Source organism: Bacteroidia bacterium (assembly GCA_026932145.1).
Lineage (GTDB): Bacteria > Bacteroidota > Bacteroidia > J057 > JAIXKT01 > JAIXKT01.
Map to the genome: position 1 here is coordinate 155,436 of JAIXKT010000007.1, position 57,671 is coordinate 213,106.

37 protein-coding genes and 1 other RNA gene (1 of these 38 only partly in view) are annotated in these 57,671 nt (G+C 39.0%); 21 read left to right on the top strand and 17 right to left on the bottom strand.

Annotated elements, in window-relative coordinates; all coding sequences use genetic code 11:
• Positions 1-1,457, top strand: a 1,457-nt coding sequence (locus LC115_01905) for a pseudouridine synthase (GenBank protein ID MCZ2355435.1), incomplete at its 5' end; no start/stop codon positions are given.
• On the opposite strand, the gene LC115_01910 is transcribed toward LC115_01905, so the two are convergent.
• From LC115_01910 to lpxD, 3 genes are read right to left on the bottom strand one after another with little or no spacing between them, the layout of a single operon-like run.
• Positions 1,454-3,622, bottom strand: a complete 2,169-nt coding sequence (locus tag LC115_01910) for a helix-hairpin-helix domain-containing protein (GenBank protein MCZ2355436.1) — start codon at positions 3,620-3,622, stop codon at positions 1,454-1,456. The genes LC115_01905 and LC115_01910 overlap by 4 nt on opposite strands.
• Positions 3,594-4,451, bottom strand: a complete 858-nt coding sequence (locus LC115_01915) for a hypothetical protein (protein MCZ2355437.1) — start codon at positions 4,449-4,451, stop codon at positions 3,594-3,596. Before LC115_01915 ends, LC115_01910 begins: the two co-directional genes overlap by 29 nt.
• A gap of 13 nt (positions 4,452-4,464) precedes the next feature.
• Positions 4,465-5,445 carry a UDP-3-O-(3-hydroxymyristoyl)glucosamine N-acyltransferase gene (gene lpxD / locus LC115_01920; protein ID MCZ2355438.1) on the bottom strand — a complete coding sequence of 327 codons (981 nt, stop codon included), beginning with the start codon at positions 5,443-5,445 and terminating at the stop codon, positions 4,465-4,467.
• 133 nt (positions 5,446-5,578) lie between these two features.
• Here lpxD and LC115_01925 point away from each other — a divergent pair, with 133 nt between their 5' ends.
• The 3 genes from LC115_01925 (at position 5,579) to dprA (ending at position 12,885) form a co-directional block, all read left to right on the top strand.
• The gene (locus LC115_01925; protein ID MCZ2355439.1) at positions 5,579-8,722 is read left to right on the top strand and encodes a caspase family protein; all 3,144 of its coding nucleotides are present in this window, start codon (positions 5,579-5,581) and stop codon (positions 8,720-8,722) included.
• Positions 8,723-8,789: 67 nt separating this feature from the next.
• Positions 8,790-11,783, top strand: a complete 2,994-nt coding sequence (locus tag LC115_01930; GenBank protein MCZ2355440.1) for an amidohydrolase family protein — start codon at positions 8,790-8,792, stop codon at positions 11,781-11,783.
• Positions 11,773-12,885 carry a DNA-processing protein DprA gene (gene dprA, locus LC115_01935; GenBank protein ID MCZ2355441.1) on the top strand — a complete coding sequence of 371 codons (1,113 nt, stop codon included), beginning with the start codon at positions 11,773-11,775 and terminating at the stop codon, positions 12,883-12,885. The genes LC115_01930 and dprA overlap by 11 nt, the downstream gene beginning before the upstream one ends.
• Before the next feature lie 3 nt (positions 12,886-12,888).
• On the opposite strand, the gene LC115_01940 is transcribed toward dprA, so the two are convergent.
• Positions 12,889-13,572, bottom strand: a complete 684-nt coding sequence (locus tag LC115_01940; protein MCZ2355442.1) for a phosphatase PAP2 family protein — start codon at positions 13,570-13,572, stop codon at positions 12,889-12,891.
• A 155-nt stretch (positions 13,573-13,727) separates the two neighbouring features.
• Positions 13,728-14,903 carry a hypothetical protein gene (locus LC115_01945; protein ID MCZ2355443.1) on the bottom strand — a complete coding sequence of 392 codons (1,176 nt, stop codon included), beginning with the start codon at positions 14,901-14,903 and terminating at the stop codon, positions 13,728-13,730.
• Between the two features lie 456 nt (positions 14,904-15,359).
• Between LC115_01945 and LC115_01950 the strand changes: the two genes are divergently transcribed.
• From LC115_01950 to LC115_01960, 3 genes are all read left to right on the top strand, one after another.
• On the top strand, positions 15,360-16,715 hold the full coding sequence (locus LC115_01950) for a DUF6089 family protein (GenBank protein MCZ2355444.1): 1,356 nt from the start codon (positions 15,360-15,362) through the stop codon (positions 16,713-16,715).
• Positions 16,716-16,819: 104 nt separating this feature from the next.
• An RNA gene (gene rnpB, locus LC115_01955) (RNase P RNA component class A) lies at positions 16,820-17,177 on the top strand.
• Positions 17,178-17,248: 71 nt separating this feature from the next.
• Entirely contained in the window at positions 17,249-18,628 is a 1,380-nt protein-coding gene (locus LC115_01960) for a hypothetical protein (protein MCZ2355445.1), read from the top strand.
• A gap of 10 nt (positions 18,629-18,638) precedes the next feature.
• Here LC115_01960 and LC115_01965 read toward each other — a convergent pair whose 3' ends face one another.
• From LC115_01965 to nuoH, 3 genes are read right to left on the bottom strand one after another with little or no spacing between them, the layout of a single operon-like run.
• On the bottom strand, positions 18,639-19,466 hold the full coding sequence (locus LC115_01965) for a 2,3,4,5-tetrahydropyridine-2,6-dicarboxylate N-succinyltransferase (GenBank protein MCZ2355446.1): 828 nt from the start codon (positions 19,464-19,466) through the stop codon (positions 18,639-18,641).
• Positions 19,467-19,475: 9 nt separating this feature from the next.
• Positions 19,476-21,980, bottom strand: a complete 2,505-nt coding sequence (locus LC115_01970; protein MCZ2355447.1) for an ATP-dependent Clp protease ATP-binding subunit — start codon at positions 21,978-21,980, stop codon at positions 19,476-19,478.
• A 56-nt stretch (positions 21,981-22,036) separates the two neighbouring features.
• Positions 22,037-23,068: an NADH-quinone oxidoreductase subunit NuoH gene (gene nuoH, locus LC115_01975; protein MCZ2355448.1), complete on the bottom strand. Its 1,032-nt coding sequence runs from the start codon at positions 23,066-23,068 to the stop codon at positions 22,037-22,039.
• Positions 23,069-23,367: 299 nt separating this feature from the next.
• Between nuoH and LC115_01980 the strand changes: the two genes are divergently transcribed.
• Positions 23,368-24,801 carry a hypothetical protein gene (locus LC115_01980; GenBank protein MCZ2355449.1) on the top strand — a complete coding sequence of 478 codons (1,434 nt, stop codon included), beginning with the start codon at positions 23,368-23,370 and terminating at the stop codon, positions 24,799-24,801.
• Between the two features lie 4 nt (positions 24,802-24,805).
• Here LC115_01980 and LC115_01985 read toward each other — a convergent pair whose 3' ends face one another.
• The 4 genes from LC115_01985 to LC115_02000 form a co-directional block, all read right to left on the bottom strand.
• Positions 24,806-26,203: an MATE family efflux transporter gene (locus LC115_01985; protein MCZ2355450.1), complete on the bottom strand. Its 1,398-nt coding sequence runs from the start codon at positions 26,201-26,203 to the stop codon at positions 24,806-24,808.
• Positions 26,204-26,317: 114 nt separating this feature from the next.
• Positions 26,318-26,527: a sulfur carrier protein ThiS gene (thiS, locus tag LC115_01990; GenBank protein ID MCZ2355451.1), complete on the bottom strand. Its 210-nt coding sequence runs from the start codon at positions 26,525-26,527 to the stop codon at positions 26,318-26,320.
• On the bottom strand, positions 26,511-27,500 hold the full coding sequence (locus LC115_01995) for an NAD-dependent epimerase/dehydratase family protein (GenBank protein MCZ2355452.1): 990 nt from the start codon (positions 27,498-27,500) through the stop codon (positions 26,511-26,513). The genes thiS and LC115_01995 overlap by 17 nt, the downstream gene beginning before the upstream one ends.
• Positions 27,494-28,123: a LysE family transporter gene (locus LC115_02000; protein ID MCZ2355453.1), complete on the bottom strand. Its 630-nt coding sequence runs from the start codon at positions 28,121-28,123 to the stop codon at positions 27,494-27,496. The genes LC115_01995 and LC115_02000 overlap by 7 nt, the downstream gene beginning before the upstream one ends.
• Before the next feature lie 470 nt (positions 28,124-28,593).
• Here LC115_02000 and LC115_02005 point away from each other — a divergent pair, with 470 nt between their 5' ends.
• The 5 genes from LC115_02005 to LC115_02025 all read left to right on the top strand — a co-directional run bounded on the left by LC115_02005 (position 28,594) and on the right by LC115_02025 (position 40,074).
• Complete coding sequence (locus LC115_02005; GenBank protein ID MCZ2355454.1) at positions 28,594-29,895, top strand: citrate synthase; 1,302 nt, start codon at positions 28,594-28,596, stop codon at positions 29,893-29,895.
• A 392-nt stretch (positions 29,896-30,287) separates the two neighbouring features.
• Positions 30,288-36,908, top strand: coding sequence for a gliding motility-associated C-terminal domain-containing protein (locus LC115_02010; protein ID MCZ2355455.1), 6,621 nt, complete (start codon positions 30,288-30,290; stop codon positions 36,906-36,908).
• Complete coding sequence (locus tag LC115_02015) at positions 36,905-37,942, top strand: PorP/SprF family type IX secretion system membrane protein (protein MCZ2355456.1); 1,038 nt, start codon at positions 36,905-36,907, stop codon at positions 37,940-37,942. Before LC115_02010 ends, LC115_02015 begins: the two co-directional genes overlap by 4 nt.
• Before the next feature lie 6 nt (positions 37,943-37,948).
• Entirely contained in the window at positions 37,949-39,478 is a 1,530-nt protein-coding gene (locus LC115_02020) for a PAS domain S-box protein (protein MCZ2355457.1), read from the top strand.
• A gap of 110 nt (positions 39,479-39,588) precedes the next feature.
• On the top strand, positions 39,589-40,074 hold the full coding sequence (locus LC115_02025) for an SMI1/KNR4 family protein (protein ID MCZ2355458.1): 486 nt from the start codon (positions 39,589-39,591) through the stop codon (positions 40,072-40,074).
• A gap of 27 nt (positions 40,075-40,101) precedes the next feature.
• Here the strand turns inward: LC115_02025 and mutL are convergent, their stop codons facing one another.
• From mutL to LC115_02045, 4 genes are all read right to left on the bottom strand, one after another.
• The gene (gene mutL, locus LC115_02030; protein ID MCZ2355459.1) at positions 40,102-41,844 is read right to left on the bottom strand and encodes a DNA mismatch repair endonuclease MutL; all 1,743 of its coding nucleotides are present in this window, start codon (positions 41,842-41,844) and stop codon (positions 40,102-40,104) included.
• Positions 41,844-43,862 (bottom strand): excinuclease ABC subunit UvrB, encoded by a 2,019-nt coding sequence (uvrB, locus tag LC115_02035; protein ID MCZ2355460.1) that lies wholly within the window; start codon positions 43,860-43,862, stop codon positions 41,844-41,846. The genes mutL and uvrB overlap by 1 nt, the downstream gene beginning before the upstream one ends.
• 6 nt (positions 43,863-43,868) lie before the next feature.
• Positions 43,869-45,020, bottom strand: coding sequence for an HD domain-containing protein (locus LC115_02040; protein ID MCZ2355461.1), 1,152 nt, complete (start codon positions 45,018-45,020; stop codon positions 43,869-43,871).
• A gap of 79 nt (positions 45,021-45,099) precedes the next feature.
• Positions 45,100-47,076 (bottom strand): peptidylprolyl isomerase, encoded by a 1,977-nt coding sequence (locus tag LC115_02045; protein MCZ2355462.1) that lies wholly within the window; start codon positions 47,074-47,076, stop codon positions 45,100-45,102.
• A gap of 178 nt (positions 47,077-47,254) precedes the next feature.
• On the opposite strand from LC115_02045, the gene lipA reads away from it, so the two are divergent.
• From lipA to LC115_02080, 7 genes are all read left to right on the top strand, one after another.
• Entirely contained in the window at positions 47,255-48,124 is an 870-nt protein-coding gene (gene lipA / locus LC115_02050) for a lipoyl synthase (GenBank protein ID MCZ2355463.1), read from the top strand.
• Between the two features lie 136 nt (positions 48,125-48,260).
• Positions 48,261-49,220 (top strand): acetyl-CoA carboxylase carboxyltransferase subunit alpha, encoded by a 960-nt coding sequence (locus LC115_02055; GenBank protein ID MCZ2355464.1) that lies wholly within the window; start codon positions 48,261-48,263, stop codon positions 49,218-49,220.
• A 10-nt stretch (positions 49,221-49,230) separates the two neighbouring features.
• Positions 49,231-50,106, top strand: a complete 876-nt coding sequence (locus LC115_02060; GenBank protein MCZ2355465.1) for a DUF58 domain-containing protein — start codon at positions 49,231-49,233, stop codon at positions 50,104-50,106.
• A 214-nt stretch (positions 50,107-50,320) separates the two neighbouring features.
• A complete protein-coding gene (locus LC115_02065; protein ID MCZ2355466.1) occupies positions 50,321-51,193 on the top strand; it encodes a DUF3473 domain-containing protein in 873 nt (290 codons plus the stop codon).
• Positions 51,144-52,250, top strand: coding sequence for a GNAT family N-acetyltransferase (locus tag LC115_02070; protein ID MCZ2355467.1), 1,107 nt, complete (start codon positions 51,144-51,146; stop codon positions 52,248-52,250). The genes LC115_02065 and LC115_02070 overlap by 50 nt, the downstream gene beginning before the upstream one ends.
• A 143-nt stretch (positions 52,251-52,393) precedes the next feature.
• A complete protein-coding gene (locus LC115_02075; GenBank protein ID MCZ2355468.1) occupies positions 52,394-54,190 on the top strand; it encodes an acyl-CoA dehydrogenase family protein in 1,797 nt (598 codons plus the stop codon).
• A gap of 97 nt (positions 54,191-54,287) precedes the next feature.
• Positions 54,288-56,330 (top strand): hypothetical protein, encoded by a 2,043-nt coding sequence (locus tag LC115_02080; GenBank protein ID MCZ2355469.1) that lies wholly within the window; start codon positions 54,288-54,290, stop codon positions 56,328-56,330.
• Positions 56,331-56,401: 71 nt separating this feature from the next.
• On the opposite strand, the gene LC115_02085 is transcribed toward LC115_02080, so the two are convergent.
• On the bottom strand, positions 56,402-57,202 hold the full coding sequence (locus LC115_02085; protein ID MCZ2355470.1) for a WG repeat-containing protein: 801 nt from the start codon (positions 57,200-57,202) through the stop codon (positions 56,402-56,404).
• A gap of 320 nt (positions 57,203-57,522) precedes the next feature.
• Between LC115_02085 and LC115_02090 the strand changes: the two genes are divergently transcribed.
• Positions 57,523-57,671, top strand: the 5' end (the start) of a protein-coding gene (locus LC115_02090) for a LysM peptidoglycan-binding domain-containing protein (GenBank protein ID MCZ2355471.1). Its footprint extends 4,438 nt past the window's final position; the window shows 149 of its 4,587 coding nt (coding positions 1-149); the start codon lies at positions 57,523-57,525; its stop codon lies off the right edge, out of view.

The following is a 57,671-nucleotide window of genomic DNA, read 5'->3' on the forward strand; positions in this document are numbered from 1 at the left end:
AGCGTTATCCTAAGCGGGAATCTTCCTACTCACAAGACAGAGAGCGTTATCCTAAGCGGGAATCTTCCTACTCACAAGACAGAGAGCGTTATCCTAAACGGGAATCTTCCTACTCACAAGACAGAGAGCGTTACCCTAAGCGGGAATCTTCCTACTCACAAGATAGAGAGCGTTATCCTAAGCGGGAATCTTTTTATTCACAAGACAGAGAGCGTTATCCTAAGCGGGAATCTTCAGATTCACAAGACAGAGAGCGTTATCCCAAGCGGGAATCTTCAGATTCACAAGATAGAGAGCGTTATCCCAAGCGAGAATCATCCTACTCACAAGACAGAGATCGTTATCCCAAGCGAGAATCTTCCTACTCACAAGATAGAGAGCGTTATCCTAAGCGGGAATCATCAGATTCACAAGACAGAGAGCGTTATCCTAAGCGGGAATCATCCTACTCACAAGACAGAGAGCGTTATCCCAAGCGGGAATCATCCTACTCACAAGATAGAGAGCGTTATCCTAAGCGGGAGTCATCTTATTCACAAGATAGAGAGCGTTACTCGGAGACTGGATCGGATAGAGATCCAGAACTTTCAAAAAGGCTACAAGAGCATTTTAATAATAGACGAAGTGATTCTCCCAAAGGTGGGCGTGGAAAAACGTTTCGGAGAAATACATTTGCTGATTCATTACCAAGTAAGAGTGAGATTTTTACGCACGCAGAAACGGTTATGCGACTCAATCGTTACATGGCTATTTCCGGCTGCTGTGCCCGTAGAGATGCTGATGACTTAATTGTAAAGGGACAAGTTACTGTAAATGGAGATGTTGTAACTACGCTGGGTGCCCGTGTAAATACAGAAACAGATGTTATACAAGTGAACGGGAAAACGGTTAAGCCGCAACATTATGTTTATATTTTACTCAACAAGCCCAAGAATTATATTACTACTACCGAAGATGATAAAGAAAGAAAAACGGTTTTAGAGCTGTTAAATAATCTGCCAACTAAGAGGGTTTTTCCGGTGGGTAGATTGGATAGAAATACAACCGGAATCTTGTTGATTACAAATGACGGCTCTTTAACAGAAAAACTAACCCATCCTTCATTTGAAGTTTCTAAGGTTTATCATGTTCGTTTAGATAGACCTGTAAAACCAGAAGATATGGAGGCACTTCAAACCGGGATTATGTTAGAAGATGGCTTTTCTAAGGTAGATAAAATCAGTTATATTGAGATAAATGACCGAATTTCAACAGACCAAGTGGGAGTAGAAATCCACATGGGTAAGAATAGAATTATCCGCAGAATGTTTGAACATCTTGGGTATCAGGTAATGTCTTTAGACAGAACTAAATATGCTTCTTTAACCAAAAAAGGAGTACCGCGTGGGCATTGGCGTTTTTTAACATCCAAAGAAGTAGCCTACTTAAAAATGCTTCCCGATAAGTCAGAATCTTAAAAAGAGTAGCGTACTTGTAGTTTTAGCTCTGTACGTTTATTTCCTTGAATTAAATCTAATCCAGACCCGATTGTGTTTTCGTGATATAGTCGGGTTTGGGCTATTCGTACCCAAAAATCTACATTACGTTTAATGTTTCCGGCCAACATGAAGTACCAACGCTGGCCTAATCCGTAGTATGCCGGAATAGAGAAAGCTGTTAATACATCTTGTTCGTAAGCATAAATCCGTGCATTATAATCCGGAACACGAAAATGAGCCCAACGCACAGTAGCTTCTAACCAAGGTATAAACTTCCATACAACATCTTGGTAAAAAAGCAATCCTTGTTGGGTATAAAGATTCTCTTTACTATACCAAACCGTTTCCAGCCGTGAATGAAGTTGAAGATTTTTGGCAACTAAATAATTAAAATCTAAGCGGAGTGTTTTTTTGACTACTGGAACTTGGTAAACAAGCATTTGGTTCGTTTCTGAACTGGATACATCTTGCTGCTTGAAGTCTCGCCTAAAACGAATATAAACCGAAGAATTACGGTTGATTTTATAGCTTATCTGGTGTAGGGTTTCTACTCCGTAGCTTGGAGCAGATGTTTTATAAAGATACCAAGGAAAGTAAATTACGTCTAAAAAAGAGGAATATGACCATTTGGAGTTAATTTTTAATTTAAGTCCGGTGTAAATTGCCCGTTCATTTTGGAGGTCTAACGGTCGTTCTCCGAAAATGAAGCCATGCATTGAGTGGTAATCTTTGGGTAGATTTCTAATCTGGATAGCGAGTTCTGCGCGGGATGATACTGCGGCAGTAACGCCGGCAATACCGGCAACAGCACCGGAGGCCGAACGGGCTATTTCCCCAAAGAAATTCATGTTCCTAAAACCCCAATCCCAATCAAAACCAACCAAATTATTGGTTTTTCCATTAAAGTTGTATCTCTGATAAGAATCCTCTCCGCGATACCAAGGTGTGCTATATCTTTGGTATAGGCCGGTTATTCCGATGTTTAAATTTCTTTCTGAAAAGGCTACCCGTCCACCTAATAAATCTTCTGAAACACTGGCTTTCTGATTGATTTCACTTTCAGTGCGATGGTAGCCAAAGGTTTGAAAACTTGTAAATACCTCGTTATCAAATACTAAAGTGTCATATAGGGTTTTTACGGCAGCATCTAAATATTGGCGGGAGGCATAGACACTGAGCGAAAATTGTTTTAGTGCATAGGTTGCAGCTGCTCCACGTAAAAAATTAACTTCGTTGATAGAGGTGTAGGGTTGAATCCCTAAATCTACTCTCTTTACAGCGTTAATAGTTTCTGAGCCTTTTCCAAAGCCCAACCCCCTTGAAAGAATCAGCCCTTGTCCAACACTTACGACATAATCTCCGACTACGAGTCTTTTGAGGTTACCAAAATCCCGTAGATAAAAATGAGCACTTAGATAATCATAGCCATAAGATCTCTTGGAGGGGTTCCAGCGAAAAGGCTCTCCGGCATCATTTTCTCCAATCAGGGCTATACTTACATTTTGGCGGTATTGGTAGCGGATTCTGCTAAATGATTTCCACGGTGAACCTAAATATCTGGTTTTAGGCTGCCCTCTTGAAGTGGTATCCGGTGGTAAAAATCCCTCTTGCGGCTCTAATATCCTTGAAAATCTTTGTATGGTAGAGAACTTCCCACCTTCTAAAATTAGCTTAAAATCAGGGCCTTTGGGATGTTGGTGTTTTCCGCGTATATCTAAACTTTTTCCTTCTTCTACTTTAATAAAGGGTTTTATTTTGGCGAAAACGTCTGCTGTCATTCCGGGAACGGCTTGTAACTCATAAATACTGGTTAAGAACCCAAATTTATAAATGTAATTTTGAATAGCAGTAACCAGCATAGGGGAGAGGCCGGGTAGGTTAGCAAGTTGTTCGGCAGTTGCTTGATTTAGATCTAAGGGATTTCTTATCAGGTCGTTAAGATAATCCGTTAAAGTTGTCCAGTCTGTTTCTGAATCTTCTTGGGAACTTGTAACGGCATCTTCTATCAGTTGCTCTACATCGCGCTCTGCATTTATGGTATCTGCAATGAGTACTTGGCTGTAGCTCTTGGCAGTATAACCCAACAAACAGAGCATCATCCAAACTAACCCAAAGCTACGGTTTAGTAGTTTGCTGCTTTTCATTACTTGGGCGATTTACTAGATAAGAAAATGAAAATTGTGGAGTAAAGCCAAGGAGTAAATGACGCTCCATGCTAAAGTCCAGTTGATAGCTTTTCCATTTTAAACCAATTCCTGCGGTATAAACGAAGGGTTCTGTACGAGCACCTAATCGAATAGCCAGAATGGGGTGGGGTTTATATTCTAAGCCTACGCGCATATCTAATGGCCAAATAGAACTTTGGTAGGCTTCTGCTGCTACGGAAAATGTTTTTCCGACTTTCCATAATGCGCCTACGGATAGCACAGTAGGTAATGGTTCCTCACGATTAATTTTTAGCCGTGCTTGGTTTAAGTTAGTTACTCTTGCTCCAATATCTATTGATTTTGAAATACTTGTTTGGACTCCGGCATCTATAATCAAGGATGTTTGGGCGCCGTATTCCGGAATATGGGTGTTATAGCCGCCAATTTTAATGCCGCCACGGAATTTATTATCAAATAATGAGATGGCGTAAGCAGCACTTATTTGGGTTTGGCGAAATAAATTATTTCCTCTTGAATAAGCTGTAATGCCTGCATAATGGTTTTGTATGGGCAAAACAGCCGTTAATGCAGCGGTGTTAAAAGCATCCAAGAAGTAGGGCTGCCCGGCTGATAGCGAGGCCGAAAATGATGTTATGCCACAAATGCCGGCTGGGTTGGTTAGCAGTAGGTTAGGATCTCCATTGCCGGCACTGCCAAAGCCACTAAAAGCGGAAGTCTTAGCCCCAACCGTTTGCTCTATTTGGGAGAATACTCTTCCTGAGCAAAAAGTCATAATTATAGTTACTATGGAAATAAAGCGAAGCATCAGGTATAGTTTGTTAAGGGTCAATTTTTTTGATTAATTCCGGTAGCTTTTCGATGCAAGCTATTTCCCGCCAACTTTTTTTAAATTCTTTGGCGGGCACTCCTAAATAAGTTTTTCCGCCTTCTAATGATGCCAACACGCCTGATTTTGCCATCACAACGGCTCCATTTCCGATATAAATATTGCTGGGTATGCCAACCTGCCCCCATAAGGTTACGTCATCTCCAATATTGCTAACGCCGGCAATACCTACTTGGGCAGCTATAATACAGCGTTTTCCAACCACAGTATCATGGCCAATTTGAACTAAGTTGTCTATTTTAGTATATTCACCAATAATTGTGTCGGCACTTACGCCTCTGTCTATGGTTGTGTTTGCGCCAATTTCTACCCAATCTTCGAGAATAACACGTCCTTTTGTCAGCATTTTATCGCGACCATAGGGGCGTTTTTTATAGTAAAAAGCTTCCCCGCCAATAACTGCACCAGACTGAATACAGCAGTTTGAACCAATTTGGCAGTTATCATAAATAGTTACATTTCCATAAATAAGTGTTTCTGAGCCAATTACAACATTGTTTCCGATGATAGTATTGTGCCCGATTTCGACATTACTTCCGACAGAAACGTTATTTCCGAATACTACATTTTTTCCGATGTGGGTATTTTCTCCCAAAATAGGTTCATTGTAAATATCTAAAGAAGAGCGGGGCTGAAAATATTCGGTCAGTAGGTTGTAATCCCGAAAAGGGTCGTTGCTTAAAATCAGTGCTTTGCCTTCGGGGATTTCTACTTCTTGGTTTAGTAAGATAGTTGTGGCACGGGAGTTAAGGGACTTCTTAAAGTATTTTTCAACATCCACAAACGTCAGGTCTCCGGGTTCTACCCGATGAATTTCGTTGAATCCGCTTACAATATGATTGGGGTTTCCCAGAACCTTGCCCCCAATAATTCTGGCTATTTCGGTAACAGTAACAGGCTGTGTTAATTTCATGAGTCTGTTTTTCGATTGCCAAGTTACAAGTTTTTACAACATCAAGGTTATCCTCAACCGTTAATATTGCTTCAATAGTATGCCACTATTATTTTGTGGTTTATGGTATTCTCTAAAATATTACTTTCGTACTGTGAAAAAATTGAGTTTAATATTACTTTTGGGGTTAGTTTCTTACTTAGCTTATGGCCAGTTTGAGGTTCCCCAAATAGTAATTGATGCAGAGGGGCATAGCGGAACCATTAAAGCCTTGCGTTTTACACCGGATGGTTCTAAGTTAGTTTCTTTTTCGGACGATAAAACGATTAAGATTTGGGACGTAGAGACAGGAGAGCTTATTCAGACGCTGCGTGGACCGGCTATGGTAGGCCCTATGGGAATGGTAAACTCCGGTGCAATACACCCAAATGGAAATGTAATTGTATCAGGTGGATATTTTGGACCAGAAGTAAGTGAAAAATCCCAACTAATGGGGCGCATATTTTTATGGGATATTAACACCGGAAAAATCATCAAACAACTTAATGGACCTGAAAGTCCGGTTATTGCCTTGGATATTTCCCCAAATGGAAAATGGCTCACCTGTGGAACTACCGATAATGAAATTGGTCTCTGGAATTTAACAGAATCTTCTCCCGGTATGAACCTAAGCGGTCATACCGAGCCTGTTTATGTAACCCAGTTTTCTCCAGATTCAAAATACTTAGTTACCGGAGGCTATGACAAAAAATTAATTCGCTGGGATTTATCTTCTTTTGTGCCCAATAAGCAGCCCGTTTATACGCTTATGACCGGCGGCCATACCGAAGAAATTAGAACCGGAACTTTTACCCCTGATGGTCAATTTTTTATATCAGGAGGCTATGATAATCAGCTAATTGTTTGGAACCAAGCCGGAAAAATAGAGCGTTATTTAGACCAAATTAAAGACCCAAATTATCCTGATTATTCATCATTGGGAGATATTCATAGCTTAGCAATTACCCAAGATGGGAAATATGTAATTGTGGGCACTATTTTAACTACCGGAAAAAACGTGCAAATACTTGATTTTCAAACTGGTAAAATTGTCAAAACCTTTGATAAACATGATAACACCGTTACGGCAGTAACTACTTTTGGGGGTGAATGGGTTGCCTCAGCCGGCGGAGAAAACCGTGATATTTATATCTGGAACATAAAAACCGGTGCTATAAAGCAGCATTTCGCCAGTAAAGGAACCCGAATTTACTCTGTAGCAGCAGGAAAACAGGGGGTAATCGGAATCAGTACCATAAAACGAAATACATATCAGTTTAATTCTATTGGCCAAATAAATTATCAATTCTCCTATAATAGTTTAAAACTAACCCAATCATCAGGCCAAAGTGAGAGCTATCAAGGAGCAACCAAAGAATATGGGGGTATTACCGCTGTTAGGGAAAGTGACTATATTTTACGGCTATCTAACGGAAATACGATAAAGTTAGACCCGAATGCTGAGGGAGTTATCATGGCATATACCTTTACGCCGCAAGGAAATATTGCTGTTGCAGGCACTTTTCGCACCCAATTATTTGATATTAAGGGCAGAAAATTGTTAGAATTTTTAGGCCATACTGCAATGGTAACTTCATTGTGTGTTTCTCAGGATAAAAAGTTTTTAATTTCGGGAAGTAGCGACCAAACGGTACGCCTTTGGGATCTCTCCGAAAAACCCACTATCGCCATTACATTTGAGGAGTTTAAGCAAATGCTAATTAAGCAATTAGGAAGCGAAGAAAAATTAAATGAAGTTATCAAAGAAAAAAATATTAACTTATCTAATTTATACTTAGATGCTTACGAGCCGTTTATTACACCATTTTGCAATTTATTTCTCACTCAAAACGGGGAGTGGATTCTTTGGAAAAATGATAATTATTACGCAAGTTCTCCCAAAGGGAGTTCTTATGTAGGTTTTCATATAAACCAGAAAAGCGACCAAGAGGCTAAGTTTATGCCATTTGAGCAATATGATTTGCAGTATAACCGCCCTGATAAAGTGCTGCAAGCCTTAACAAACCCAGATCCCAAGCTGATAAATGCTTTTTATCGTGCTTGGCAAAAGCGCATCGAAAAATACCATGCCTTAGCTGATTCTGTGGTAAACCCAAGTGATGTTCCCAGCATAGAATTACAAACCAATTCTCAGGTTACAGATTCATCCAATATCCGTATCAAGTTTAATGCAAGTGATTTTAAATATCGCTTAGACCGCATGAATATTTACCTCAATGGAGTTCCGATTTATGGAATACAAGGCCAAGATTTATCTTTTGGAAACAAAGAAAAAAGCCCAACTACGCTTATTTATTCCATGAAAACACCAATTTTGCCGGGAAAAAATAAAATACAGGTTTCAGTTAAAAATAGAATAGGCATAGAATCTGAAAGGCGGACAATCACTGTTATTTCCAAAGAGAAACCGACCAAACCGAATCTTTATGTAATCACCATAGGAACTTCCATTTATAAGGATAAGCGATTTAATCTTTCTTTAGCTGCAAAAGATGCCCAAGATATTGCTAAACAATGGAATAATAGACAAGATTTATTTGAAAAAGTCTTTGTTCATTCCTATACCAATGAGCAGGTAACGAAAGAAAATCTATTAAAAATCAAGGAAACGCTATCAGAAGCTACTACCAAAGATGTTGTGATTCTTTTTGTAGCCGGGCACGGTATTTTAGATTCTAAATTAGATTATTACTTTGGCACACATGACATAGACTTTAATGACCCTGCCAAACGCGGATTTAGCTATCAAGAACTTGATAATCTGTTAGATGGAATCAAGCCAATCCGAAAATTATTATTGATAGACAGCTGCCATTCAGGAGAACTTGATAAAGAGGAAGTTACCAGAACACAAAATATACCGGCAGAAGTTGGTAATATCAAGTTTCGTTCGGCAGGGACAGTAGTAACGTCTAAGCCGGCTTTTGGGGAAGAAAATACGGGTATTTTATTAGGGCAATTATTTTCAGATATACGCAGAGGAACCGGCGCAACTGTTGTTGCCGCTGCCGGCGGTACGGAGTTCGCATTAGAATCCAATGAATGGAACAACGGCCTCTTTACCTATGCTTTCCTAAACGGATTAACGAAGAAAGCAGCCGACCTAAATAATGATAACATCATAATGCTCAGTGAGTTAAAAGAATATATCCAAAAAACTGTATTTGAACTCTCGCAAGGCAAGCAAAATCCTATATCACGGCAAGAAAACCCAATTGTAGATGTTCGGCTTTGGTAGCTATTTGCTTCCAAAAAAGATTTACCGATACTGCGTAAAGCTAACTTTTCCTGTATATTTGCGAATTATGAAGCGAGCTAAGCTATTTGGTTATCTTTTCTTGTTTATTTGGAAACTGATTCAGTCTGCGTTAATTGCTGATTGTCAGGGAGTAACAACATTTCCGCCAGTTGGAGTCCATGAGAAAAATCCTACCCAAATTGCCTTTTTGAATGCTACCATTGTCGTTTCTCCCAACCAACGCCTTACCAATGCTACACTATGGGTTGAAAATGGTATTATTAAAGCTGTAGGAAGTAAAATTCCTATTCCATCCTCTGTTTACACCGTAGATTTAAAAGGCCGTTGGATATTTCCGGCTTTTATAGAACCCTATTATCCCGTTGGTAATTCAGATGCTAAACCAGCAGATATTAAGCCCCCTAAATATTGGAATCCGGCAGTAAGCCCTGAAAATAAAGTTATTAACTATCTTTCTAAGGCGTTTCCGGCAATTTATGATTTACGAAAAAATGGTTTTGGGGCTGCCCATTGTGTACCTGATGATGGAATATTTCGAGGAAACGGCTGTTTTGTATTGCTGCAAGACGGCCTAACGAATAGCCAAGTATTAAAACCAGAATGTAGCCAAAATCTATCTTTCAATAAAGGAAAATCTCCCGAAGACTATCCCGGCTCCTTAATGGGAGCTATCGCGCTGATGAGGCAAACATTTTTAGATGCCTCTTGGTATCGAGATACTTGGAAAGTTTATCAAAACAACCCGAAACTTCCTAAGCCGGAGTTTAACCTTAGTTTGCAGCAATTACAGGAGTTTATGGCTGGAACAAACCCGTATGTTTTTCAAGCCCAAAACACCTTAGAAATGCTGCGTATGGCTAAGATATCCCAAGAATTTGACCTAAAAAAACTCATCTGCGTTGGTACTCCCTTTGACTATGAATGGGCAAAACCCATTTCAGCGACCAAAATGGCCTGCATCTTACCGATGAACACCCCTAAGCCAATCTATGCAGATAATCCCTTAGATTATCTAAATGTAAGCCTTGGCCAGCTGCGCAGGTGGGAGCAATCTCCCAAAAATCCCGTTTATCTATTAGCACAAGATATTTCTATATCATTTACAACCAATCAATTAGATAAAGAAACCACATTTTGGAAACAGTTATATAAGTTTTTGGAATACGGCCTTACAGAGGAGCAAGCATTAGCCGCTCTTACAACACAGCCAGCCCGTTGGTTCGGGGTAGAAAAACAATTAGGCACCATAGAAGCCGGAAAAATAGCTAACTTCATAATCACCTCCGGTAATATCTTTTACCAAAATGCTACTATCTTGGAAACTTGGGTGCAGGGAAACCAAACAATAATTCAATCTGTGCCTTCCATAGACCCAAGAGGTACTTATGTAGCGATACTTGGCAATAGTAACGTAAGTTTAACGATTAGCGGAACGTTATCAGAGCCAAAAGCAGAAATAGAGCAAGCAGGAAATAAATACAAAACTAAAATCACATGGCAAAACCCAACCTTAAAAATCGAATCTGATGACTTTCCTGACCGCTTGAACCTTGCGTTAAGCCCTGAAGTAAACGGATTAGTTGGCGTTCGTTATATCCAAACCAAGCCTTCACCAATATCTTTTACCAAACAAAAAAGTTTTCAAGATACTTTACTAAAGCCGGTAACGGTAATTCCTAACGCAGTTTCTTCACCCATCACATTTCCCAACAAAGCTTATGGACGCACGGTGTATCCGCTTTCGGAATCCCTTTTGTTCAAAAATGCAACAGTTTGGTCAAATACCGAAAAAGGTATTTTAACCGAAACAGATGTTTTTATTGCACAGGGAAAAATTCAAAAAGTGGGGAAAAACTTATCCATTCCGGGAGCCAAAGTCGTTGAGGCTTCGGGAAAACATTTAACTAACGGTATTATAGATGAACATTCACATATTGCAATTACCGGCGGGGTTAATGAAGGCACTCAATCCGTTACAGCAGAAGTACGTATCGGAGATGTGATAGACCCAACCGATATAAATATTTACCGGCAGCTTTCGGGAGGCGTAACTACCTCGCAATTATTACACGGGTCAGCAAACTGTATCGGCGGGCAGGCCGCTTTGGTAAAACTACGATGGGGCAAAACACCGGAAGAATACAAAATAGAGCAAGCACCATTATTCATCAAATTTGCCTTAGGCGAAAATGTAAAACAAAGTAACTGGGGAGATAAATATAGTGTTCGCTATCCGCAAACCCGGCTTGGAGTAGAGCAAATATTTCGAGATGCATTCCAAACAGCCAAAGAATACGAAAAAAACTTACTCTCTAATAATACCTTAAACAGCTATCCTGTACGTAGAGATTTAGAACTCGATGCCATCGTCGAAATTTTACAAAAAAAGAGATTTATAACCTGCCATTCTTATGTGCAATCTGAAATCCTAACCCTGATGCGAGTAGCTGAATCATTTGGTTTTCAGGTAAATACATTTACCCACATCTTAGAAGGCTATAAAATAGCAAATGAAATGAAAAAACATGGCGTAAATGCCTCTACTTTTTCAGATTGGTGGGCATATAAATATGAAGTTATTGATGCTATTCCACAAAATGCCGCTTTACTTTTGCGTAAAGGAATCGCAACGGCTATCAACTCTGATGACCCTGAAATGGGCAGAAGACTTAACCAAGAAGCCGCTAAGAGTATAAAATATGCAGGATTATCAAAAGAAGAAAGCTGGAAAATGGTAACGTATTATCCTGCTAAAATGTTGCATTTGGATAATAAATTGGGCACGATAGAACCCGGAAAAGATGCCGATTTGGTCATTTGGAGCCAAGAACCGCTCAGTATTTATGCCATAGCAGAACAAACCTATGTGGACGGTGCCTTGTTATATGATGCACAAGAGAGCCGTAAGCAAAGTGATGCTATTGAGCAAGAACGCATTCAATTGATAGAGAAGATGCGAAAATCTGCCCAAACAAATGGTAGCACATTGCCTACCGAAGAGATAAAAGAAGAATATTCCTGCGGCGGGCATGGCCATTAAAACAGAAAACGAAGATGAGTTAATACATTTAATTGCGTTAAAGGCAGTTAGTGGACTTGGGCCTATTCTTTGCCGAAACTTAGTGGCCTATTGCGGCAGTGCCAAAAATGTATTCTCAAAAAATAAATCCCAGCTTGAAAAAATTCCCGGAATAGGAAATAATACTGCCCACGCAATTAGAAATGCTACCCAAAATATAGCTCAAGCTGAAATAGAACTCTCTTATTATCAAAAAAATAATATCAGTGTTATCCCTTATTTTGATACTCGTTTTCCTACAAATCTTAAAGAAATACCGGATAGCCCCGTTGTTTTGTACATTCAGGGAGAGACAAAATTCAATGACCAAATCTTTGTGTCTATTGTGGGAACAAGAACCCCAACTGAATATGGGAGAAAGCAAGCCGCTCGTTTCACAGAATGTTTGTCGGCTGCTAACATAAATATAGTCAGTGGATTAGCTTTTGGCATTGATGCAGAAGCTCATAAAACTGCGTTAGCAAATAATGCTTTAACCACCGCTGTTATAGCACACGGCTTAGATAGAATTTATCCGCAACAGCATAAACAATTAGCCCAAAAAATTATAGATAGTGGCGGCAGCATTATTTCGGAATATCCTGTTTATACCAAACCGGAACCTGTATTTTTTCCCGCCAGAAACCGTATCATAGCTGGCCTGTCAATAGCCGTAATTGTCGTTGAAGCTGCCCACAAGGGAGGTGCTTTAATTACTGCCCGATTGGCTTTTGACTATGACAGAGATGTTTATGCCGTACCCGGCAATCTTGGAAACAAAACATCCGAAGGTTGTAACGCCTTGATACAAAAAAATATAGCTAAAATTATCATTAATCCGGAAGACTTACTCACGGAGATAATGCCGGTTATTAATTCGCCTAAGCCTAAAATTGCCACTTCGTTGCTACTTACCCAAGAGCAGCAAATAGTCTTGAATGTATTAGCAGACCAAACCTTAGCCTTAGATAAATTGCACGATCTCACTCAAATTTCTATTGGAAATTTGATCTCAATTATGTTAGAATTAGAATTTAGTGGACTTGTGAAGCAATTACCAGGTCGTCTTTTTGTGAAAATATAGTAGTTATTCAGGGATAACTTCGGGTATTATTTTCAATTTCTTACAGGTTTTAGATACACATTTTTGGGTGATTTTTCGCAATGGTAGTGTCAATAATGCAGATCCGGAACCTACTAAAATACCGGTAATAACATCCCCCGGATAGTGAACTCCTAAATAGTTTCTTGTATAAGATATTAACAAACAACCACTTATTGATATAGCACACCAATACCAAGGTTTTTTTTCAAGAATAATCATCGTAGCCAAAGAACTGGCAATAGCAGCGTGCCCTGAAGGAAATGAAAATCCAGTTTTATGGAAAGGTACAGAAAAAATGGCAGGATCGGGCCGTTCTCTGCGAAAAGTATTTTTGAGTAAAAAAATTGAACTAAAAGCTATTCCCGTAGCTAAGGTACGTGTTGCTCCTTGCGTGATTTTGTTTAAGTCTTTGTGAATAACCCCATCAACAACCGGCCAGATATTTAAGACGGCTGTTAAGGGGTAAATACTCTGTGAAGCCCCCCAAACGAATTTATCCTGCATCGTATTTGTACCGGCTTTATTTAATTGTTTAAGCAAATTTATTTCCCATTCTGCTGGTTTATGTTGCGCAAACAAATAGCTTGAAATCAATAATTTAGATAATAAAAAATAGATAAAAAAGAAAGTTCTTAGGTTCATTTTGGGAATAGAAAGTGTTTGCATAATAATTCCCAAAAATATGTTTTTAAAGGCTAATATTCTATTTAAGAGAACGTTATTTTTTAGGGTGTACCAAAACTGGCAGTTTGAGATTGGCTTATAAAAAGACAAAGCAACCAATTTGGTTGCTTTGTCTTTTTATAAGCCTTAAATTCCTATTAATGGTCTCCTGAGCCTTCCGGAGTGTAGTTATATTGAGAGTTTTCAGCTTGCCCAGTGTTAAAATAACGAGGGGCGTTGTTAAATGCATCTGTATCAAATCCTTTTCCAGTACAATCTATATCGGTTTTAAATTCTAATAAGAAGCTCCGCTTAAATCGGGTAGAAGGTGTAAATTTCATTCCTTGGACGACTCCGGGTAATACTGTCCGAACTTCATCTGTATTAGCACGGAAAATTCTATAATTAACGACTGCACCAGATGCATCAAGCGTAAGTTCTGTTAGCGTTTGTGCAAGGCCGCAGATTCCAGCTTTCCGTAGTGAGGATTTAACATAAATCATCATTGCTTGCTCACCTCCACTATATTGTGGGTTATCAAAACGTGGCCCAGAAGTATTTAAAGTTGTTTTGATATGAGATTCATCCGGTTTTTTATCACCAGTTGAAACATATTTTGGATTGGGTAAGGCTAAGCTATCTGTATTTGTATTCCCTTTTTTATTATTGGCTTGGGTATTCTTGGTAGTATTAGATGTAGTAGTGGTGGTAGTAGGTGTTGTTGTTGTGGGTGGGGGAGTTTTCTTTTCATTTTTCTTAGCTGCTTCTTCACGAGCACGTTGCTCTTCACGGGCGCGTTGTTCGGCAGCGATACGCATCTTTTCGGCTTCTATACGAGCGCGGTCTTCTGCTTCTTTAATGGCTTGGTTATTTGCGGTATTATCATTTTGAGCAGTAGGAACTGTTCCGCTTGGTAGCGGAATAGGTGTATAGGTGTTGTCATCAGGATTTCCTTTGCAAGCAATTAACGGCTTTAACTCAAAATAAACTGCTTTTGTGGTTTTTATTGAGGCAGGATTCCACTTGATTCCCCGAACAATATCCACTACAGAACTTTTGTAGCAATCATTTTTCCCTGTTAAAGATTTAGCCGTTAAAACTGTGCCACTCGGGTCTATTTTTACTTCTAAGTAGATAGCATCATTTCCGCAGCACTTAGATTTCGTTTCTAACTGTTCATAAATATATTGTTGAACAGTGTGTTTTCCATCATCAAAAATAAATGTGGTTGGGTCAGCCTGTACTTTGGTTACGTCAAACTGTTGAGCAAAAACAGAAGACGAAGCCACCCCTGATGCAAAAAATCCGAAGAATATTAATGAGTGTAATTTCATATACGCTTGAAGATAAGCTATTTCCTAAAAAAATAAATGCTTTTGTAAATTTTGCCAATATTAAACCTTTTTCTAATACGTTGTACTTTTTCTGATATTTTTAAAAAAATAATCCTATCTGCCACAACAAAGTACGTAGGCAGTAGCGTTTTTCACCGATAGGTTAAATCTATTTTTAACTTACCTTAATTTGTTTTTAGATAAAAATTAAGGACACCAGTTACACTATTTTAAGTCACTTTTCTATATTAAAAACCATAACTGAATATAAGTTTTTTAATAATCAAAAAATTATTAATTTTTAAAAAATTAATAATCAATTAGATATGAAAAATATAAATAATACATCTAAACTGCATCAAATGAATAGAATAATACTAAAAAAATCTTAATTTTGCAGTTCATAGTGTACAACTATTAGAAGAATATACAATTTAGAATTTCAATCTCTTATCTATGAAAAAATACATATTAACATTAATTGCATACTCTGTAACTGTTTACGGTGTGGTTGCGCAGCGTATGAACAGCGCACCATTCGTTCAATTTGGTGCAGGAGTAAGCACTTATTTTGGGGACTTACAAAAAGATAACCTAAGTATGAAGCCCGGCTTTGAATTTGGTATTGGAAAGATGTATCAAAATGGCTTGGGAGTAAAGGCTAATATCTTATTTAGTTCAGCAGATGGTCAAAAAGATAATAAATCTTCGGCAGGAGTACTTCGTTCCAAAGAAAGTTTTTATACATCTTTTAATGAGTTTTCTATTCAGGCAAGTAAGACTATATTCCCATTTAACCGCTCCACTCATATATCTGATCGTTTTTATGAGAACCTTTCTGTTTATGGGTTCGCCGGAGTAGGTTTAACCCTTTATAGTTCTCGGCACTTAATAGATATAACAGATGCTTCAAAGGTGATTGAAACAAGGACTAATGCTGTAACGCCGGTTATTCCAATAGGTTTAGGCGTTTCATACCGAGTTTATCGCGACTTTTATGTTGGTGTAGAAGGCGGAGGGCGCATTCTTTTTACGGATAAATTTGACTCTCGTGAGGGAAAAACCAAAAAGAATGATTTTTACACTTTTTTTAGTTTAAGTATTGCTAAAACAATACATCCGCAAAAAACCAAATATCATAATTCCGGTAGAGGAGAAAGTTATCTGTTTGGCCAGTTATCAGGCGGCCCGATACACTATTTCGGAGATCTAAGAGGCGGAAACTCTAAGTCAGGGTTTAGAACAGGAGTTAGTTTTGCAATCGGATATTTATTTGGAAAAGGATTCTCTATTAAAGCGAATGCCCTTATCGGCAATATGGGTGCAGAGAAAACAAATTTCAAAAAGGCTATTAATGAGGTTACTACCGAAACTTTTGATAGTAAAATCAATGAATTTAGCTTAATTGGTTCATGGAGCTTTCTGCGCTTACCACACGCCAGAGTTCCGGGAGCTATCAACAACACCAGTATAGCAATGTATGTATTCGCAGGTATCGGCGTTCTACAATACGAAACATCGGGATTAGAAATATTTAAAGCTACTAATATTGTTCGTACTACATACGTAAATCAACCTAAGCAAAAAACTACTCCTATTGTTCCTGTTGGGCTTGGAGTTCGTTATGGGTTTATTAAGAACCTATACTTGCACGCTGAATTTGGTTATCGTTTTACCCAATCTGATGATTTAGACGCCAGAGTTGGAAAGACCAAAAAGAATGATTACTATTCTTTCACAAATTTAGGTATCACCTATTTATTTGGTGGATTTCAAAGACGTGGTGGTATGATGAGCTGCCCACGCTTCTAAAAATTAATAAGAAACAGTTAGAAAGCGAGAGGAATTATTCTTCTCGCTTTTTTATTTTAAGAATTTTTATGGGAGTATGATTTTTGGTTACATTTGCAATTGGGAGGATTAGTTGAGGCTGTCGCTGGTGTTTTTTATACGAGAGGAAAGTCCGGGCAACATAGAGCGGCTTGCATCCTAACGGGATGGGTCGCCGGAGGTAAGGCCGGCGATACAGAAAGTGCAACAGAAAATATACCGCCTAATGAAAATTAGGTAAGGGTGAAATCGCGGGGTAAGAGCCCACGGCATCAAAAGTGCTGGTAAACCTCAAGCGTTGAAAGACCAAATATACCGGCAATAGAGGGCTGCTCGCCCGAGCCGGAGGGTAGGTCGTTAGAGCTGCTGCGTGAGCAGCAACATAGATAAATGACAGCCACTACAATAGTAGCACAGAACCCGGCTTACCAACTGATACTCCCAGTTTTTTTACAATCTTACTAAATTATAAAGAATACATAATAGTTAGTTTCTTACATAAAGTCTTCATTTCCATGAACCTAAATTGGTTTCCAAGTATATGTTTAATACTATTTTGGGCTTTTTCTGTATTTAATCCATTATTTTGGGATACTATTCAGTTTGCCTCATATCATCCAACTTATTATTTTGAGAATAACTTTAATCAATGGTTTCTGCCTCCTCATTTAGATAGTGGTCATCCGCCTTATTTTGGATTATACATAGCATTATGTTGGAAATTATTGGGACGTGAACTATGGGTAACCCATTTGGCTATGCTTCCTGCGGTTTTAGCTATTGCTTATTTTTTACAAAAACTATCCCAAAATATTTCAGGTGGGTGTTTGTTTAGCTGGATGTTTGTTTGCTTTGCAGGTATAATAGGGCAGATTATGCTGGTAAGCCCAGATGTATTGCTGGTACTGTTTTGGTTATTAGGTGTTTATGGAATTATTAACCGGCAAAAGACGATTATCATTTTTTCTGTAATATTATTGGGAATGATAAGTATGCGTGGTATGGTTGCTGCCGTTGGGCTATTTTTATGGCAAGGCTGGATATATCGCAGCGAAAAAAATAACGTATTAAAAACCATTTATTTATACATTCCCGGAGGCTTGCTTGCAATGGCTTACTTCGTAGTTCATTATTTCAGAACAAAGTGGATTGGTTATCACACAAATTCAACATGGGCAGATAGTTTCTTATATGTAGATTTTCACGGATTTCTAAAAAACATCATTGTTTTAGGCTGGAGATTAAATGATTTTGGTGTTTTTATTATTTGGTTATCAATAATTTATATTTTATTTAAACAAAAGATACCAATTAAAAGTTGGCTTTTTGAGTTAGGAAACTGGGGTGTTTTACTTATTATTAACCTAATTTTATTTGCAGCAATAATGCTTCCTTATACCGGTTTAATGGGACATCGCTATTTATTACCGGTTTATATTTCGCTATTTTGGGTATGGGCACATATAGCACAAAAATATCCCTACAGGAAATTTGTGATAATAGGAATTTTGGGGATAGTTTTGGGAAATATATGTTTTTATCCTCAACCGATAGCAACCGGTTGGGATAGCACGCCACTTCATATTTTCTATTTCCCGATTCGCCAGCAATGTATTAACTATCTAAAAAACAATAATATACCGCTTGAAACAGTTGGTTCGGCTTTCCCTAATTTAGATCCATTATTCATTACTGATCTATCTGCTCATGATTCAAGTGCTTTTGCTGAAAAGAATTTGAATAGCCAAAATCGGATTTTTTACAGTAATATCTTTAACAATTTTACTGATTCAGAACTTCAAGAACTTCATTCTGAATGGGTTATAGAAAAGGATTGGAGTAGCTGGCCTATCACAGGAATATTATACAAAAAGCCTAAGCCATCGGATTTATAGTTTCTGAAGTTTAGACAGAAACGTTAAACTCCCTTAACGCATTGTTCAAAGAGGTTTTTAGATCTGTAGAGGCTTTTCTTTTTCCGATGATGAGGGCCGCCGGAACCTGAAAGGTGCCAGCAGGAAAACTTTTAGGGATAGATCCGGGAATGACAACACTTCTGGGTGGAATAAATCCGGTGTATTCAACAGGTTGGTTTTCAGATACATCTATAATCTTAGTAGATGCAGTTAGTACGACATTAGCACCTAAAACGGCCTCCTGAGCTACATGAACTCCTTCTACTACAATACAACGTGAGCCAATAAAACAGCCATCTTCGATTATTACAGGCTTTGCTTGTAGTGGTTCTAACACTCCCCCGATACCAACTCCGCCACTCAAATGCACTCTTTTTCCAATCTGTGCACAAGTACCTACCGTTGCCCAAGTATCAACCATAGTTTCTTCATCAACATAAGCACCAATATTTACATAGGAAGGCATCAAAATAACTCCTTTGGCCAAATAAGATCCGAAACGTGCTACTGCAGGCGGCACTACACGTACCTCAGAACCCGTGTAATCCGTCTTTAGCGGAATTTTATCCCGATATTCAAAAGGTAAAACCTCAATTGACTTAGCTGGCTGCTGGCGAAAATACAATAAAATAGCTTTTTTAACCCATTCATTCGTAATCCATTGCCCGTCATTATCGGGAGTCGCTGCCCTAATTACTCCCTTATCCAACATAGAAATCACTTTATGAGGTGCATTTTCATGTAGCTTAGAAGTTGTAAGTAATTCCGGATAATCATAGGCTTCCTCTATTAAGCCAACTAAATTTGGTCTTGCCATACTTGGCTTTTATACTTGTGATTCGGCGGGAGACGCTGCTTCTATTGTAACTTTAATTTCTTGTGTAGCTGAGTCTAAATCCACTAAGATGGTATCATCAGAATGAACTTCATTGGTTAATAATGCTTCTGATATTGGGTCTTCAATATACTTTTGAATAGCACGAGCCATTGGGCGGGCACCATACTGCTGGTCATAGCCTTTTTCGGATAAAAACTGCTTTACTGTATCAGAAAGCCGAATGTTATATCCTAACTTTTTGACTCTTCCGAATACTTTTTCAAGCATTAAGTCAATAATTTTGAAAATATCTTCTTGGGTTAAAGAGTTGAAAATAATAACATCATCTATTCTATTCAAGAACTCCGGCCTAAAGACCTTGCGCAAAGCACCTTCAAGTGTTGATTTAATACGGTCATCAACTTGGTCTGTTTTGGCACTTGTAGAGAAGCCAACGCCTGATCCAAAGTCTTTGATTTCTCGGGCACCCACGTTTGAGGTCATGATGATGATGGTATTTCTGAAGTCAATTTTTCGGCCAAGCCCGTCTGTTAAAGTACCGTCATCTAATACTTGCAGCAGAATGTTGAAGATATCTGGATGTGCTTTTTCTATCTCATCAAGTAGGATAACGCAATAAGGTTTTCTCCGTACTTTTTCGGTAAGTTGTCCGCCTTCTTCATAACCTACGTATCCGGGGGGTGCACCAATTAAGCGTGATACAGAAAATTTCTCCATATATTCGCTCATGTCAATACGAATCAGGGCATCATCTCCGTCAAAGAGATAGCGGGCAAGTTCTTTTGCTAATTCTGTTTTTCCAATTCCGGTAGAACCTAAAAATATGAATGACCCGATGGGTTTGTTTGGGTCTTTTAGGCCGATTCGGGAGCGTCTGATGGCTTTGGCCAGCTTTTCGATAGCTTGGTCTTGGCCGATAACGCGATTTCTCAGCTCATCTTTTATGGTTAAAAGTCGTTTCGCATCTCCTTCTGCAATTTTAGTTACCGGTATTCCGGTCATCATTCCTACGACGGTTGCAATATCATGCTCGCTTACTACAAACCGTTGAGAGCGGGTTTCTTCCTCCCAATTTAGCTTTGCTTGTTCTAATTCTTCTATCAAGCGTTTTTCTTGGTCGCGTAGCTGGGCGGCTTCTTCATATTTTTGGCTTTTTACAACCTTATTTTTTCGTTCTTTAATTTCTTCTATTTTGGCTTCTAAGTCTAAGATGTATTTGGGAACGTGGATATTGGATAGATGAACTCTGCTACCGGCTTCGTCCATAACGTCAATGGCTTTATCTGGGTAGTTTTTGTCGGTAATATAGCGTCCGCTTAGGAATACACATTCTTTAATTGCTTCTGGTGTGTAGGTTACGTTATGGTGGTCTTCGTATTTTGACTTTATATTTTCGAGGATTTGGATGGTTTCTTCTGGTGAGGTTGGCTCAACCATGATTTTTTGGAATCTACGTTCGAGTGCGCCATCTTTTTCGATATATTGGCGGTATTCGTCGAGGGTAGTTGCGCCGATACATTGGATTTCGCCTCTGGCTAAGGCTGGTTTAAACATATTGGAGGCATCTAATGAGCCGGATGCGCCTCCTGCGCCTACTAAGGTGTGTAGTTCGTCTATGAAGAGAATTACGTCAGGAGATTTTTCTAACTCGGCCATAACAGCTTTCATACGCTCTTCAAATTGCCCTCTGTATTTGGTTCCGGCTACGAGTGAGGCTATATCTAAGGTAACGACCCGTTTGTTAAACAGCACTCTACTTACTTTTCGTTGTACAATGCGGAGAGCTAATCCTTCTGCAATTGCTGTTTTACCGACACCCGGTTCTCCAATAAGTACCGGATTGTTCTTTTTTCTTCGGGAAAGGACTTGGGCTACGCGCTCAATTTCTTTTTCGCGCCCAACAATTGGGTCTAATTTGCCATCTTCGGCAGCTTTGGTTAAGTCACGGCCAAAGTTATCTAATACCGGCGTTTTAGATTTTATATTTTTCTTGGTTTTATCCTGTGGTTGATTTTCTCCGGAGTCTAAATGATCTGAGGGCATAGCCATCTGAATATCCTTAGACCGTTCGTCTTCTAACTCTGCCAGTACAGCATCATAACTAACGTTGTATTTAGCTAATAATTGCGCAGCTAAGTTGTCGTCATCTCGTAAGATAGAAAGTAATAGATGCTCAGTACCAATTAAGTCGCTATTAAAATACTTTGCCTCAAGATAGGTAACTCTTAGGACTTTCTCGGTTTGTTTGGTTAGGGGAATATTAGAGAAGTTTGCTGTTGTGGAAACGGAACGGACACTATCTTCAACCTGTTTTCGGAGTTTATTTAAATCAACGCCTAAGTTAATTAGCACCTTAATAGCCATTCCTTCTCCTTCTCGGATTAGCCCTAAGAGTAAATGTTCTATACCAATATAGTCATGACCTAAGCGTAATGCCTCTTCGCGGGCATAATGAAGAACATCCTTGACACGATTAGAAAAGTTAGCTTCCATAGTAAAACAAAGATTTTGTCCGTAAGTTTACGAAACAGATGATAAAAAGTTACAGTTTATTGAAACAGTAGTAAGATAAATGCAAGAACCATTAAGTTAAGTAGTGATAGCGGTAGTAGTACTTTCCAGCCAATATCCATTAGTTGGTTGTATTTAAAGCGGGGTAAAGTCCAGCGTACCCAGATAAAGACATATACTAAGAAGAAGGTTTTTAGGCAAAACCAGCCTAAGCCCCAACCCAATTGCGGCCAAAATCCCCAACTTTGAACGCCTAAAGATTTCTCTCCGATACCTAAGTAACCACCTAAAAATAAAGTAGTCATCAGAGCAGAAGAGATTACTATGTTTAGATATTCTCCCAAAAAGAACGATCCAAACTTCATGGAGCTATATTCTGTATGATAGCCACCTACCAACTCTTGTTCTGCTTCTACTAAGTCAAAGGGAACACGGTTTGTTTCTGCTAAGGCGCAAACGAAAAAGATTAAGAATGTAAGTGGATTCACAAAAACGAACCATACGGAGCTTTGTGCTTCTACTATGGATGTCATACGTAAATATTCTCCGTTATTTGTTGGCAAAAAGTGGTTGGATAGTAATACAATGCTCACCACACAAATCCCCATAGGTATTTCATAAGAAAGCATTTGTGCAGAAGACCGCAAACCGCCTAACAAGGAGTATTTACTATTTGAACTCCAACCGGCTAATGTGATTGAATATACTGCAACTGAGGCAATTCCCAAAGAGTATAACACTCCGATATTTACGTCAGCGATATGCAGCCCGCGTGCTAATGGAAGTAGTGCTAAGCCAGCAACTGCTAAAAGAACGCCAAGCATAGGTGCTAAAGCATGGATATACCGATTAGAACTAGTCGGAACAATATCTTCTTTGAATAAAAGTTTAATAGCATCCGCCAAAGGCTGTAATAAACCAAAAGGCCCCACCCGATTAGGCCCTAACCGCTGCTGCATAAAAGCGCAGATTCTACGCTCAGCCAGAACAACGTAGGCAGCTGCCGTTAAGCCTACAAATAACGTTAATCCAATAATTATTAACGAATTAATTAATGCGTCTATACTCATGCTTCAGTTAAAATCCCTTTGCACGGCAAAGTTAATTTTTCTCCAAACATAATCTACACAGATATTCGTATTAGATAAAAAGTTTTTTACAGATATAGGCAAAAAGAACAAGAAAAAAATAAAAAATCAGGAAGATTTTAGTATATAACAGAATGATAACCAATATTATTATGTTGTGCTGATTTGATTATTTTGTGATAAAGAGTAGCTTGCTGAAAAATAGATACTTTAAAATAGTGAACTTAGCTTAGGCATAATTATTGAATACCGCTACATTTGTAAATTACTGAATTATTGTGATGAATCTAAAGAATATAATTTTCTTTATCTTATTGGCTGTAACGACTTTTATAGCTGCTTTTGGGCAACTTCCTCCGCCCACTTTACGCCCTACGGATTCAACAGCCGTTATTTATTTGGTTTTTCAATACACTAATTTAAAGCCATTTGCCAATGAAGGGGTTGCTATAGTAGGGCGCGCAAGCAAAAGAGAATTTAAAACTAAGACAAATAGGATAGGGATAACTGAAGTTATGGTTCCTATCGGAGATAAATATCAAATATTATTTGGCGATAGCAGCCGAGTAGAAATATTAGAGGTTGCGGCTATTCCTAATAAAATTATCAAGAGAACTATTATTGTAGATAAGACAGCCACGATTGAGTTTCATTTTAATAATATGAATGATAGACCTGTTTCGGGTGAGGCAGTTTGGCTCATCAGCAAGCAAACAGGTAAACGATATGATGGAATTACAAATGCACAGGGAATAGCTTTGTTTCAAGTGCCTATTGGGCAAGATTATGTCGGTAATGTGATGTATAACAGTAATTTTTACGTTTTTAAGATGGTAGATAAAGGTCAGGCTACAAACTACTTTACCTATTATTATCATGGGCAGGGAAAAGAGTTGATAGAAGCTCGTATGAAATCAGAAGCCCGTGCGAAAGAATATCTGGCTATTCGCGACAAAAAACGAAAAGAAATTGACTCCCTCCGAAGGGTAGCATTAGAACGATACAAACGCGAACGTTCCCATGTTGACTCTTTGTATGATTATTATTCCGTTGATGATTACTTAAAAGCCTTAGAAACCGAGCAAGAAGATGATGCAGTAGAAAAAGTTTTTAACAGAAATAAACAATGGAAGATCAAGACAATTGTATGTGATGTTACCGGCAGTATGGGGCCATTTATGGATCAATTAGTTAGCTGGTTTAATGCTCATTATAACGCAGATATTCCGATGAATATAGTCCTTTTTAACGATGGTGATGCTAAGCCACAAGAACAGAAAATAGTTGGCCAAACAGGTGGGATATATTTTTGTGCAAACTGCACTCCCCAAAGCCTAAAACAAACGATATTAAAAGCTATGGATGCCGGATATGGTGGAGATAGCCCCGAAAATGACGTAGAAGCATTACTCGCAGCGCAAGAAAAATTTCCAGATTCAGCCGAGCTATTCTTAGTCGCTGATGCCTATACGGATTTTAGAGATATAAGCCTGATTCCTAAACTGTTAAAACCAGTTCGAGTAATATTATGCGGTGCTTATTATAGCGTAGAACCCGTTTATTTAGAACTTGCCGCAAAAACAAAGGGGTCTGTTCATACAATTGATAAAGATTATTTAGATTTAATTAAATTGGGAGCAAATAACCAAATCAGTATTGCCAAGCAACTTTTTCAATTAGTAAGCGGTACTTACAAAGAAGTTAAAAAGAAGTAATAATTTAGGCAGAAACGGGTGCTGCCATAGTAGGTAGCACATTGTTTTGGGGGGTAGCTACGTATTTGGATTTTTGTTTAACTAACGAAAGATAACGCCAGCACTGTAAAATAGCGGATGCCGAAAGCCCTATCGCAAAGCCAATCCAAACGCCTTTGACACCCCATCCGGAACGGTAGCCCAAGAAATATGCCCAAGGTAATCCAATCCCAACATAAACGACTAAGGTGATTATAGTTGGGATTTTTATATCCCCAAGCCCGCGTAACAACCCTTGCGCAACCACCTGAGTTCCATCGGAGAGTTGAAAAATACTACAAATCAGCAAAAGTTCTGAGGCTATCATAATGACCTCATGTTCAGCCGGATTTACATACAGTAGCGGTAACCAATTGTTTAGCAGAATGAAACACGAAGCGAAAAAAAAGGTAAACACTGCCGTAACTGCAAAACAAACCCTACCGGCACGAACCAATGCTGGGTAATTATTACTTCCTTTAGCTTCTCCAACCATAATGGAGCCCGCTATCGAAATTCCAAGTGAAAACATATAAGTCATGCTGGCTAAGCCCATTGCAATTTGGTGGGCAGCTAACTTTTCAGCTCCCATCCAGCCAATAATGTAGGCAGCAAAAACAAAAGCAGAGGTTTCAAAAAAATACTGCAATCCTGCACCTAAGCCCATCCTGCCAATTTTTATAAAAACTAAACGGTTCAATGAAAATGGAAATAAAGGGAGCGAAATACCTCCGTGTGGGCGCACCAACTGCCAAAGTATCAATATAGCCATTAGCCAACGAGCTATTAATGTAGCCCAACCCGCACCATTTAAGCCCATAGCCGGAAACCCAAACTTCCCAAAAATTAAAGTCCAGTTTAATAATATATTGACAACCAACCCAATAAGTGTTATCCAAAAACCTTGTATAGTTCTACCTAAGCCGTCACTAACGCCCTTAGCAGCCATGAAGATAGCCAAAGGCAATGCAGAACTTCCGATGATGCGGAAATAAGGAATTGCCAAAGTATTTACTTCGGGGGGCTGTTCTAACCAACTTATCCCTCCGGCAAAAACACCAAAAATAATTCCAAATCCGCCACCGGCTATAAGTGCCCAAACTAAACCCATGTGAAAGTAATCCTTCACTATTGAGGTTGTATCAGCACCCTTTGCCGTAGCCGTCAAGGGAGCCAAAACAGACACAATCCCAATACCCAATGTGAATAACAAAAAAAAGGTTGAATTAACGATTGAAGCTGCTGCTAAAGCAACGGAACCCGTTTGTCCTACCATCATATTGTCCGTTATCCCCATCAAAACAATACTCACTTGCCCTAAAACAATAGGATAACTTATTTTTAATAAACGTTTTAACGTTGGAACATATCCCTCTAACCGCATCTCATCCCCTCTTTGTAAAAAAACGAGCGCAAAGATAGACAAAAACGCTTCGTAGGTTGTATCTTAAAAGTGTTCCGCTTATATTTTGTCTAAATGATAATTTTTTGAGAAAAACTATCCGCCTTGGCGAGCTGTGATAATATCCACAGAATCGCCCGCCTTTAAGGTTATTGACTCCCAATCTGTTTTTGAAATAACAGACTGATTTATCGCCACTGCTATTCCACCTGATTCATTTAAGATTCCCAGATAATCAAGCAATTCTGAAATATGCTTAATTTGATCATCAATATTTTGGGGTTTTCCATTAACGATTAAGTCCATATTTTTCAATAAATTGAGGTACTAAGTTGTTGATTACAGATTCTATGGGTTCAAAAATGAAGCCAGTAGCTTCGGTTATTTTGTTGTTGTTGTATTGATATGTATTACCGATAGTTTTGGCAGATTCGAGGGAAACAATGGGTTCTTTTTGGGTTATGAAGCTGATTACTTCGGATAGAAATCCGGCGAGTAAAACAAGTTTTGGTGGCAGTTCAATGCTTGGGGGAGTGTTATTGAATGCTTTAGCAATGAGTTCAAAGATCCGTTTGTAAGATAAGTTTTCACTTACCAAGATAAATCTTTCTCCGGTTAAATCTTTTCTGCCTGCTAAGATAACCGCAGCTTTTGCCACATCATCGGCACTTACGAAACCATTTCCGCCTGGGGGGTAGAGCCTGCGCCCGTGAGCCATTTTTCTGAATACATTAGAGGAGCTGCGATTCCAGTCAGAAAACCCAAAAATCACACCTGGATTCACAATAACGGCGTTAAGGCCTTCTTCTACACCCCGCAGCACTGCTAATTCTGCTTTGTACTTGCTGCGAGCATACATAGAATTTTGGGAACTATTTACCCAAATATTGTTTTCATCTAACATACCGTTTGTAGTTTCACTACGCCCCAAAGCCGCTATTGAGCTTATATGCACCAAACGCTGTATCCCCATTTGCAAAGAAATATTTACCACGTTGTTAGTTCCCTCTACATTTGTGGTAAGCATTTCTGGATGTTTTTTTCTCCAAAAGCTAACAATAGCTGCGGTATGTATCACAGAATCAACACCTTCTAAGGCTTTTTGGAGCCCCAATACATCTAACACATCGGCAGCTACAATTTCTGTATTAGATCGAAAAGGATCTAAATTATGGTCATTCGGATTTCGCACAAGCAGCCGGACGGTTTCTCCTTGTGATAATAATAAGCGAGCTATATGGCTTCCTACCAGACCATTGGCACCTGTAATTGCTACCATTGAAGTTTAGAAAAAGACCAACTTACAAACTGAATACAAGCTAATGCAATGAAAAGCCATGCTAAAATACGCTGAATCAACACTTTGTTTTTATAACTTAATCCTTGTTTTCGCCTATCGGCAATTAACGCTACAGATACCAGCAGCCCGAGTGCCCCTACTGCAATTCCTGCTGCAAACCATAATTGTATCGCAAATACATCCGATAACCATTCTAAACTCCGCAGATAAGCTACCACTCCAAGCCAAAAAGGAACAAGCATTGGATTGATTGCGCCTAAACTAATTCCAAATAATAGGCTCATCCCTCCATTTCTGGGTTTCGGGTCTTCCTCTGAAATCTTCTTTCGTAAGTGAAAAAAACCTAACCCAGCCAAAAGTATTGCGGCTATTAAATGTAACCAATGAAAAAAAGCCTGATTAATAGCAAAAAAATGTAAACTGGCTATGGCAAAAAGACAATATAGCAATTCAATAAGTGCGCCCCCTAAGGCAATCTCAAATCCAGTCCGCTTGCCTTGCAAGAGCGTTGCCTGAACAACGGCTACGTTTAACGGACCTACCGGTATTGAAGCAATAAAGCTAATTAATAAACCCAACAAAAAATGAAATGCTTCGGTCATACCTATATAAACATCAACTTACAAACTTAGGATTTAGGTAATAGTAGTTTCTAAGCAATAAAGTTCAATGAAAGTATTACATTTTAAAATGAAATGCAAATGTACCACAAAAGCACATTGCCCGCCAGAGAATGTAAAATCAGTATTGGATATCCTATCCCAAAATAGCCCCTAATATTTTTCGTATCTACCCAATAGAAGGAATGGAATACTCTTACACCTGAAAATTACTTGATTTTTAGCACTGATAACAAGTTAGTAAACGCTTAATAAAAGCCGCTAAATCACCGAAGCAGCAGAGTTGGTTCAAGTATACATAGTGTGAATGTATTGATACAGAAATAATTAAAAATTATTTCTTGTGTAATAAAAGGTGAGTACATTTTTTTTTTAAAAGCATTTGTATTTGATAAAATTTTGCTCAACTTCGCAAACGGAATCACACACAACACACAATAAAGTTTAGAACTATGGCTGAAGTTGCAGAAATTAAATTAGGGGACAAGACGCTTTCCTTACCTGTAGTAACTGGTTCAGAGCAAGAAAAAGCTATTGATATCACTAAGTTACGAGACATGACCGGCTACATAACGTTAGACTCCGGCTACAAAAACACTGGTGCTACTAAGAGTGCAATTACATTTTTAGATGGAGAAAACGGGATACTACAATACCGGGGCATTCCGATAGAGCAGTTAGCAGAAAAGTCTTCCTTCTTAGAAGTAGCTTATCTCTTGATTTTGGGAGAATTACCTACCGAAGAAAACCTTAGAAACTGGGAAAATCGTATCACTAAACATACGTTAATCCATGAAAATACGAAGCAGTTTTTTGAAGGATACCCAACAAGTGCGCATCCTATGGGGATTTTGTCTTCTACAATTTGCTCAATGGCTGCATTTTACCCAGAATCCTTAAAACCACACGGAACCCCAGAAAGTGTTGGACTTACAATCAGCCGCTTAATGGCAAAAGTTCCTACTTTAATTAGCTGGATATACAAAAAATCCATTGGGCATCCATTCATGTATCCGCAGAACAATTTAGATTATTGCTCTAACTTCCTGCACATGATGTTTTCTATGCCAACACATGATTATGAAGCAGATCCCGTTGTTGTAGATGCGCTCAATAAATTACTTATCTTACATGCTGACCATGAGCAAAACTGCTCTACCTCAACAGTGCGAATGGTCGGATCATCCCATGCAAACTTATATGCAAGCATTGCAGCAGGAGTATTAGCTCTATGGGGGCCACTACACGGAGGTGCAAACCAAGAAGTAATGGAAATGCTCGACATCATCAAAGAAGACGGCGGCGATGTTTCTAAATTTGTAGAAAAAGCTAAAGATAAAAATGATAACTTCCGTTTGATGGGCTTTGGACATAGAGTTTACAAAAACTTTGACCCACGTGCCAGAATTATTAAAAAAGCATGCGACCAAGTGCTTGATAAACTTGGTATCAATGACCCTGTTTTAGATATTGCTAAACGGTTAGAAGAAGCTGCACTCAAAGATGATTATTTTGTAGAAAGAAAATTATATCCCAACGTTGATTTTTACTCCGGTATAATTTACCGCGCAATAGGCATTCCGGTAGATATGTTTACTGTGATGTTTGCACTTGGCCGCCTACCCGGCTGGATAGCCCAGTGGAAAGAAATGCGTGACCAAAATGAACCCATCGGAAGACCACGCCAAATCTATACCGGTTATACAAAACGCGATTGGTGCTCATTGCAAGAGCGTAAACCAATTTCAAAATAACATTTAGTTTATAATAATTTTTAAACTTGTAGTGGCCTAAACAATTCAAACGTTTAGGCCACTACAAGTTTAAAAGAGATAAAGAACTTGGCGTATAAATTTAAGCTATTTATCTCTTTTTGAACGATTTTAGATATTACAATAGCGATAAAAACCTAATATTTTGCTATAAAAACTATGTATAATAAATCGTAATAAAGTGTTTCAATCAGTAAAAATAATGGGATTATTACTAAAATAGATATTTTGTAAAATAAAATTTGCGAACTTGCCGAACTGTCAAAACTGTGCTTAACAGACTAAATTTAATGTTTAATTCATTGTTAAACAAGATATTACCGTTAATACTGCTATTTTTTATAGTATGTGCAGATTTATTTGCACAAGTAAAGATGACACTTCAGCTAGAACAAAAGCTAAATTCTACGTCAGATTCTGTGTATTTTGATGTTTATATAAAGCGGGTGTCTGCAACTTTTTTTCGCTTAGGAACTTCTGACTTTGTTATCGAAATAGATACCACTATCTTAGATATTAATGCTAAAACGATTGTAACACGAGGAATTTGGGACAAATCTAATACAGGGGACACTTGTTCCTATTTGTATATGGACTTAGGCCCTAGTACACCTTCAAATACAACCTATATTAACTTAACGGTAAGAGCCAATACTTCTTGTACACCTACTTGTGTACCATCTGGTAGCTGTGGAATAGGTGTACCATTTAACAATAGAACTCTCGTAGGCAGGATTGCTATTAAGGTAAAGCAGTGTGGTAAGCCAATAACTTCAGAGTGGCGCTTTTTAGCTACTAATGACACCCCCCCAAGAGGAGATATTACGGATTATGTTACCGGTGCTTCTATTCGGCGCTTTGTGTTTTTCCAACCAACGAAAATGGTTGAAAGTTGCCCTGCTATCGTAGATTCATTTAAAGCGAGTAAAGACACAATCTGTAGAACAGACCCAATTACTTATACTGTTAGCTCATATTCATCTGATTCAGTATTTTTTTACAGAGGCACAACCCTTTTACAGGCTGATACCGCTAAAAATTATACCACAAACATAAATCAAGATAGCATTTATGCAATTACCAAAAACATCTCTTGTAACTGTCTGGATACTACGGACATTATTCCGGTTAGAATATATGATTTCCCCGTTATAGCCAGCCAGCTCTCGGATTCTATTATTTGTGAAAACAGTTCAGCCGTTTTATTTGTAGAGGGCGCAACCAGCCAACAATTTCAATGGCAAATCTCAACTGATAATATTTTTTTTTCCAATACCTCTGGCTTAGGCGCGAATGGCCCTATTTTTTGGACAAGCCCACTAAACGATACAAGCTATTTTCGGTGCATTCTAAGTAACGCCAGCCGTTGTACTACAATTACGAATCCGATTACAATATTCACTGTTCCACGCCCAAGTGTTAGAACATTTGATAAGCCGGATACAGCCGTTTGTGTTGGCGGAACTGTAAATTTGGTAGCCCATAATGTTGTGGGCACAACCCAGTGGCAAACATCTCCGAATGGTATTTTAAACTGGATAGATATTGCAGGTGTTACAGATACCAACACCGTCTCCCCACCGCTAACTACGAGTATTTATTTTCGCTTAAAAACCTCAACACCTTGTGATAGTAGTTTTTCCAACGTTCATTTTGTACGCGTATTCAGCCCCTCACAGGGTACTTTCAATACAGTTATTCCGGATGTTTGCGTGGGAGATACCACCATTCCATTAGGCGCGCAAGTAACTTCCGGATCCGGTAAATGGTCAACTCCTAACGGAAAAGGAGGATTTTCCAATTCAGATGACCCAAATGCACGTTATGTTGCAGCCAATGTGGACGGAGGAGTAACTGTGCAGCTTAATTGGACTGTAAGTAACGGACCCTGCTCAGATTCAGTATATACAAAATTTGTAAATGTTTTAGATAAGCCACTTGCGTTATTTTCCAATGCACCGCTACCAATATGTGCAGGTAACACGTCTGCTCCCATGGGAGCTACTGCTGTCAATGGAACAGGATTTTGGCTTGAAAATGGATTAGGTTCAATGACCAACCCAAACAACCCTAATGCTCAATATATTAGCACACAGGCAGAAGCCGGAGATACGGTTGATATTTCGTGGATAGTCGGAAACGGCATTTGTAAAAGTGATACCACTATCCAGCGGCTCATTATCTCAGCGGAGCCTTTTGGCGCGTTTAATACAAATTTACCATCTCTTTGCGCCGGAGACTCTTCTCTGCCTTTGGGTGGCCACATTGACGTTGGAATAGGACAATGGGCTTCTACCGGACAAGGAGTGTTCTACCCGTCTCCTTTTGATAGTAACGCTGTGTATATTTCCAGCCCATCTGATTCCAACACAACAGTTACTATCTCTTGGGAAGTTTCTTCACCCGGATGTGTTCCCAAAATATACATACAGGCTTTTCCCGTAAGTTCAGAGCCACTTGGAGACTATCTCGTTAAGCCGGACACTATTTGCGCCGGTGGCAAAACAGATTCTTTAGACGGTATTACCATCAGAGGAACCGGCTTCTGGGTTACACCTAACGGGTCAGGAACTTTTGATGACCCGAATAACCCCGAATCTCCTTATTTATCAGATACTATTAATGACCCAACTCTACCGAACGGAAATGTTCAGCTATGTTGGGTTGTTGTAAACGGCTCATGTGTTCCGGATTCAAACTGCCAGCTACTTCATGTTCTAAATATGAGAATATCAGGCTCTTTTTCTGTAAAACCGGATTCTATTTGTATTGGAGATAGGACCAAGCCATTGGGAGCAACAGCCGTTAACGGTATAGGACGCTGGACACATAATGGTGCCGGATATTTTCTGGACTCCTTAGATGGCAATACCCGCTATGTATCCAACCCATTAGATGCCGGAAAAACAATTCAATTAAAATGGACTATTACCAATAGCTTTTGCAAGCAACTGGCTTTTACCCAGAAGCTGAAAGTTTATAATACCCCTTACGGAGTTTTTGCAACAACTCCCCCGCCAGTATGTGCGGGAAATACTTCGGTAAATTTAGGGGCATTTGCCTTTGTTGGAACGGGGCGTTGGGCGCAAGGAGCTAATGGATTAGGCACTTTTTTAGATAATAAAGGTCTTGCCGTAACTAATTTAGATCCAAATGGAAAATATGCTTCAAATCCTGCTAACGCTGGGGATACTATTGATATTTACTGGATTACATCTAACGGCCCATGTAAAGAAGATACGATTACCAGAAGGTTAATCATAGGAAGCCCGCCGGCGGCTACTTTTCCGGTTGGGCCACCAATGATTTGCGCCGGTGGTAATTCAGATACCTTAGTAGTAAATATCACCTCAGGAGCGGGGATTATTTGGGATGACGGCTCTGCTAATGGAGCTTTTTATCCACCCAATAAACCTCGTTCTATATACTATTCCAACTTGGTTGATGCGGGACAAACCGTAACCTTAACGGCTAAGATATACAGCCCCGGCTGTGATACCTTATATTTAACTCAGCCCATTCAGTTATCAAATACCATCATCGAAGGATATTTTTCCAACGCACCCCCACCAATCTGCATCACAGATACTACTCAACCCTTAAATTCTTCGGTTGTTAGCGGTACTGGTAGCTGGGAGGCAAGTGTACTCGGAGGGCAGTTTATCCCGAATATTTTTGATACTGCTGCCAGATATATCCCACCTCCAACTGTTCCCGGTGCCTCAGATACAATTACCTTGATATGGCGTGTTTCTAATGGAGTTTGTAATGATTTGTTGCTACCTCAACCACTCATTGTTTATAATATACCGGACGGCTCTATTGTAACGGCTCCACCACCTGTTTGTTTTGGGTCTATTTCAGATACCTTACGTGTACAAACAAATATAGGCGTTGGAACTTGGGTACATTTTGGGACTGGCGGTTTTGATAATTCTAATAAATCGGATGCCCGATACATCCCTGGCCCCGGCGACGTTGGCACTTGTGTTCCCATAGCTTGGGTTGTTACGAACGGACCTTGCACCGTGGACTCTAACTTCACAACTATTTGTATAGACGCTGTACCTGCCGGCGGATTCTTTACGAATGTGCCAGCAGTATGTGCAGGATCACCAACAGTTCCGCTTGCTGCTACCATATCTACCGGAAAAGGTAAGTGGTACGCCATTGGTGGAAATGGCGGACATTTCGATAATGACACCATCCCCAATGCTATCTATTTTACCAATCCCGCCGAAGCAGGAACTACAATTCGTTTGTATTGGATTGTAACTAACGGCATTTGCAGCTCAGATACCAACTTTCAGGATTTGCAGGTTTTAAATACATCGGTAGCTGGAACGTTTAATACTACCTTAGATTCTATTTGTGCACTTACCCCTACAATTTCTTTAGGAGCAACGGTTTCTGCCGGAACGGGTAGATGGACGGCTATGATTAACGGTAATCCTGCCGGAGGAACATTTTCTCCCAGCGACTTAGATTCAAATGCTGTCTATATTCCACCAATTTCGGCGGTTGGTCGAAACATAAATATCTGCTGGAATATCACCAACGGCAATTGTAATGAACTCGATTTATGCCAAACGCTATTTGTCAGAAACTATCCAGCAGGCGAGTTCGTCTCTGAGCTAAGGCCAATTTGTGCCGGCGATACTTCTGATACCTTACGAGCAATAGTTTCTTTTGGAACTGGTAAATGGGTTACTTTAAATGGATTAGGAACATTTTCAGATTCCCTGCGAAGTGATTCTGTGGTATATTTTTCCCATATTAATGATCCGATAAATGTATCTATTGTTTGGGTTGTTTCGGCTCCGGGGTGTGTTTCGGATTCAAATTTTAAGATGCTACGTGTGTATGAACATCCGCAAGGTGATTTTTCAACGGCACCAGACAGTATTTGTGCAGGCACTGCATCTGCCCCATTAGGGGCGACTTTGACGGTCGGCTTCGGTCAGTGGGAATGTACCAACTGCATTGGCGGATTTACAGCACCTTCTACCGACCCGAATGCACGTTATGTTGCTCTTGTGGATCCATCTGTAACTACGTCCAGTAAACCTGTTACGCTAACTTGGGTAATTACTAATGGCCCCTGTGATACTGTTCGATATAACCAAGATATTGTAATTCAGACTCCCTCGTTGGGTGCATTTTTACCTCCTGCCAATGCAGAAGTTTGCTATCAAGATACTTCCGATACATTGCGCGGAAAGGCTATTTATGGACAAGGTTTTTGGACAACTTCCGGAAGTGGGTCATTTTCACCCAATAACACCGATACTAATGTTGTTTACATCGCTGGCTCAGCAGATAAAGATACCGCAGTAACCATAACTTGGACAGTAATCAATGGCAAGTGTGATCCGGTTCAGTATCAACAGTATCTATTTGTATATGACGTACCCTTGGGCGATTTTAGCACACCATTAGACACGGTTTGTGCCGGCTATCCTTCAATACCCTTGGGGGCTACATTAAAAGGAGCATATTCTTACGGAAGATGGTCGCATAACGGGGCGGGAAGTTTTTCTGATGCGAATAATCCAAATGCGCGCTATCTATCTGTTCGTGCAGACGGAGGGGATACCATCACACTTACTTGGACGGTATTCAATGGGCCGGGTTGCGACAGTATTTCGTATTCCCAGTTATTATTTGTTAGACAAGCAGTTGCTACTGTTAATCCAGACACATCTTTGTGTTTGGGGGATACAGTACGGCTTATGGCTTCAGGTGGAACATTCTATTCATGGAGAGATTTAATAACTGGCCAGCCTGGTCAAGAGTTAAGCGACCCAAATGTAGCCAGTCCATATTGCTTTGCTACTCAAAGTAGAGCCTATTTAGTTCAGGTGCAGGATAATTTAGGCTGTGTATTCCAAGATACAGTTCAAGTGATTGTTAGGCAGCCAGATACAACTACTGTTTCTACAAATGTATTTGTTTGCTCCGGAGATTCGATTCAGATATTTGCTACTAACGGTTTAGCTTATCACTGGGTAGGGGAGGGGATTAGCTCCCCAAATAGTGCGGTAACGTACATAAAGCCGACCCAAACGCAATTATATGACGTATTTATCTACACCGCTTCTGGATGTACAGCTAAAAAACAAGTGTTAGTTACAGTATATCCAACTCCAGAGCCAGTTATAACAGGTAAAGATATTTGTGTGGGTTTAGACTTAGTTCTCAGACTTGAAAATGATGGAACCTGTGTAAATCGTTATTGGTTTAGAGGGAATATAAGTCAGGTACTAAGTAGCGGAAATCCCGACCAAACTAACCCTAGATTTATCCACCAAGCAGATACTTTATTAGCCGATTCTTTAAAAATAGGTGCCTATACTTTCACTTTTGCCTGTAGAAATATTCAAGGATGTATTGGCTTAGATGAATATACTTTTAATGTGAGTATGCCACCGCTTGCAGGTCTTACAGGTGATACCGTAGTGAGGCCATATAATAATCGGAGGGTTCGATTTACAGATACTTCTGTAGATGCAGTACGCTATTTGTGGGACTTTGGAGATCCTGCAAGCGATACGATAACTGCTGCCGATACTGTTATTAACAATATTTCAAATCTCCAAAATCCTGAACATTTCTTTTCGCAGCCGGGAACGTACTCAATAGCACTTTATGTAGAAAACGAACTCGGTTGTGGGGATATTTATGTAGCCACAAACTATGTTATTATCAAACCGCCCCGTTATGATTTTCCAACAGCTTTTTCTCCCAATGGAGACGGAATAAATGATATATTTAGACCACTACCGGCAGATAATACGGCAAATGTGCTGTTTATGCAAATCTATGACCGTTGGGGAAAGTTAGTCTTTGAGAGTACCAATGACCCCAAAGGTTGGGATGGAAAAACACCCAGCGGAGAACCTTTTGACGTAGGAGCCTATTCCTACAAAGTAATGATTGAACTGCCTATTATAGGGCCAACACTATACACCGGTAATGTATCCTTAGTAAAATGATGTTTCTAAAAAGAATAACACTTTGGGTGGTCGCTTTGCTAATAGTTAGGGAGGGTTTAGCACAAGACCTGAATTATTCTCTGATATATGCAACGCCTAACGCCATTAATCCGGCTTATGTGGGGCTTGTAGAGGGGAAAATGCGTTTTAACCTTACTCACCGGTATCGCCAGCAAACGGCTTCGGCTGCCTATAACTCCTCTATTCTTACCGGAGACCTGAATTTGAATAGTGAAAAATTTAAAGGTGGAGTAGGGGTTCTGTTTTCTACAGACTTAGCCAGCTATATCCGTACTAACCAAATGCAGATATGCGCTGCCTATGATATTCCCTTAGGTGTAAAGGTTCGTTATGACCACCTACGTGCCGGCGTTCAGTTAGGCTTTGCCCAAAGACACATCGAAGATTCTCGGCTGTTCTTTGAAGACCAATATGACGGAGACGCTTTCTCTAAACCAACCCAAGAAACATCATTAGCTCGCTTTTCCAAAGCTAACTTAGATATTTCAAGCGGCATAACGTACTACCGTACGCAAAAAATTAAAGGTAATCCAGAATTTAACCCGTGGGCAGGCTTTGCCGTATATCACATTAACCAACCGCACGTCGGGTTCTATGGCTTTAAAGAAGATAAGCAATCTATCCGTTTCGCAGCCAATTTCGGTGGAAAACTTAGGACGCGAACCCCCCTCGATTTGAATGCAAATATCTTATACCTAAGACATAATAATTCCCAACTTGCTAACTATACTTTTTTTGCCAGATGGGTATTTTTTGATAAAGGAATATGGTTTTCTCATGAAAACGCCTCCATTATGCTCGGAGCAACAGCCCGCTCTACTGAATCTATCGTATTTTTCTCCGGCTTTGAATTTGATAAACGCTTATCATTTGCCTTTTGCTTTGATTTTGTTACCTCTAAAGCACACCTAATTAACGGTAATTTTGGTGGAATTCAACTAATGCTTCACTATAATATTGGATTTCGTAATTTAGATAGAAAAACATCGGCACTTCCATTTCCAACATTTTAATCAAATATGTCTGCAACATACGTAGCTATACGCGAGAATCGTAAACGAGAACAACTCGCTCGCAAAAGTACCCGCAACCTAAGTCTGGGTATGTTAGTCGCTTCCATTGTCATGGCAATTGCTTTTATCACTTGCCTGTTAGTTTTTAAAATTACGGGACAGTGGCTGTATCTGTCATTAACGGTTATTGGCGTATCCTTAATAGCAATCGGATATATGGTTTTTCGCCTCTACAATATTGTAGGATTTACAACTGCGGTAGTTGAAAAAAAAGCAACAGAAACGGTTGATAAAACCGAAGGAAAATTTAAAGCCTTGATACAAAATTCAATGGACATCATTACAATTATTGATATCAAAGGAAAAATTTTGTACCTAAGCCCTTCCAGCGAACGTATTTTGGGCTACCCAATAGATGAAATGCTGAACCTTAGCATCTATGAACTGATGCACTCAGAAGACCATTGCCTGCTTCAAAACGCATTAGATAAAGGAGAATCTTTTGTGTTTTCTTACCGGATGCAACATTACGATGGAACATGGCTCTACTTTGAATCCATAGGAACAAACCTAACCAATAACCCACAAATCAAGGGCGTGGTGATTAACTCCCGTGATATTACTGACAGAAAAAAAGAAGAAGAAGAACGCCGCCAAAAAGAAATTGCTGCCGTAAGACTTAGTTTTGAAAAAGCCAAAACCGAAAAAGAAAAAGAAATTATTGAGGCTTCAAAAGCTGAATTGGAAAAAGCCTACCAAATTATTGAACATCATAATCATGAAATTACAGATTCAATAACGTATGCTTTTCGTATCCAAACGGCATTATTACCCCCAATTGAAAATATCCAGCAAATTATCCCGCAGTCATTTGTATTATGGCGGCCAAAAGATATTGTAAGCGGGGACTTCTTCTGGTTTGCCCAGATTGGCCACCGTTCCCTAATTGCAACGGCAGACTGTACCGGCCACGGTGTCCCCGGCGCATTCATGACAATGATTGGAAATACACTCCTAAATCAAATTGTTATGGCTGATGATATTTATCAACCCAACGAGATCTTAGAAAGACTGCATCTTGGCGTTAGAAAAGCCCTAAAACAAGCCGAAGAAGGCTCTAAGTCAAGGGACGGTATGGACATCGCCTTTACAATGATTGACCACAATACCAAAACCCTGTATTACGCGGCTGCCAATAGACCGCTATACTTTGTCAGAAATGGCGAATTAGAAGAATATAAAGCCGATAAATATTCAATCGGAGGCTTACAGACAGAAAAAGAAAGGCACTTTACATCCAATGAAATCTCATTACAGCCCGGAGATACTTATTACATTTTCTCTGACGGATACCATGACCAATTCGGTGGCTCCAAAGGCCGTAAATTTATGACTAAACAACTCAAAGAAAAGCTAATCGCAATCCAAGATATGAATATGGAAAGCCAACGAGAGTTTTTAGATAAAACTATCGTTGATTGGATGGGAACCAGAGAGCAAATTGATGATATTCTGGTAGTTGGCGTACGCATATAATCGCGTTATCAGCAATTTTTGGCAATAAAGATAATTTACTACCTTCTAAATACTTTTGTGCATATTTGAGGCACGATACAATTAATCTACTTTCATAAACTTATAGCCAAATGGAAAATATTCCTAAATTAGAAAAAATATATCCTCCCGTTTCGATTCAGCTTATAGATAAAATGGAAAAGAAGTTGGGAATATCTTTACCCCAGATATACCGAGAATTTTTGCTGCAATATAATGGCGGAATACCTTTTTACAACACCTATGACGTTATTTCTGACCAAACAAAAATTATTCTCTATAAGATAGTTATAACTCAGTTTTTAGGAATATCTCAAGGTTCTCCGGATGATATTGAAACGGTTTATAATGCCGTTAAGTCCAGAATTCCACCTAAGGTGCTGCCAATAGCATACGACCAATTTAAAAATATTATCTGTGTAGCTACTGACGAAATAGATTTGGGTAAAATATATTTCTGTGCGCTAATACCTAAAATACCAGGGCTTTCTGATATAATGGGAATGCAGCAAAAAATATTAGTAGCCTCTAACTTTGAGCATTTTGTAGAAAAACTATATAGACAAAGGTTTCTATAACTACCCTAAATCTCCAATAATAGTTCTCTAAAACCAGCTTTCTACATCTTGTTTAGAGATTTTCTTTTGAATAACTTCCCCAAACGGGCTGACGTATTTTTCTTGGCAGCGGCTTAGTTCTGACCATAAATTGGTGATTTGCTCTATGGTTAAGGCTGATGTTTGATGCGACCGGCAGAAATTCAGCGCAATTTGTTCTTTGGGATATTGTATTGACACCGAATCGGGGCTATCCAAAATAGAAAGCAATTGGCTTTCTGCTTCATTAAAAGCTAAGCCAAAAGGTAGTGCCGTGATTAGCCAAGAATTTTCATTATAGGGAATTATTTCAAACCCAATTTTAGCTAAAGTTGGGATTAACTCTGCTAAAACAATATGTTGTTCCGGCGAAAGCAATAATCGTTGCGGGTACAACAGTTTTTGGCTTGCGATTTGACTTCCTTTAAGCGCAGCCAAATAACGCTCATACCACACCCGTTCCCGGGCAGCTTCGGCCTGTAATAAAAAAAGTTCATCAGATTGCCGAACCAACCAAAATGGCGTAAACAAAGGAGTAAACGTAGTGTTTTTGTAACTATCTGAAAATAAAGAGGATTTGCTATTGTTTTCCTGAATGGGCTTGTATAACTTATCTAATAGATGAGCAAAAGATTCCGGTTTATGGGTGTTTTCCGAACGATACATACTTTGAATAGTGGGTTCATTTTCAGAAATATCCCGATTTTGTACTTCTGTAATAGCTCTTTGTAGTTGAAAATCAGCTATATCCGGTAAAGATAAAGTTTGCCCTATGGCTTTCTTGACGGCACTATTAACAACACCGTAAACAAGGCGGTCGTCTTCAAATTTAATTTCTGATTTTGTTGGATGGATGTTAATATCGGTTTTAGCGGGATCTATGGTCAGGTTAAGGACATAAACGGGCAATGTTTCGGCAGGTAATGTTTGCCGGTATGCAGTTGTAACGGCATGATTTACAGAGTAATCCTTGACAAAGCGACCGTTTACAAATAGAAACTGCTCTCCTCTTGTTTTTCGGGCTATTGCCGGAGTACCTACATAGCCGCTGATAGAAAGCATGGGTGTGCTTTCCGAAACAGCTAATAAATCAGTTTCTTTTATCCATGGATAAATTTGGCAAATACGACCGGATAAAGTTGTTGGGAAATAATCCGTTGCCGTTTGAGTATCAATTTCTAAGCTAAAATGAACTGCCGGATAGCTCAATGCAATTCTTTGAAATTCTGCAATAATTTGTTTTAGTTCTGTTGTGTTGGATTTCAGGAAGTTACGTCTTGCCGGTACGTTAAAAAATAAGTTTCTGATGCTCAAAATGCTGCCTTCGGTGGTGGGAAACGGCTCATGTTTTAAAATAGTTCCTCCTTCGATGGTTACGATTGTACCTATTTTGCTTTCATTTTGCTTTGTTTTGAGTTCTACCTGTGCTACTGCCGCAATACTGGCAAGGGCTTCTCCTCTGAAACCCAATGTTTTGATTTGGAATAAATCCTTAGTTGTTTTTATTTTGGAGGTTGCGTGCCGCTCAAAGCACATACGCGCGTCATGGAACTCCATTCCGCAGCCATTATCTTGAATGAGAATAAGTGTTTTTCCGGCATCTTCAATGCGTAATAATATTCGGGTTGCTCCTGCGTCAATGGCATTTTCTAATAATTCTTTTACCACTGAGGCCGGTCTTTGCACCACTTCGCCTGCAGCAATTTGGTTTGCTAAGGAATCCGGTAATAGTTGTATCTTGGAGTCAGACATCAGTTTTTGGAGCGGTCTTTGAGTTCTTTTTCATAGTTTTTCATTTCATCGCGAAAGCGGGCGGCTTCGGTGAAGTTGAGTTCTTGAGCCGCTTGTTCCATGCGTTTTTTGCTTTCTGAGATTAACTTATTCAGTTGCTGGGGTGTTAGATAAGGGGCAATGGGATCTGCTGCCTGAATAGAATTATCATTAGATTGGTTATATATTTTTTCGGTTTTATTTTTGTGCCCGATAATAATTTCTTGAACCTGCTTTGTTGTGCTTTGAGGGATAATTCCATGTATTTGGTTGTATTCCAACTGTTTGATCCTTCTGCGTTCGGTTTCGTCGAGTAATTTTTGCATAGATCGGGTAATTTTATCGGCATACAAGATTACTCTTCCGTGAACGTTTCTGGCTGCTCTTCCTGCAATTTGGATAAATGCCCGCGCAGATCGCAAAAATCCCTCTTTATCAGCATCTAAGATAGCTACCAACCCAACTTCAGGGAGGTCTAATCCCTCCCTGAGTAAATTGATACCTACTAAAACATCAATTTTTCCTTCCCTTAATTCATTCAGAATATTTACCCGTTCTAATGCTTCAATGCCTGAATGAAGGTATCTGGTAGCGATTCCCACTTCGCTGAGATAGCGAGCTAACTCTTCGGACATTCGTTTGGTTAAGGTAGTAACTAAAACCCGATTTTTTAGCTCAAGTTCTTGGTGGATTTCTTCTACCAAATCATCAACTTGATTGTAAAGTGGGCGTATTTCTACTGGAGGGTCAAGTAGCCCTGTGGGGCGGATAATTTGCTCTACTACAACGCCGTTAGAGCGTAATAATTCATAATCGGCGGGCGTTGCGCTCACATAAATAGTCTGATTTTGAACAGATTCAAACTCATCAAAACGTAAAGGCCGGTTATCTAATGCAGAGGGTAATCGAAATCCATGCTCAATAAGTTCTAATTTTCTGGATTTATCTCCGCCATACATACCTCCGACTTGCGGAATAGTAACATGGCTCTCATCAATAAAGAGTAGAAAATCATCCGGAAAATAATCTAAGAGGGTGTATGGGCGGGATCCTGGTTCACGCTCTGTGAGGTATCTGGAATAATTTTCTACACCACTACAATACCCAAGCTCACGCATCATCTCTAAATCAAACTCTGTGCGCTCTTTCACTCGCTTAGCTTCAAGAGGCCTCCTACTTTGTTCAAAATAATCAATTTGAGCTACTAACTCATCTTGAATCTGATAAATGGCTTTATTTAACACTTCTTTGGAGGTAACAAAGAGGTTGGCCGGAAAAATTGTATAATCAGCCATATCAGCAATGGTTTTGCCATTAATAGGGTCAAATTTACTTATTTTTTCAACCTCATCACCCCAAAAGATAATTCGTATTCCAAAATCGTCATAGGCCGGAAAAACCTCTATGGTATCTCCTCTGACCCGAAAGTTACCGTGTTTAAACTCGATTTCACTTCGGGAATAATAAATCTGTACCAACCCATACAAAAACGTAGATCTGTTAAGCCGTTCTCCCAAACGGATTTCCAAAATACTATTGGCATAATCTTCCGGCCTGCCGATTCCATAAATACATGAAACAGAGCTTACTATGATAATATCTCTTCTGCCGCTTAATAAAGCAGAGGTAGCTCTTAACCGTAATTTTTCAATTTCGGAATTAACGGCTAAATCTTTTTCTATGAAGGTATCTGTAACGGCGATATAGGCTTCGGGCTGGTAATAATCATAATAAGAAATAAAAAATTCTACTAAGCTTTTGGGAAAAAACTGCCTAAACTCGGCATACAACTGTGCTGCAAGGGTTTTATTGTGAGAAAGTATGAGTGTAGGGCGGTTGGTTTGAGCTATCACATTGGCCATAGTAAACGTTTTACCGGATCCGGTTACGCCTAATAAAACCTGATTTGAATCTCCGGCAAGAACCCCCTGCACCAATTGAGCAATAGCCTCCGGCTGGTCGCCAGTCGGAGAATATTCAGAAACTAATTGAAATGACATTGGCTATCATGTATTATAGGAAACAAAAACAGTTTCATGAGCGAGCCACGGATGAAAATATTGCATAGAAAGATGCTCAACCCAAGCTTGTTGGCGTAGTTGAGTATCTTGTAATTGCGGATTCCGGCTCAATAAAGTTTCCCATGACTCGTCCCAAAATAAATGCACTACGGTAAACCCACTTTCGGCAAGCATTCGGGTTAAAAACTTTGCGGTTGGCCGATGCCATAATGGAAAATTTAACCCTAAAATATAGGCAGGGTTCAACTCACACCACCGTTTAAAGTGAAGTAACTCAATTTCAGAAAGATTATGCTTAGATGTAGGATTAAAAAGCCTCTCAGTGCCAATATGCTGATCGAGGCCATGCAGAATATTTGAAAAATTAGTTGCGATAGGTAAATAAACCGTTTTACCTACATTCTTTTCAGTATTGAAAGCACTTTTGGGAATAGTATCCGGCCTTTGAAGGGAGCGTTGATCTAACAAATAGTTCATGTAGTTTTTCTGAACCACAGTGGCTTTTTGAAAATCATCTTGAAAATCATGAAAGTTACCTAATTTTTGCTCAACATGATGAACTACTTTGGTATTAAAGGCAGATAATAAATCCTGATTTTCTATCCAATCTTCGCAAATACGTCCTTTAAAATCAATTTGGGCAAAAACGCCGAGAAGTCTTATATCACAGCTGGAGTGTAGGCTTTCCATTAAGTTAAATGGCCGGTTTGCTTTCATCCACCTAAAAGGTGCATAATGCCATTTAACGAGTTGGCAAATAGTTTGTTTTTCAAAGGTAGATAATTCCGGTGCATGGGAAAGCAATATGTGCCGTGCTATTGAAACGCCGGCAGCTTCATGCCCGCGAGCTGTCCAGCGTCCTTGCTCGTAACGTGTAACGGAAGGTTTCCCAATATCATGTAGCAAGCAAGCCCACTTTAAGATACGTGCTGCGGTTTGGCTTAGATTAGCAGCTTGTAGATACTCCAAACAAACTTCCGTAACCAAGCGAGTGTGATTCATCACACTGCCTTCTCTGTGATACTTAGGGTTTTGCGGACATCTGGATAGAATTTCCCGATACCGCTGCGGAAGCCACTGAATAATTTCTTCAGCTTGTTTTTGAATAAAATTATCTCCCCTTCTTTGAACTTCCATCTAAAAGGACAATTTTGCCTACTTAGCAAAAGTAAGTTTTAATTTAGATAAAAACAAACTGATTCTTTGCTGCGAAATGCTATTTAAAGAGTGTTTTAAACACCTCTTCATTGATTTTTACGGGATAATTTTTTTCCAAAGAAACTTCCCATTCTTTTTCAAGTTGGGTTTGGTAGCGGGTAATACACTCGGCTTTTGCTTCTTCATAGGTTTTGATTCCTACCGGCAATATTTCTGCTAACCGGTAAAAAAGATATACATTAACTTCCTTTTTTATCGGGGTGGTATAATTTAGCTGTTTATTCGCCATTTCTCTGGATAAAGCATTCGATTCTTTTTCGTAGATAATGGGGATGATTCTGAGTTTTGAAGTTTTTACGTTAATGATAGTATCAATAGCAACATCGTTTTGGCCATTTTGGAGCATTGTTTTAACCTCTGCTAACACCGTAGAATCGCTTGCGCGGTATTCTTTGATACGGACACTTTCTTTGCGCGGAAAACTATCTTTATGGCTTTCGTAATAGGTTTTTAAACCAATGGTATCTTCAACTGCACGTTTCCAGACTTTCTTCTCGGTCAATGTAAAAAGTAAAATTCCTTCTTTGTATTCCTTAACTAAGTTGCGAAATTCGGGATACTTGAATTCAAGGCGGGTTTGCTCATAATCTAAAAGCATTTTTTCGATAAATGCATCAATATCATTAGCCAATGCTTGTTTAATAGATTGATTTAAGTTGTTTCTATTTCGGTTATTTTGGTTAAAAGCTAATAGTTGCTTAACGGTGTATTGCTTGTCTGCGAAAGAGAAAAGTTCTAATTGGGCTAAAGCCTCGCCTAAACTATCTCCGGTAAAGTTAGGATACACATAATCTTGTTTTAGATTTTGCTCAAATTTTTGGATGTTGGCAGTATTTTGCTTAAAGTTGTATTCCTTTTTTAGTCTTTCAATAAGTTTCTTTTCGGATATTTTTGCGCGACTATCTTTGGAAACCTTACCTTTAAGTTCAGCTTTGGCTTGTTCAAAGGTTTTTAGGGGAGTTTCTTCGGTAACTTTTAGGATATGATAGCCGAATCGGGTTTGGAATGGTTTTGAAAATTCACCTTTTTTGAGGTTCGCTTTGGCGTTATCCATTTCTGGGAGTAATCTATCTGTGCCGAGGTCTCCGCCGCGTTTGGCTGTGTTTGGGTCTTCAGAAAATTCCTTAGCGAGCTCTGCAAAGTCTTCACCGGCTGTTAAGCGTCTGTATAATTCGTTTACTAACTGTAAGGCCTGAGTAGAATCTTTACTTCTGTAGTTTTCCCCGTAGCGAATAATGATGTGGGCAGCGCGTTTAGATCCCTGGGCAGGCTGCTTATCGGCTACCTTAATCAAGTGATAACCATATTGTGAGCGAATAGGCATAGAAATCTCCCCTTTAGGAGTTTGATAAGCCCCAGTTTCAAAAGGATATACCATTTCAAAAACGGTAAAAAATCCTAAATCTCCGCCGTTGGTTGCGGCACTCGGGTCATCAGAATGATGTTTAGCCATATTCTCAAAAGTTTGATGATACTTTAACACAGAATCGCGTATAGCGATAGCCTTCTGATATGCCTGCAAAGAATCCGCTGGGTTTGCATCAATGGTACACTTTATCAAAATATGGCTTGCCTTTATCCTAAATTGATACCGCTGATAAGCCTCCGTTATCAACTTATCTAACACTTCTCTCTCAATGAGATATGGCTGCGATAGCTGCTTTTGATATTGCATAAACTCATCCTTGAAAGATTGTGAAGTATCTAACCCAAGCTCGTATGCCTCAATGACTTTACGCTTAAATTTGGTGTATAATGATAAGTAGTCTCGGTATTGAGCTGCGGTATGGTTTTTGGCAGCAGATTGCCCCCCACTATTCTTTTGATAAACGTATTCAAACTCAGCTTTGGAAACCGTAGTTTTGTTTTTGTCAGAAAAAGTAAGAAGTGCGGGGGAATTTCCTGTTGGTTTGGGTTGGGCTAACAAAAGTATCGGTAATCCTAAAAAACAAACAGCTACAAAAAGTTTTTGCATAATAGCTACGAAATTCAAAAAAACCTGCAAAGATAACACGCTTTTGGAAATAACTTAAAAACCTGAAATAAAATTGAGATTTCTTCTGTGCTTCTTTTGCGCCCGCCTTAGTAAACTAAAATTACCCTAATTTTGTTGGCTAATAAAATAAGAACTTTTAAAGAAAGAGTGCGGTGCTATGAATGAATCCCCGGTACTTCAAGAAGACGGCCACAAAAAACGTCCAGACTGGTTGCGCGTTAAGTTACCCTATGGCGAAAACTTTACTTCCGTCAGAAAAGTAATTGATAATCATAAACTTCATACTGTTTGTGAAAGTGCTCGTTGCCCAAATATGGGAGAATGTTGGGGTGCCGGAACGGCAACGTTTATGATATTGGGCAATGTTTGCACGCGTTCCTGTAACTTTTGCGCTGTAGCTACTGGGAAACCGACCGAATACGACACCGCAGAGCCGGAGAGAGTTGCCGAAGCAACCGCTTTGATGAAAATAAAACACTGCGTAATCACCTCCGTTAATCGAGATGAATTGGCAGACGGCGGAGCTTCAATATGGGCAGCTACCATTAAAGCCGTTTACAACCGATGTCCAGGAATAACCATCGAAACTTTAATACCGGACTTTAAGGGTAACTGGGAATCTTTACAAATAGTGCTCAATGAACACCCTGATATTATCTCCCATAATATGGAAACCGTAAAACGCCTATATCGTAGGGTGCGCCCACAAGCCAAATATGAACGTAGCTTAGAGGTGATCCGCCACATAAAAGATTCCGGCATCAAAACAAAATCCGGAATCATGCTTGGCTTAGGCGAAACTGAACCGGAAATTATTGAACTGATGCAGGATTTACACGCACATGGATGCGATGTGTTTACCTTGGGACAATATTTACAACCTACTAAACTACATCTACCAGTCGCAGAATTTGTGCATCCAGATAAATTTGCGTACTATAAAAAAGTAGGTTTAGAAATAGGCTTTTCTTATGTAGAATCCGGCCCCCTTGTGCGCTCCTCATATCACGCTGAACGGCATATTTAACCGAAAAAACAACCCATTTGAGGCACTAAAAACCTTATTTTGCAGAACCATCACACGATATTAAAGCCATTTACAGGCTGATTTGTTGGATAATTCCTGATTTTGTGCAATTTGCACCTTCATTATCCAATCATACATGAATTATTTAGATTTTGAGAAACCAATCGTAGAGCTTGAATCTAAATTGTTAGAGATGAAGCAGTTAGCGAGCCAAAATCGGGTTGATTTTAGTGCTGCCATCAACGAATTAGAACGTAAAACGCTTGAGCTAAAAAAGCGGATTTACACAAATCTTACCCGTTGGCAGCGGGTTCAGCTATCTCGGCACCCTGATAGACCCTATACCTTAGATTATATCTATGCCATAACAGATGAATTTATCGAATTGTTTGGAGACCGGCTGTATGGAGATGATAAAGCTATGGTAGGCGGCTTTGCAAAAATCAACGAACAAACAGTGATGCTGATTGGCCAACAAAAGGGGAGAGACACCAAGTCAAGACAGTACCGCAATTTTGGTATGGCAAACCCTGAAGGATACAGAAAAGCATTGAGATTAATGAAGTTAGCTGAAAAATTTAATAAACCTATCGTTACCTTAATAGACACACCGGGAGCTTTTCCGGGAACCCATGCCGAAGAAACAGGACAAGGCGAAGCCATAGCCAGAAACCTATTGGAAATGGCAACGATTTCTGTACCTATTATTTGCATCGTAATTGGTGAAGGAGCTTCAGGAGGTGCATTGGGAATAGGCGTGGGCGATAGAATTTTTATGCTCGAAAACACTTGGTATTCAGTAATTTCTCCCGAATCTTGTTCCAGTATTTTGTGGCGAAATTGGGATCATAAAGCCGAAGCCGCAGAGGCACTGAAGTTAACTGCCAAAGATAACCTTGATTTAGGAATTATTGACGGAATTGTGCCAGAACCTCTCGGCGGTGCACACAGAGACCCAACTACCATGTACCGAATAGTTCGCTCTTTAATCTTAAAACAACTACAAGAACTCTCCACTCAAAAGCCTGAAACCCTTGTAAACGAGCGTATTAAGCGGTTTTCTTCATTGGGTATTGTAAAATACGCGCCTGATTGAACGCTGAACCATGACAATTCAGGAAATTCGACAGGACATTAGGCACATACAAATTCTAACTAAAAACTTATTAACCAGCCAATTTTCAGGTGCGTTCAGAACAGCCATTCGTGGAACCGGCTTGGAATTTGACGAAGTACGCCAATACTTTGCCGGTGATGATGTCCGAAGAATTGACTGGAACGTTTCGGCACGAACCAACAGCCTGTTTGTTAAGCAATATAAGGAAGAACGAGAGCTGAATATCCATCTTTTAATAGACGTAAGCCGTTCACATAGAGGACTAAGTAGCCAGAAATGGAAACAAACACTCTCTTTAGCAGCCACTTTGGGTCAGGCAGCATTAAATAGTCGAGATAATCTTTCTGTTGCTTCATTTAGCAGCATTTTGGAGGCATATTTTCCCGCCATTAAAAATGAGGCACAATTTTGGGCAAATTTAACGCAGATTGTTTCCCGCGAACCCAAAGAACATACTACCGATATTCGAGAGGCACTGCAAGCATGGTATCTAAATCGCCCTAAGCGTGGCGTTGTTTTTATATTTTCAGACTGCTTTAACCCATGTAACTATGCCGATATTCTGAAAATAGTATCTGCTAAATATCAAATTGTCATCTTTAGGATTTTAGAATCCTCTTTTTTACCGGAAGTACGCGGCTTTTTGCCCGTTCAGGATAGTGAAACAGGTACATTAAGTTGGGTATCCGGAAACCAAAATGATGCTTCTTCGTGGAGCCAAATTAATACAGAAATATTAAACTACTTACGTGGTTTATATCAAAAAAATGGAATCGGATGTGTTCAAATAAGCAGTGATGAAAACTATTTCTCAAAAGTACAGCTATTTTTCAGCAAACCTTTCTTAAAACAGTTTTTGTTGTAAGAAGGGTTTCTAAAAATTCGGTAAAAAGTAAAATAAGTGATTGATTTTCAATAAAATAAGTAATTAAAAATTTTGATAGCACACTGATAATCAGTATATTTTTGTTTGGAAAAAAAACTAAAAAACCAGTGATTATCTACGGATTTAGAAAAATTGTAGATAAGATTTTTTTTTAGAGAGTATTGCGTTATTGAGTAATTTGCCCCGATTCGTTATGTCAATAAAAACAAAGGCATCCGTTGCTTTTAGTGTAGATTTTGAGGACTGGTTTCAGGGTATAGAAATCCCTATGCAGCAATGGGAGCAATATGAACCTCGGCTTGAAAAAGGAACGCAGCCGCTATTAGATATGTTGGAGAAGAATCAGGTACGGGCAACTTTTTTTGCATTAGGATACATCGCCCGCAAGAATCCTGAATGGATAAAAACAATATCTTCAAAAGGGCATGAATTGGCTTCACATGGATATTCCCATGAAAAAGTTTACAATCTAACGCCGGCAGCATTTAGGGAAGAAATAGCTACCACTAAAAAGCTAATTGAAGATTTAACGGGAAAACCGGTGCTTGCTTATCGCGCCCCCTATTTTTCAATTACATCTGATAGTTTGTGGGCACTCGAAGTTTTGGCCGAAGAAGGATACACCATTGACTGCTCTATCTCTCCTATAAAAACATGGCGTTATGGAATAGCGAACTGCCCCGATGAGATTTTTTATATTCCAGAAGTAAAACTCATCGAGTTTCCGGTTTCTCCATTTAAAATATTAACCAAACGTCTTGCTATTGGAGGAGCTTATTTTCGGCTATTTCCTTATTTTTTAACCCGAAACGGAATCCGTAGCCGAGTGGAAAATAATCAACCCACTATGTTTTATATTCATCCTTGGGAATATGACCCTAAGCATCCCGTTGTTGATATTCACTGGAAAGCCAAAATCACCCATTACACCGGCTTAACGAACACTATCCCATTCACACAAAAGCTATTACAAGAATTTTCTTTCAAAACTGTTTCTGAATTAGTACAAGATTACGGTGGAAAAAACAGCTACAAAAACATCAGCCTTTCGTTACTCAAGGATTGAACCGGCAGATTATCAAAAACTGATTCAGTCAATAGATGAAATTTTATGCGAAGGAAATTCCCATAATGCAGGTAAATATGACCTCAATCATTGGTATTGGCAGTATCTAAAACTACCGTCCGCAAAGGCGTTTATTTATGGTGTTTTTGATGAAAATGACCTTCTAATAGGATATTACCATATTCCTTGCTATACGGGACATATTGGAGAAAAAAAAGTCCTGATTGGGATGATTCAGGATGTTGCCATTAGCCAAAAGTCTCGAGGTGGAGGAGTTTTCCGCCAATTAGCACAATATGCTCACCAAGATATTGCGCAAGAAGTGGATTTTATCTATACCTTTCCAAATCACAAAAGCATCCATACCTTTATCAAATACAACCAATATTCTTTACTCAAAACGTTACCGGCTTATATTTTGCCCATTAATGCCGCCAAAATCATTCACTCAAAATTAAAAATCCCCCTAATCAACCATTTAGCGACACCTTTTACTTTCTTACATCAAAAAATTTGTCAAGTGAATGTTCCCAAAGATTATCAATTTATTTTTGACCATTCACTTAATCTTGAAACGGAGCAGCTACTAAAATCCTTCAATGCGTTACACAGAATTGGTTTAGATAAAAATAACCAATATATTCAATGGCGTTTTTTTGACAAACCCAATTCAAAACATTATTTGTTAAAGGTCATTCAGAACCAGAAATTACTGGCTATTTTGGTTTTTAAAGTAGATGAAATGCTGGGAAACCCCAGTTTGTTGCTCATGGATTTTGCCTACATAGAAACCGAAAACCATGTTTTAATGGCTTTACAATGGCTAAAAGATGTTGGCTTAAGCCAAATTCCAGAATCCGTCAATTTACTATTTACTTCTGGAAATTCATTGATATTTAACAGTTTATATAAAGTTGGTTTTGTAAAAATCCCCAATCAATTTAGCCCAAGACCATTAAATTTACTAACAAAGAATATTCGCCTAACCGATTGTGCCAATGCTATTTTTGATTCAAACAATTGGTTAATTACCTTGGCAGATTGGGATGTCTTTTAGGAATACTATCTGTGATTTGTTACTATACTTAACCGACTTTCTTCTTCAGTTGTTTTTTTGTTTTTTCTCTAAAATATGTTTTTGGAATTATAATAAAGCCTATTTTTGAGAAAAATTATGTAACTAATTTACCTATTTAAAATATGAGTGTTGCTATGACCAATTTATTAAAAGGCGGCGAATTTTTAGTGAAAGACACAGCCGCAACCGATGTTTTTGTTCCAGAAGAATTTAACAGCGAACAGAGAAGTTTAGCTGATATGTGTGGTGATTTCTTGGTTCATGAAGTCTATCCATACATTGAGGCATTGGATAAAATGGACAATCCTAAGCTGATGCCTGAGTTAGTAACTAAGGCCGGCAATCAAGGGTTATTGGGTATTTCTATCCCTACCGAATATGGCGGTTATGGGATGGATTTCATTACGGCTATGCTTACCACAGAGGTTTTAGGCGCAGGACATTCATTTTCAGTAGCTTTGGCTGCCCATACCGGCATTGGTACGTTACCGATATTATACTTTGGTAATGATGCCCAAAAAGCTAAATACTTGCCTAAATTAGCTTCCGGCGAATGGAAAGCCTCTTACTGCCTCACAGAGCCGGGGTCTGGATCAGATGCATTAGGAGCTAAAACCAAAGCTGTATTATCCGATGACGGAAAACACTACATCATTAACGGCCAAAAAATGTGGATAACCAACGCCGGCTTCGCAGATGTATTTGTTGTATTCGCCAAAATAAATGGAGAACAATTTACCGGATTTATTGTAGAAAAAGGTACCCCGGGGCTAAGTCTGGGAGAAGAAGAAAAGAAAATGGGTATAAAAGGCTCTTCAACGCGGCAAGTTTTCTTTAATGATATGAAAATACCCGTAGAAAATTTACTGGGAGAAGCCGGAAAAGGGCACTTGATAGCATTCAATATTCTGAATATCGGAAGGATTAAATTGGCCGCAGCCGTTTTGGGGGGAGCCAAAAAAGCAGCCTCAGTATCAGCTCAATACGCCATCGAAAGACACCAATTTAACACCTCTATTTCCAAATTCGGTGCCGTTCAATATAAATTAGCGGAACAAGCTATCAGGATATTTGCCTTAGAAACAGCTACTTATAGAGCAAGTAACGATCTACGCCTTACCGAAGAACAAAACCTTGCTGCCGGTATGAGTACCAATGATGCTCTTTTAAAAGCAGCCGAAGAGTTTTCTGTAGAATGTGCTATGCTTAAAGTATTTGGATCAGAAGTGATTGATTATGTGGTAGATGAAGGTGTACAAATCTATGGAGGCATGGGCTTTTCAGCAGAAGCACCGATGGATAGAGCCTACCGTGATGCCCGAATCAACAGAATCTTTGAAGGCACTAACGAAATCAACCGCTTACTTACCGTAGATATGCTCCTGAAAAAAGCGATGAAAGGCAAGTTAGACCTGATGACTCCCGCTATGGCAGTTCAAAAAGAACTTATGTCTGTTCCAGATTTCAGCACCCCAGATGATTCTATCGTATTTGGCCGTGAGAAAAAACTAATCAAAAACCTCAAAAAAGCAGCATTAATGGTTGCCGGGGCTGCCGTCCAAAAATTCATGCAGAAATTAGCCCATGAACAAGAAATCTTGATGAACATTGCAGATATGTGCATAGAAACCTATGTTTGTGAGTCCTTTATGCTGCGGGTAGAAAAACTAAAAACTACGAATCCGGCAAGCGAAACGAATGCCGTTTTGGAGCAAATGTTCTTAACATACCTAAATGATGCCGCAGACCGCGTTTTTATAGCTGGAAAAAATGCCTGCAACGCCTTCGCCACCGGAGACGAACTTCGCGTGATGCTTATGGGTATGAAACGATTCACAAAATCAGAACCATTTAACACCAAAGATGCCCGCAGACAAATAGCCCAAGCCGTTATTGCTGCCGGTAAATATCCTTTCTAAATTTTAGTAACAAACTCATTTCCATAAATTTACCCATAACATTACTTCTTATAAGAAGTAGCGTTATGGGTAAATAACCATTTAAAAAGTAAAAATTATGTATTCAATCATCAGCGGCGGTCTAAAAACAGCACTAAAAGCACTTTTAGCAACCTACCCCGATGACGAACATTTGATCAACTTAGTAAGTCGTTCCTATCGCCTTAGCTGGGTAGAATATGAACAATTAACGGATGGGTACTTTGCCAAACAAAAAGTAACCCCCCAAAATGCCGAAAAACTCATCGCTATCGCTCAGGCATATTTACTTTTTGAGTTCCAAACCCAGTCTTTTACAAGGCTAAATAATTTATTATCAACATTTTCTAAAAAATGGATAGAATATCATCCCAATTGGGAAATTGAACATCAATGTTGGATAACCTGCGCCAAAAGAATTCATCGCTTAATTTCGATAGAAGAATTTGAAAACTGGCTAAATCAAAAAGCCTTACAGACTGGGGACGTTTTTCCAATGGGTTTTTTCTTGGCAGGCTACACTTTGTTACACGAAAAACGCCCGGAATATTCTATCCGGATTCAGTTTTGGATGGAAAAAGCTATCCGTAAAAGCCCTCAACAGCCGATAGCTTTGTTATCCATGACAAGTTTGGTTCAAGTGCTGTTGCAATTTCCAAACCGAGAAACCTTAATTTATGCAAGAGAAAAAATCAGCCAATTAGCAGACCAGTTTCAGGCTTTTGAAGAAGCACACATTATTTTTATTGACCTCATGATGCAATCGCTCATTGAGGAACTTGTGTTGCAACCTGATATTGAAGAGCGCCGCCTGATTTTATATGCCCTCAAAGATCATTGCCTAAGAGAAATTGCCCGCAAAGAACGCTATTCGGCTGAAATTCAGGGGTATTTATACTATCGTTTGGCTTATGCCTATTTTCAGTTAGCTACTTTAGGAGAAAAATCATTGTGCCAAGAAGCACTTCGGCAAATAGATGCAGCCTTAATCCTCAATGAAGTTCGTCCGGATATTATCAATGTGCATCAATATCAGCAACTTAAATACCGGATCATGTTGCTTTCCGGTGATTCTACGGCTGCTTTTCATTCCCTAAAAGACTTGGCTACATGGTTTAAAAAAGATGGTGATTATCAAAAATATGCAGAAACAATTTCTTTGGCTGCGCACGCCTGCGAACACTCCGAATTATGGACAAAAGGAATAGAATACTTGGTAGAGCAAACAGAACCACTTATCAAACGCCTGCCGGAAGGCGGCTGCGAAGCAGTGGTAATTCTCTTAGAAACTCTTACTCAATTACTTAACCAAGCAGTTTATAGTAGCAAATTAAAACTAATTACCGAAAAAGGATACAATTATTTTCAGCTATTTACACGTTTCCATGACTTTTGCAGCCAAAATCCTAATTCCGTAGGGCTTCGCTTGTGGGAACGATATGTAGATATTTTTAGAAATAGTAAAATTATTGCCCAAAACAATATCCATATTTTCTTTAGCTATCATCAAGAATCTATAAAGATTCTAACTATATCTGCCAGATTGTCAGGAAATAATCACTCATACAAAGTAGCTCAGGATTTACTGCAATCTATCGGTAATCCAAGATGCCCCGCTAATATTTTTACCGGAAAGTGGAGCGATTTTGCAGAAGAACCCGCAAACTTTAGAAATAAAGTGTTGAATCAATGTATCTCTATCACAAGAGGTGATTTACCACTTGCGTCTGAACACCTTAACTTTTCTTACCGGAATATCAGAAGCTATTTATCTCAAAATGAAATAGATAGATTAGGAAACTTTTTGTATGAAATTCAAACAACAAATCCGGCTCTGGAACAAGGTATCCGTAAAATGCTCTATGATATGCACTTACAAGGAACTTTGTATGAAATTATTTTTGATTTACCGGTTTTTTTAGTCAATAACCATAAAGGGTTCTCTCTGAATACCTTTGTTGAAGTCCTTGATCTAAAATATAATACTGCCTCAAAATACCTAAAAGGTTTAGTTCAGTTTGGGTTAATACGCCCAGAACGGTTTGGAGAGCATAAAAACTACTATTTTTTAGAAAAGGAAACCATCTTTAACCATATTTATGAAGCAAACCTAAATAAATAACTAATCTAATTTACTGATTTTAAGTAAGATTTGACTAAGTTATACTGTTTTGGGAACTTAAAATAGTTTTATTATTTAAACTTATTGATATTGATAGTGCTCCATGCTCCATGTTGGCGCACTTCGGTTCTGCCTTTGGCATCAAAACTATTTCTGGGAGACTTTAATGCTTCATATTGGAATGGGATAACTACTTTTTGGGTTTTATCAATAGCTCCCCATAATTTTCCTACTTTAACAAAGGCGGCACCTAAGTTAAAATTTCGGGCATCTGAATAAATAAATGGGATGATTATTTGGCCATTCGTGCCTATATAACCCCATTTTCCGCCATTTTTTACGGCAGCTAAATCATCGCTAAATTCTAAGGCATCTTCATATTGGCAAGGAATAAATTCGTGTAAATCGTTGGATAGATACCCAAATTTTCCATCGCAAATCACCAATCCAAGTTGATTAGCATACATACAATATTGAATTCCATTGGGTTGGTGTTCGCACCAGAGGCGTAATTCGTCATAACGGCAGGGTTGCTTTAAAATACCATTAAAATCATAGATACCCCATTTTTGGTTTTTGGATACGGCAAAGCAATCCCAGTCTGAAATACACACTACTTTGTCAAATTGGCATGAGATTACTTCTTTTCCGGTAGTGTCGCAAAAACCCCATCCGTTAGCAGAAAAAACCGGTGTGATTATTTGCCCCTTTTCAAACGGAAAAATCATTTTATAGGTAGGTGGAACAATTATTTGTTTGTTTTTTTTGTACCGAATACCCCATAAATTACCGTGTTCAAAGGGTTCAAAGGTGCTTTTTTGGCTATATCCTTCTAAAAACAAACAAAAAAACAGTATCCAGTAGATACGCACATCCAATATATTTTGAGCTAAGATACATTATTTTTACGTTAGCTAACGAGAAAAAGCACTTAGCCGTTTGTTTTTAGGCTTATTTAGTTCAAAAATACGCTAACTAATCTTGGAGTGCAGCTTAGAAAATGCCGCTTTTATGGATTCTAAATCCCAATAAAGAAAGATTCTATTTTCTAAAATGTGCATAAAGTATTTAGAAAATGTGAATAAGTGGTTATTTTTCAACAATAAACACTTACTGTTATAATTCAAAAAAAAAGCGTAATTTCGCAAGGTGGAGTAATCTACGTAAAAACCATACATTACATCATTGTGGTATGAAAGATGAATTAGTCTTATCTGGTCAGGCAGAAGGTGTTGAATCAACTGAAACTACTGAGGAAAAACATATTCGGCGGAAGGTTTATTTGGCATGGTCGGGGGAAGATGTCAAAGAGAAGCGGGATATTTTGGCCTTTATACTTGA

Bases quoted from the DNA above. Each gene is read 5' to 3' on its own strand.
- nuoH (MCZ2355448.1), bottom strand. From the start codon at position 23,068: ATGAGTATAGACGCATTAATTAATTCGTTAATAATTATTGGATTAACG.
- thiS (MCZ2355451.1), bottom strand. From the start codon at position 26,527: ATGGACTTAATCGTTAATGGAAAACCCCAAAATATTGATGATCAAATT.
- LC115_02065 (MCZ2355466.1), top strand. From the start codon at position 50,321: ATGTCAATAAAAACAAAGGCATCCGTTGCTTTTAGTGTAGATTTTGAG.
- LC115_01980 (MCZ2355449.1), top strand. From the start codon at position 23,368: ATGAATCTAAAGAATATAATTTTCTTTATCTTATTGGCTGTAACGACT.
- LC115_02055 (MCZ2355464.1), top strand. From the start codon at position 48,261: ATGAATTATTTAGATTTTGAGAAACCAATCGTAGAGCTTGAATCTAAA.
- LC115_02045 (MCZ2355462.1), bottom strand. From the start codon at position 47,076: ATGCAAAAACTTTTTGTAGCTGTTTGTTTTTTAGGATTACCGATACTT.
- LC115_01995 (MCZ2355452.1), bottom strand. From the start codon at position 27,500: ATGGTAGCAATTACAGGTGCCAATGGTCTGGTAGGAAGCCATATAGCT.
- LC115_01960 (MCZ2355445.1), top strand. From the start codon at position 17,249: ATGAACCTAAATTGGTTTCCAAGTATATGTTTAATACTATTTTGGGCT.
- LC115_02025 (MCZ2355458.1), top strand. From the start codon at position 39,589: ATGGAAAATATTCCTAAATTAGAAAAAATATATCCTCCCGTTTCGATT.
- LC115_02040 (MCZ2355461.1), bottom strand. From the start codon at position 45,020: ATGGAAGTTCAAAGAAGGGGAGATAATTTTATTCAAAAACAAGCTGAA.
- LC115_01970 (MCZ2355447.1), bottom strand. From the start codon at position 21,980: ATGGAAGCTAACTTTTCTAATCGTGTCAAGGATGTTCTTCATTATGCC.
- dprA (MCZ2355441.1), top strand. From the start codon at position 11,773: ATGGCCATTAAAACAGAAAACGAAGATGAGTTAATACATTTAATTGCG.
- LC115_02000 (MCZ2355453.1), bottom strand. From the start codon at position 28,123: ATGACCGAAGCATTTCATTTTTTGTTGGGTTTATTAATTAGCTTTATT.
- lipA (MCZ2355463.1), top strand. From the start codon at position 47,255: ATGAATGAATCCCCGGTACTTCAAGAAGACGGCCACAAAAAACGTCCA.
- uvrB (MCZ2355460.1), bottom strand. From the start codon at position 43,862: ATGTCATTTCAATTAGTTTCTGAATATTCTCCGACTGGCGACCAGCCG.
- LC115_02080 (MCZ2355469.1), top strand. From the start codon at position 54,288: ATGTATTCAATCATCAGCGGCGGTCTAAAAACAGCACTAAAAGCACTT.
- lpxD (MCZ2355438.1), bottom strand. From the start codon at position 5,445: ATGAAATTAACACAGCCTGTTACTGTTACCGAAATAGCCAGAATTATT.
- LC115_01985 (MCZ2355450.1), bottom strand. From the start codon at position 26,203: ATGCGGTTAGAGGGATATGTTCCAACGTTAAAACGTTTATTAAAAATA.
- LC115_02015 (MCZ2355456.1), top strand. From the start codon at position 36,905: ATGATGTTTCTAAAAAGAATAACACTTTGGGTGGTCGCTTTGCTAATA.
- LC115_02010 (MCZ2355455.1), top strand. From the start codon at position 30,288: ATGACACTTCAGCTAGAACAAAAGCTAAATTCTACGTCAGATTCTGTG.
- LC115_01940 (MCZ2355442.1), bottom strand. From the start codon at position 13,572: ATGCAAACACTTTCTATTCCCAAAATGAACCTAAGAACTTTCTTTTTT.
- LC115_01915 (MCZ2355437.1), bottom strand. From the start codon at position 4,451: ATGCTTCGCTTTATTTCCATAGTAACTATAATTATGACTTTTTGCTCA.
- mutL (MCZ2355459.1), bottom strand. From the start codon at position 41,844: ATGTCTGACTCCAAGATACAACTATTACCGGATTCCTTAGCAAACCAA.
- LC115_02020 (MCZ2355457.1), top strand. From the start codon at position 37,949: ATGTCTGCAACATACGTAGCTATACGCGAGAATCGTAAACGAGAACAA.
- LC115_01950 (MCZ2355444.1), top strand. From the start codon at position 15,360: ATGAAAAAATACATATTAACATTAATTGCATACTCTGTAACTGTTTAC.
- LC115_02075 (MCZ2355468.1), top strand. From the start codon at position 52,394: ATGAGTGTTGCTATGACCAATTTATTAAAAGGCGGCGAATTTTTAGTG.
- LC115_02005 (MCZ2355454.1), top strand. From the start codon at position 28,594: ATGGCTGAAGTTGCAGAAATTAAATTAGGGGACAAGACGCTTTCCTTA.
- LC115_01910 (MCZ2355436.1), bottom strand. From the start codon at position 3,622: ATGAAAAGCAGCAAACTACTAAACCGTAGCTTTGGGTTAGTTTGGATG.
- LC115_01930 (MCZ2355440.1), top strand. From the start codon at position 8,790: ATGAAGCGAGCTAAGCTATTTGGTTATCTTTTCTTGTTTATTTGGAAA.
- LC115_01945 (MCZ2355443.1), bottom strand. From the start codon at position 14,903: ATGAAATTACACTCATTAATATTCTTCGGATTTTTTGCATCAGGGGTG.
- LC115_02060 (MCZ2355465.1), top strand. From the start codon at position 49,231: ATGACAATTCAGGAAATTCGACAGGACATTAGGCACATACAAATTCTA.
- LC115_01965 (MCZ2355446.1), bottom strand. From the start codon at position 19,466: ATGGCAAGACCAAATTTAGTTGGCTTAATAGAGGAAGCCTATGATTAT.